Genomic DNA, 54,077 nt, shown 5'->3' with positions numbered 1-54,077 from the left:
GGCGCATCTTCCGCAAAGCCCGCTGCAGCCCCAACCGCATGACGGCCATCGCCGCCGCCGTCCTCACTCTGGAGCGTCAACGCTGAAAGTCCTCAGTAGTCGGCGAGCAAGCCGAGGTCGATGGCGTCGGAGAGAGTGAGGCGATAGGCAACGGGGCCGAAGAGGGTTTCGTCGTCCATGGAGGCGACGGTCTCGGCATCTCCGGCCTGATCGGCGTCTGCGTCGGCATCCCAGATGCGGGGGGGCTGTGAGGTAGAGGCGGTGGTGGGCAGGGACCTGGTCGTCGTGGTGGATGGCTGCCCAGGCTTTGCCGAGGCGGCCGACGGTGCGGTGGGCTTCGTCAACGACCACCAGGTCCCAGGGGGGCAGTGCGTGAGCCCGGTGGGCGGTGACGATGGTGGGCAGGGAGGCGTAGGTGGCATAGACGGTCACCGGCTCCCCGGCAGAGGTGGTCAGTGCCGTGAGGTCGGAAGGGCTGGTCGTCATGGGCAGATCGCCGGCCGGGGTGTGGTCGATGGCTTGACGCGCCGAGCAGATGTCGGCGTACGGGCTTTCCTCCCCAGCCGCGTACGGATGAACGTCCCAAATTTTTGTCCCGATGAGGGCAAGGGTGGTCAGTCGGCCGTCCAGCCGTGCTTCCTGTGGGCAGCGCCGGTTTCGTCTTCGCCGAGCCAGACGAGGCTGAACTGCTGGCCCCGCAGTCGAAAGATCCCCTCTGACCAGTTGGCAAGCTCCTCGTCGAGTTGGTCAGCGGAGATGATCCCGTCGTCGAAGTCGGGCAGCTGCTGAGTTGGGGCGACGCAGGACAACGCCCACTCGGGAAGCTCTTGCGGATTGCCCCACCGCCTTCGCCAGAAGGGCCCTTCTCTCCACCACCAAGTGGTGACTCGGATCACGAGCACGCCGATCTGTTCGTCTCCGTCCATGAGACGTGCGGCAGCTCGGCGGTATGGGCCAAGCCGGGCATCGGTCGGTGGCTCCGGCCACTGGCGTCTGAAAACACCCTGATTCTTGCTGTCCCACTCCAGGCCGGTCTGGTCTGGGGCTCAGAACTCCTGATCACATCACAGCGCTTCCGACGGCCGAGTACTTGATCAGTTGCTGATCGCCCGCTGAAAGATCTCGGAGAACTCGCCGTTCTCGATCAGTCCGGCGATCACGCCGGTCATGTTGTCGATGCCGGGATCCCTGACGATCAGGCCGTCCGAGACCCAGAAGTACCGGCCGCCGAATGCCTCGTCGGTTCCTGCCCAGAGTTTCATCAGGCGCTCGACTTCCGCGATGGTGAACACGGTCGCGGTCCAACGAGATCCATCCTTCAGAGTCACGAAGACATCGACGTTGCAGACCTCGTCCAGGTCCTCGCCGTCGCTGGGTAGGAACGACGCCTGGAAGTCCTCCATGCGGACCCGATACCAGGGCTCGTCCCACCCTCGCTCGATCGGTTCAGACGATGCGCTGTCGCTCATCGCGCGAGTGTCCTTGGTCAGGACATCGATCTCAACCGAGATCCTCTGCAGTGCTGCTGCCCGCGGTCAGAGCTGGGGAAGTTCGTCCGTACGCGGCTGGGGAGAAAAATCCGTACACCGACACCTGGATGGCTCCGGGCAGGACCGTGAGCCTTTTCCAACCTGCTTCTGGAGTACGGCTGTTGGGCTGACAACGCGGTGAAGTCCCTGGTAGATGGGTTTTCGACCAAGAGAACCGTCTCCACCAAAGGCTTCATGTGCTTGTCTACCCGTCGGGCGTCGACGTGTCCAGCTCCGCCCTCCGCTTCCTCACGCAGCAGCTGCGGCGCCACCGCCGCGCGATCGGCTCCCGGTGGCGGCGCCTGAGCGTCGGCCGCCAGGCCCTGCTCACCCTCGCCCATCCGCGGATGGGCCACACCTACACCCAGCTCGCGGCCGGGTTCGGCATCGGCACAACGACGGCCTACCGCTACGTCACCGAGGCGGTCGAGCTCCTGGCCGCTCTCGCCCCCGGCCTGACCGACGCGGTGCGAGCCGCGTCGACGAAGGCGTACCTGATCCTGGACGGCACCCTTCTGCCCATCGACCGCATCGCCGCGGACCGGCCGTTCTACTCCGGCAAGCACAGGAAGCACGGGATGAACGTGCAGATCCTCGCCGATCCCTTCGGCCGGCTGCTGTGGGCGTCAGCGGCCCTGCCCGGCGCCGTCCACGACATCCGCGCGGCCCGCGAACACGGCATCGTCGACGCCCTCACCGAGGCAGACATCCCGTGCTGGGCCGACAAGGCATACCGAGGTGCCAGCGGCACGGTCCGCATCCCGTACTGGGGACGATGGGAGACCCTCTCCTCTGGCCGGCAAGCGGTCAACCGATCCCACGCGAAGATCCGAACCCTCGTCGAGAAGGCAGTCGCCACCCTCAAGTCCTGGCGGCTCCTCCGCAAACTGCGGTGCTCGACTACCCGGATCACCAGCCTCGTCCAAGCCGCCCTCACCCTTCATCTGACCAGCTCAGGGTGAGGATGGAAAAGGCTCAGTGGCTGTCGAGATGCCGAATCCGGCTGCCAGGGCGGGTAGCGGTTCGTTCTTGCGCAGGTGCACCAGCGCGAGCAGGGCCTGCTGGAAGCGGCCCAGCTTCCGCCAGCGCGAACGGCGTTCATACCTTCGTGTGTAGATGAACCAGGAAATGTGCTCAACCAGCTCGTGCGGGACGTCGACCGTGGCACGATACGGGACCAAGCGAGGCTCCTCGGACGATGCGTGGTGCGTAGAGAACACCACGCAACGACCAGGAGCCTCGTCTCGTTGCGCACCCCTGCTGACCTGATGCTTCACCCCACAGAGACAGGATGAAAACGGCTCAGTGACGGCAATGGTGACCACTGGACTCGGTGTCGTCAGTGCGGCTGCGGTCGTCGCGCAGGCTCACGATATCGGACCGGTTGCCCCACACGTAACTGCGGTGGTGCTGGTACAGGTCGGTGTAGATGTCACGAGTCTTGACGGGCATGGATGCGGACGATGGAGGACCGGTGGAGCGAAATTCATTGAAGCGGAAAAAACTATCACTTCGTCAAATTTTCCCCGGCTGCCACCATTCGGCAAGCCCTGGCGCGAGGTCGAGAGAAATCGACGCGCATAGCAGTGGAGACCGGTCAAAAAATCACCCGATCACCTCCTCTGTAGAATAATCACCCATTTCGATATCGCTAACGAACGTCTCCCAGAATCCTCCGGCGAAATAGGCCTCCGGGTCCTCCGAGCATACGATCTCCTTAACCTTTGCCGCGGCCACCTCCATCTCGTCACCGTCCTCACTCGTAGAGTAAAATGGAAACGTTTCGATCACCTTCTTTACGATCTCATTAAAGGCGGCGATTGAAGTGCTGACAAGACTTACCCCGCGGGCGCCTTCTTGATGCTGCACCACAGAGCCTGTCTTCGAATCAAAGAGGAGGCTGCCGAAAAGCCCAGTAGATCCGAATTTAAAAAATCTTCTAGGCGTCGGCCCATCCATGGCGGTCAACGACTCTGCGGCTCGATACGAGAACGCGATCAACGCTTCAGGCACCTGGAGTTCAACAGGCGCCCCATCCCAATCGCTACCAGAGGAAAGTCGAACAATATTAAATTTCGGCCATCCGTCGCCGGGTGCGTCAGACATCTAAAAAAACTCCCGAATTGGATCGAATTATAGAATTAGATAGGGGGTGACGCCTGGGTGCGGCGTCACCCCCTCATCTGCTTAGCGTACAACTCCCCTCATGTACGCTTCAATTTCTTTTGTCACTGCGGAATGGTCCATCCCGTTCCAATCCCACGACCATGAGGTCTTAATGCCCCTATCCGCCATTAGCCCCTCGCACTTATTCGCGCATGGCTGACGTTCAGAGTACACCTCGACTACACTCCTGCTGCCGGCCTGCCTGAGGATGTCTTCCTCGGCGTGAATGCCGGATCCGGATCGTCCAACCAGAATCGTTCCATCCTCGAGCCTCCCTGCGGCAAAATTACCCTTTACATCCTTCAGGAGAAGCCGCCGAAGGTAGGTCGCCCTGCTGAGATCAGTGCTGAGATGCGGCACCTTACCGCAGGTGTTGTGGACCAAGATCGGAGTTTTGCCCGCAAGGACATAGTACGTGTGAAGACCGTCAACGGTGAAGTTGTACGTCTTTACGTACTTTACGAAGGCGTAATTCCCCTTGACGGCGACAGTATTGCCCTTGTCCGTCAGCAGGGTCATGCCAGGTTTCAGACCCTTGGCGGCGACCCAGGCGTGCTGTGACGGCGACCAGAAGGGGTGCTCCGCTGTGGCCGTGAGGTCCTTGACTCCGTCAGGGGTCTCGATGGACAGCGTGTTGAGGTGCTTGGTCTCCTGGGTGCGGATCAGCTGGGTGACCGGCCGTGCACCGGATTCTCCAGTTTCAGGGTCGGTCGCTAGTACCTTATCGCCGACCTCAATATCCTGGATTTCTTTCGTGGTGCCGTCGGACATGAAGACGAGCGTTCCAGCAAGGAAGCAGTTGCCGACCTGCACTCCTCTGACGCCCGCCCCTCTGGCGCCTACGGCGGCAAGAGAATTATTATAGACATCAGAGGAACCCTGCTGGTAAAACGGGTCGCCCGAATCCGCGCCGTTAGATGCGGCCCATTCGTCATAGGAATCAGCGACTTCGCAGTCTTCCCACCCAAACCAGCAGAGTGGATATCCTACTTTCATCCCCCACTCGCCTATTTGCGCAATCGCATGCCCCGACCCGAAAAGAACCTGGACGGGGCCATCATTGACGTCTTCGGATGGCGGTGCCGATCCGCCGCCCGTGCCGCCGCCTCCACCGCCGCCAGTGGTGGTCGCAGTGCCGCTCGAGTCTCCAGTTGTGCCCTTCTCGTCGCTCGTTTCGGGGTTACCGTCGGTGTTGTCGGTCCCGTTGTTGTTGTGGTCGACCGGGTTGCACGCGCCTTCATAATCCCCGCAGACCTCTCGCATTCCCGTGGGGTCGGTGAGGGTCACGGGGCTGTTGCCCGCGTAGCCGTAGCCGTTGAGCGACTGCGGGAGATCCACGCTGAGGACCGGGTCGACGCTGACGAACTGACCGAGGGTGGGGTCGTATTCGCGGGCGCCGATGTGGGTGAGGTTGGTACCCGTATCAGCGGTCTTGCCGAGGAATGCCTTGTCGTCCGGCCACGTACCACTGGTAGCGCCACGAATGGCACCGAAGGGGGTGGTGTAGCGCTTGGTGAGGGTCTGGGTCGTGTCTGCGGTGAGGGAGAGGTTGCCGGTGCCGTGGTGGTCGGCGGCGAGGAAGTGGAGCTTCTCGGTGCCGGTTTCGTTGGTGCGCAGGGCGATAGCGGAGCCGGCCGCGGTGTAGTAGCGGTTGGCCCATTTCTTGGTGCCCTTGAGGTGGACTTCGGTGGCGCCGAGGTAGAGGACGGTCTCACCGCTGGTGCCGGAGGCGCGGCGGATGAGGAGCTGGCCGTCGGCGTCGTAGAGGTAGTCCGTGGTGGTGGTGCCTTCGGTGAGCTTGGTGAGCTTGCCTTCGGCGGACCAGGTCAGGGACTGGGTGGTGGTGCTGCCGACTGTTTCGACGCGGGCGGTGGTGTTGCCGGTGGCGTCGTAGGTGTAGCGGGTGGTCTCGTCGGTGCAGTTGCCGTCGGTCGTGGTGGCCTTCAGCGCGTGCGTGCGGGGGGTGTTGTAGCAGTAGGTGCGGGTGACAGGGGTGGTGGTGTTCTGCTTCTCCGTGGCCCGCTGGCCTGCTGTGTTGTAGGTGTAGGAGGTCCAGTAGGGGGCGGCTCCGCCGAGGTTGGCGACGGTGCGGCCGGTGGTGGCGCAGTCGGCGGTCTTGGGTGTCCAGGCGTCGGTCAGGCGGCGCTGGCCGTCGTAGGTGAAGCACTGGAAGTCGGCGCCGTTGCCGGTGCTGGCGTGGTCGAAGATGGAGGTGACGTTGCCGGCGGGGTCGTAGGTGTAGGCGGTGTCGCGTACGGGTCCGCGGGTCTGGTCGTCGACGTCGGCGTCGGTGAGGCGGCCGGTGCCTTCCTCGTAGAAGTTGGTGAGGAAGACCTTCTTGGTGCCGACGGCGGTGGAGGGGCCCAGGGTGAGCTGCTGGACCTGGCCCAGGTCGGTGTAGGAGGCGCCCAGGAGGTAGCCGGAGGCGCCGGAGAGGCCGATCGGGAGGCCGTAGGGGTTGTAGTCGGTGCTGACGATCTCGCCGGTGAGGCCGCCGCCGGCCGGTTCGGTGGTGCTGCCGACCGTGCCGTCGAGGCGGTAGTTGACCTTGGCTGTGGTGGTGGCGGTGACGGCTCCTGAGGTGACCAGGGCGTCGTCGGCGGGGAGGGTCAGGGTGGTGGTGGTCGGCCGGCTCATGGAGTCATAAGAGGTGACCTTCTTGGTGTAGGTCTTGCTGCCGGTCTGGTTCTTGCCGCCGGTGTAGCGGATGGAGGCGTCGGGCAGGCCCTTGAGGAGCGAGTCGTAGGTCCACTCCGCGAGGCGGTTGGCATCACTCGCGCTGTTCTGCCAGAGGCCGGTCTTGCGGCCGAGTTCGTCGTAGCCGTAGACGAGAACTCGCTGTTCGGCGTCCTTGGTCGTCTGGATCTGGTCGAGATCGGTGTAGGACGTGCTGGACGTGCCCTTGTCGGGGTCGCTCGCGGTGTCCTGCCGGCCGTAGAGGTCGTAGGTGTAGGACCACTTGGCGTTGTCGGGCCCGGTGACCTGCTTCTGCTTGCCGTCGCGGAAGTAGCCGTACTTGACGGAGGTGTAGGAGGCTCCCAGGGTCGCGCCGTAGGCGGTGTCGTCGGGCTGGGTGCCGGCGTAGGCGCGGGTCTCGGTGGTACGGCCCAGAACGTCGGTGATGGTGCGGGTGGCGGTGCCGCCCTGCTGGGCGGTGGTGGCCACCGAGTCACCGGTGTAGGTGGTGAGGACCGGGTTGAACTTGGGCACGCCCTTGACCAGGAGGGTGGACTTCACCGGGCGGCCGAGGCCGTCGAACTCCACGTTGTACTGCTGGGGTGCGCCGCCGTACTCGGCACGGGTGTATGTGCTGGTGGGTGCGGTGGTGGAGTCGAAGATGTCGGCGTAGGTCTCGTAGGCCAGGCCGCGGTCGTTGTAGCGGGTGTCGGTCAGGATCCGGCCGCCGTTGGGGGCCGGGGCCTGGGTCTGGAGGGGGCGGAGCAGGGAGTCGAACAGGCTGTAGCTGGTGGTGTAGGACTGGCCGTCGGCCTTGAGGGTGGAGACCGAGGTCCATGAGGGGTCCTTGGTCTGGTTGATGCCGTAGCCGAAGGTGGCGGTGGCGGTGTCGCCTCCGGACTTGGAGCGGTTGGGGGCCCAGGTCGCGGTGATGCGGCCGAGCGCGTCGTAGGTGTTGTCGGTCCGCTTGAGGTTGGCGTCCAGGGTCTGGGTGACCGAGCCGCGCGCGGGATCGTAGTAGGTGTAGGTCCTGTGGGCCTGGCCGTTGGCGAGCTGCGGCTTCGTGACGATCATGGCCGTGAGGGGGCCTGTGGTGGCCGGGACATATGCCGTGGTGGTGACCTTGCCGGCGGTGTCGGTCACGGAAAGGGGGCGGCCGAGTTTGGCGGTGGCGCCGTCGTAGGTGGCCTTGGTCAGCATCTGCCAGCCGGTGGGGTGCCGGTCGGCGGTGCTGCCGGCGACCGTGGCCGGGTAGCCCTTGGCGCGGCCGGTCCAGGTGGGCAGGCCGAGGGTGAGTGTCTGGTCGGCGGTCCAGCCGGTGGCAGCGGGGGCGTCGTAGACCACTGCGGTGTCGGACAGGACGTCGCCGCGCTGGTCCGGGGCCTCGGCGGGCGTGTACTTGTGGGTGATGCTGGTGGGCATCTTCAGCAGGTCGTCGGTGACCGAGCAGGCCTGGCCGACGGTGCGGGTGCGGGAGACCAGGCTGGTGAGGCCCTTGGCGTCGTTGCGTGCGTACCAGGTGCGGGTGCAGGTCTCGTCGCCGGCGGTCGACCAGTCGCCGTGGTTGTCCGACCGGATGGCCATGCCGTAGCCGTCGTAGGTGGTGCTGACGGCTGTGGTGCGCCACTTCTTTGCGGCGGTCAGGTAGGTGTTGGAGTAGGTGCGTGCGGTGCGGACGTAGCCGGCCGTGATGTGGGCGTAGGACTTCTGCTGGCTGGCGGTCTGCTGGTACCAGAGGTCGTTGACCTGGTTGCCGACCGCGAGGGTGCCGTTGTAGGTGATCTGCTGGCGCAGCTGGCCGGCGTACTGGTCGCTGTCGGTGACGTCGCCGACCGTCAGCTCGTCGCCGGTGCTGCCCGCGACGTTGTCGATGTCGATGCCCGGGACGGTGACGCTCTTGGTCAACGGGCTTCCGTTGGCGTCCTTGGCCAGGCGGCGGTCACCGTGCATGCCCTGCATATACAGGCTGACGGTCTTGGAGCGGGTGTTGCCGGCCGCTCCGGTCTGAGCGGTCACCTTCTGGTAGCCGCGCCAGGACGACCAGGTGCGTTCCTTCTCCTTGGTGAAGGGGTCGTCGTTGTAGTGCCAGGCCGGGCCCTCGTAGGTGTAGGCGTTTTCCACGGGCACGCTGCGGCCGCCGGTGTCGGCGGTGGTGACCGCGATGACCCGGTACTTGTTGAACCAGTCGAGTTCCGTGGCGCCGCCGTTGATCGGCCAGTAGACCGGGTAGCAGGAGAGGGTGTTGTTGTCCTCGGATGCGGGCATCTTCGAGCCGCGGAGACAGTCCGGTTCGGAGAGGGCGACGGTGGTGATCGCGCCGGTCTCCGAGGTGATGGTGGAGATCCGCGGGCGGGTCAGCGGCACGACATCGTCTGGCTCCTCCGTGCTGGCCTGTTCGACGCGGTTGGCGCGCTGCTGGTAGGTGAAGCCGATGGTCGGCAGGTCGAGGGCGGTGCCGTTCTTGCCGGTCCGCTTCAGTCCGGTCAGCGTCCAGACCTGGTCGGAGCTGTTGCCGATGTCCTGGCCGTCGAAGATGTCCTGGGTCAGGGTGTAGGTGTCGACCGGCTGGTAGGCGTCGGGCTCGGCGGCCGTGGACCAGACGTGGGTGTTGATGCTGGTCAGGATCTTCCGGGTGAAGAACGCCGGGCCGATGGCCTTGCAGTCCGTTTCGCTCGCGGTGCAGATCGAGTCGAAGGGCACGTCGGGCCAGTTCTTGGCCGTGTCCTCGGTCAGGGCGTCGCAGCCCCCGCCGATGTCCTTGCAGCGTTCCTTGTAGCCGAAGGTCACCTTGCCCGAGGCGGTGCCGGTGAACAGCGTGTCGGAACGCTGGCCGTAGCGGATCTCGTTCAGGTACCCGCCGCGGGTGTAGGCGGCAAGCGCGGTCTTGTCGCCGTCCTTCGCGTAGTAGTTCGTGTCCGCCGTGTACCAGTAGGTGGAGGAGTTGCCGTGGATGTCCTCGACCAGGTCGAGGTTCCAGCGCCATGCCTGCTGCTTGGCACGGCCGGAGGGGGACGTGCCGGCCGAGTAGCCAGGTTCGCCGCTGTCGTCGCCGAAGACCGGGACGGTCCACACCGAGTTGGTGCGCTCGGTGCCGGCACCGTCGAGCTTGTTCAGGCCGAAGGTGTAGGTGGTGCCGCTGCCGGTGACGACCTTCCAGTACTCGCCGGCGCCGTCGATGCCGTCGCCTTCGTCGCCGTTGTCGGCGCCGGTCGCATGGGTGACGATGGAGGCGTCGTCGTTCTTCAGCCGCCAGTGGTTGCTGGTGTCGTCCTTGACGAGTTCGGTGGCCTTGCCGTTCAGCACGAGAGAGGCGTTCTCGTACTTCCAGCACTGGTCGTGCTTGCCGGTCTGGCCGTCGTCGTCGCACGAGCCGTACTTGCGCTCGATGTACGACGAGGTCAGGTCGAAACCTTCACCGACCAGGGAGCCCTGGTTGTTGGTGTTCGCCGTCCGGCCATCCACGCTGCCCGAGTCATAGGAGAGCCCCAGAGACGGGGTGGGGCCGGCCGCTGCCGGCGGGACTGAGATGGGGTAGGACCAGGTGAACGAGCCCGAGGAGCCGCCGGCCTCCCAGGAGGAAGAACTTGCCAGCGGGGTGGCCTTGTAGTCGCCCGCGCCCTTGTCCGAGCCGCCTGTCGTCGTGGCCGTGAGGGCCAGCACCTGGGGTGCGGTACTGATTTGTGCCAGGTTCGCGGTGACCGTCTGGTCCTTGGCCTTGTTCTCCGAGACGACCGGCGTTGTCGTGCGGCATTCGGCCTTCTGGGGGGTGGTCAGCGCACACGACGGCAGTGACACGAGACCCAGACGGGTGGCCCAGGCGCCACCGATCGCGGAACCGAAGGAACTGTAGTCGACCTCGACTTTTGCAGCCCCTGCGTCTTGGGCCGCTACGGTGAACAGCACGCCGGTCACGCCGGCCGCTCGGGCTGCCTTCTGGCCGAGCACCTTCACTGTCGAAGTGCCGGCTGCGGGGTGCCGGACGAACCGGGCCTCTCCCGTCCTCTCCACACCGCGCAGGCGCACCAGCGCGGTGCTGTCGGGGGCCGGGGTCGAGGTCAGTCGGCCGGTCAGCGTCTGTGCCTTCGGCCAGGCGTTCTGGGCGCGCTCCTGGTCTGCCAGGTCCGACAGGCGGCGGTTGGCCGCCCGATCCTGCGCGACCTTGGCACGTTCCTTCTTCGCGCCCGGTTCGGTGACGGCGTGCACCTTCACCGGTGCGGAGGCGGGGACCTCCGGGCGACCCGGAACTTGTACGGCCTGGGCCAAGGGCACCAGCGGTGTGGGTATGGACAACGCCAACGCCAGGGCGCCGATCACGGCACCTCGGCGTCTGCGCAGACGTGTACGTCTGGACACGACGGAACGACTCCTTCTGATCTTCGATCGGGATGAGGAAACAGCGGCCCGGGACGGGCACGCGGGCAAGCTGCGGTGACGGGGCGGGGGCGTGATCGTGGGCCCCCGCCCCGTTGCTCTAGCTGGGAATGAGAGTGCTTCGCCGGATCAGGGACCGACGACGGCAAGCACCTGGTTTTCGTCGCTCAGCGCTCCCGCCCACAGGCGGATGTCGCTGATCGTGCCGGGCAGGTAGCTCCCCCAGGTGGTCCCGGTCCACTCTTTTCCGATGCTGAAGCCCGAGCCAAGCGTGGCCTGGTAGGCCTTCGGATCACCCTGCCGGGTCGTGCCGGTGTAAAGACGAACTGTCCCCGTTGTGGCGTCGTAGACACCTGTCAGCCGGACTTCGCCGCTGGGTGTGAGAAGCTCATCGCTCTGCACCGAGCCCGAGCCATCCGAAGACCAGCGGCCGAAGAACCAGCGCCCCACCGGAACCAGCTCCGTGGTCGGCAGTTTTTCCGGATCGGTCGGTTCGACAATCTGCTCCTGCATGCCGGTCTTTTCAAACCAGATGCCCCACGAGGAACCTGTGCCCGTTTGCTGCCCCAGGACCTGCATCCGGGAACCGTCAGGCATTGTCTTCAGCTTTGCCGTGGTCACGTTCACCGCGGTGGACACTGTGAAGGAGCCGGTATCGTCCACGAGCGGCCGGGCCGTTGAGCCGGAGCCGTCCACGCCGTCGAGACTGATGCCCTCGCTTCCCAGCGCAGCGCCACCGGACAGGCTCAGTGCGTTGCCGTATCCACTGCTGTCCTGCAGTGCGGAACCGGATCCACTATTCGGGTTGTACTGGGCAACGAGCTCGACGTATCCGCTGCCGTCCGCGGCCTTGGCCCCGGCTTCCTTCTTCACGTCTCCGTCCACCAGTGCTCGCTGCCAGACGGCCACTTCGTCGATTTCGCCGGGGAAGTAGTCGCCGTAGGCGCCGGCATACTTAGCCCGTCCAACCTGCAGGCCGCCAGTGGATGCCCAGGCGCCGGTGGTAAACGGCGTGCGACCCTGCAGGACACCATTGACGTAGAAGGAGATCGTCTTCTTCGCCGGGCTCGGATCCACCACGAGGCCAAGGTGGGTCCAGGCTCCGAGCTGCGGTGACTTCGTTGCGTTGATCCGCTGGGCCGAGAGAGAGGCCGAGTCGGAGTCCGCCTCGGGCAGCCGGATGCACCAGGTCTTCACGTTCGCGCAGTAGCCCATGTAGAAGGCGCTGTGCCGGTTGCCGTTCTGCCCGACGACGGTGGCGTTGAGGGAGCCGGCAGCATCGAGCCGGGCCCAGGCCGTGACGGTATAGGCCGAGAGTGTCTCGACCACCTGCTTGGTGGTCGATGCGGCTCCCTGGCTCGCACTCGACAGGGACAGGGCCTTGTCCTGAGTCTTCGTACCGTCTGACGCCGCGAGCTCGCCGCGCCGGCCGTGGTCGTTCCGGGTGGCGCCGGATGCGGTGAGCGTCAGGTTGTTCTGCAGCACGGGATCCACTGTCGAACTGTCGTACGCGACACCAGACGGCTCGTTGAAGCTCCAACGGCCGATGTGCCCGCTTCCCTCGTTCACCAGGAACTTGACGGCCCTCTCACTACCGATACGCCCCTGGGCGTCCGTGGCCTGTACGTTCAGAATCAAGGCGCCGGATACCAGAGGGGTGATGGTCGCGGTGTACGAGCCGGAGGTGGCGGTTTTCCATCCGCTCCAGGCAGAGTCCGGGGACAGCTTGTACCGATAGCCGGTGTTCACGTCACCGGAGGCCGGGCTGAAGGTGACTGTGCCTGTCTTACCGGGCTCACCGGCAGGCACACAAGACCCGCCAGTAACGCACTCGGAGTAGGGAGTCCCGAACGTGACGACCGGCGGTTTGGGGGCGGTGGAGTCCACCTTGAAATAGCACCAGGGGGTGACGCCACTGCTGAGTGCCCCGGTGTAGGACGTGTTGGGGAATGACTGGGTGAAGGCGTGGTAGCGGTAGAGGGTGCCCTCCTTGAGGGCGACGTTCCAGTCCTTCACCTGGCTTGGAAAGTCCTTCAATGTGGTGCTGTAGGCGACGTGACCCGTCGTGGGGGCCAGCGATCCCGTCGTCGGTTCCAGGGCGTCGGACCAGGTACCGTCCGCGTTCTTGCCGTCGACGTCGAAGTACACCCGCAGCATCGCGGCACTCTCGCCACCGGGAACCACACGAGGCGTTGCCACGAGAATCGGCGTCGGATCGGAGAGAGTGGCCGGGGAGCCTTCGGTCTTGTTGCAGATCTGAGTGGGGCCCGATAGGACTCCGTACTCGGCCGGTGTCGCGGGCTTGCTCATGTAGGTGACGGTGAGGACGGCGTCGTCGTCGAAACGCTTCCACTCCTCCGTGTCCGTCTCGTCCTGTGCCGACAGCCTCAGGGTCAGGACGCTGAGCTTGCCGTCGGCGAACGACTTGGTGGTCGCCGTCAGGTTCTCATCAGGCTCGTCCGGATTGTCGTTGAACTCGATCGCAGCACGCGGCTGCGAGGGTGAGCACATCGTTCCCCGACCGGCCGAGACGTAGCGGTCACCCAGGTGGTCCAGTGCTGTGGGGCCCGGCCACCTGGAGGACTGGGAGATGGGTTCGGTGCGCTTCAAATCCACCCAGCGCGGGTTGCAGGAGAACGACCACGTCTCGGTCACACGGAAGGTGGCGTCCAGGACGTGCTTGCCCTGGAGGTTGGTGGGGACGAACTCGAAGTACATGCGGTTCACGTAGCCGGAGCCGCAGTAGTACGTCACGCCGTTGACCACCGCGCTGCCGCACTTGCCGACGCTCATGCCGTTGTCGCCGCCGGAGAAGTTGTAGAAGGCGTCACCGTCCGAGGACAGCACCGTGCGCTCCGCCTCGTTCATCTCGGCCGACGGGTCGATGTAGAGGGGGAAGTCCTCCGCGTCGGTACGGGTGACCAGGTCGGCGGCAGGTGTGACCGTCAACGAGCCCGGTGTCAGGTCAACATCCATCAGTGCGGCTTCGTCACCGGCCCCCGGCCCTGCCAGGGGGTCACCCTCCTGAAGGGGGGCTACCGGCTCCGGTGCCGGCTCTGCCGAGGAGGCGGACTCGGCGGAGATGCCGGACAGCGCCCGGAATCCCGCACTCTGCGTGCTCGCCCCCGAAACCGGGGACTCGACGCCGTCGTCACCGGCCGAGTTCCACATCCGGGCGGTCGGCGACCGGAACACCACCCGGCCGTTGCCATCCAAAGCCTCGACGCTGCCCACCGCGCCCTCGCGCAGGTGCAGCCCGTCCGCCTTCAGGCCGTACTCGATCGACTTGAGTTCCGGCAGGGCCGCAGCCTCGGGAGTCTCGACCTCCAGCACCTGGCGGAAGCCCTCGACCGTCGCGGTCAGGATCAGGTTCACGTCCGGCAGGACGTTCTCGTAGACGGCCCGCTCACCGTCGAGGCGCGGCTCAGGCAGACGACCGGGCCAACCCATCGACACCGACCGGCCGTCCTGCCCCATCGTCACCAGGCCCTCGCCCGAGCCGCCGCCGCCGGAGAACGACAGATCCACCACGGCAGCCTTCGGTCCAATGGATCCGTCTTCGTGGCGTACGAGCGTCGCGTCGGGCTTAGCCCAGCCGCTTCCCGTGTCGACGCGGACCGGAGCGATCGACTTCTCCAGCGTGAACGTGGCACCGTCGGGATTCGCGAACACGGTCTCCCGCTCCGTCCGCTCTCCCACGACCTCCACCCGGGAACCCGCGGCGGCGGCTTCCTTCAGGGCCTGCTCCGATTCCGTGAGAGCAGGCACCGGGACGTCATCCGCCAGTGCAGGACTGACAGACAGAGCTGGCGCGGCGCCGGCCAATAGGGCCCAGGCCGCTGTCAGAGCGAGTACTCGCCCTCTTCTTCGGGCGCGCTGAGCACGCCCCGATCTCACGTTCATTCCCCACCCGCAGCTCAACCGGACACGAGAAGCGCACGGTCCGGCATGACATGTGATCTACATGCATGTGAAGTGAAGATCAAAAGCGCTTCCTGTGATCTTCCTGTGTCAGGGGATCCAACGCCCCAAGCGGCGCCTCGTCAACGCACCTGACCAGCACAAATGCTCCACAGACGCCGACGCAGACCAGACATCTCCGACCGACCACCACAAGCGAACCGGACACACGCCCCATTTCAGAGTGACGCACGCCATATAAATTCCGGGCTTCACAGGGAACCATCTGTCAGGTTCTGCGCACAGCAGGCACCGCAGCATGTCGCCGCCACTCGCGGCGGCTCATTATCCGCACCAAGGAACAGGCCGGGACAGACCCAACTCGGGGTGCCACGAAAGCTTGTCGACCAAAGCATTCTTGCCGGAGATGCTCACGAGTTGTCCGGAGAAGTCGCTTCCGACCAGCAAACCGGCATGACAGCCAACCAGTTGACGACTCCGTATCCCGGCCTCGGCGGTCGCTTCCTGCTCACCAGCCGGGCCACGCAAGAGCCGCTGACGTCAGGCTCGGTGGTCTTCTCCATCCACACAGCTCGGCTCGACCGGCCCACAAGACGGCCTCTCGAAACCGACGCCGGCCCGCTGTGCACCTCTCCAGTGTGGACCGCCGCATGGCCCAGAGCGTCACAGGAGGCTTCTGGGCCGAAAGGACCGACGTCAAGGAGAGGCATTACGAGACCCGTCTGACAAGATCGCTAAGGCCGCACTCGATGACTACGCGTCCTCGAGCTCCATCAGTTCAGCCTGACTGCCGGCCGGCAGATACCTGCAAGACGAGTCGACCGACATGAACGTGTCCTTGGCGCCGTGGACCACGAGCGCGGGTGCACCTGGAGCGAGCGGAGGCCCCCGGCCAGGCTCGAACGGCCTCGGCGGCCGTCCCGCTGATGGCTCCGCCGTCCAAAGGACGCCGCTCCGGCCCCGGGCACGCGGTTCCGCATGCACGGAACCAGCGAGGTTTCCCACCCTATGAGCCGGACGTAGACGTTCCAGCCGCCAACCCGGCAGTGACAAGCCAGGAGTCAGGAAGTCCGGGCTTGGATGGGACCGCTCCTTCGACGGCTGGCTACGACCTGCATGCGAGTCAGCTGGACGACGAAGTACCCTGCCGCGCCAGCCGCGACGACGTTCAGCGCGTCGCCCACCATTCCCAGGGTCACGGTGTCCAGCACCTCGGCGAGGCCATCGGCCCGTTTGTGGCGGAACCCTGAATACCAACGGAGCAAGAGTGAACCAGCGAAGGTACCCCACCAGAGGTTCACCGGCCAGAAAGCGGCGCCGGCGGTCGCTCCGCGGCCGGTCCTCTGCAGGCAAGCGGCCCACATCTCGACAGCGATCCGGTACGGCATCCATAGAAATGCCATGGGCACGAACCAAGCTCCGATCGCCCAGCCCGTACCTCGCGTGAAGCCATCCGGTGCCAGTGCTCCGGCGGCCCGCCGCATCCGATGGAACCAGGTGACGAAGACCGCGGCGCAAGCCGTCAACGCCGGAGCGTAGAACCGGTCCACCCTCCTGAACAGGGCGTCTGCCGCATCCAGTTCATCCTGCCGGGCGAACAGAAAGCCGCCGTCTCCTTGTACCGAGAAGTGAGTCCGGAAGCCGGCGTACACGGCGAACAGATCGCATGCGGCGACGGCTACGAGCAGCAAGCACACTGCAACGAGCAAGGCGCGCCTGGGGCCGGGCACCTGGGCGGGCAGGGCAGGACGTGGGCGCAGAACGCCGAGAGGAGAAGAGGACATGACGGTGCGGCCCCCCTACGGGCGTGGAACGGGAATGTGCCCGCGGACCTGCGTGCAGAGGGAAGTTACGCCACGGGCGGCCCGCCCGTCCACGGTCAATCGTCACCTCGGTCACAACGGTGGGGCGCCCCGACAGCTGTACAGCAACGTGGCCACAACATCGCGTACGAACCAGCCGCAAGGCGGTTGGCCCTGTAGTAGGGATGCTGACTTCAGGACTCGGTCTAGGAACGGGACACGGTGCTCGGGAGTTTCGCTCCGGCTAGTTTTCTGAACGCCGAAGTCAGGTGTACAGCTTGTGGCGTTCACTGATGCTGGTGTTGCGGGTTTCCGTCGGGGTGTGTGTTGATCCAGGCGAGACCGTTGATGTCAAGGTGTGTACGGGCGCGGGTGACGGCGACGTAGGCGAGGCGGGCTTCGCTGTCGTCGATCGGTCCGGGAATGGGGCGGCCTTGGCTGTCCTGCTGGTCGGTGTCCTTGGGTGGACTGAAGTCGTCGGCGATCTGCACGCGTGCCCATTCGCGGCCTTTGGCCTTGTGGGCGGTGGAGACGGTGACCTGGGCGTGCTCCTCCGCGTTGAGGCGGCTGACGGCGGTAAGGATGGCGTCGGTTCCATGGGTGTCGACGAGGTCGACCAAGGGCTGGAGATCGCGCCCGGAAGGGTCGTGGGCGGCGTAGTCCTGGACGGTTCCCCAGGTGGGGAAGAGGACGAGTTCGGGGTGGTGGGTGCGGCGTCCGTCTTTGAGGTCGCGGGCGGCCAGGGCGAGGGCGCGCAGGCTGTCACCGCCTCCGACGAGGGCGACTTTGGTGCCGGCGGCGAGGAGGTTCATGACGTGTTTCATGGCGCCGACGTTGGTACGGCACAAGATGGCGTCGGGGCGGGTGAGGGGGCCGAGTTCGGTGGGCATGGCGTCGGTGCCGGTCAGGCGGAGGGGCGTCTGGGCGATGGCGAGCCAGCGGTTTGCTTCCGCAGCCAGGAGAGGGCCGAAACGGAAGGACCGGGACAGGGTGAGGTGGGTGCCGTCGAAGTCAGTCATGACGTCTTTGGCGCCGCGCCAGTGGTAGATGGCCTGGGCTGAGTCTCCGACGAGGACGAGCTGGGCGTGGTCCCGCTGGGTGTTGAAGATGTGCTCGACGACGGGGTTGGTGTCCTGCGCTTCGTCGAGGAGAAGGAAGTCGGCGGCGATTCTGGGGTTGGTGAGGGACCAGATCTTGAGGAAGTGATCGGGGTCGAAGCGGACGACGCCGTCGTCGGGCCTCTGGAGGTCCTCCCAGGCCTTGCGGGCATAGGGCAGGACGACGCCGGCGAGCTGGCTGCGGGCGGTGGGGGTGTCGAGGCCGCGTAGGGGCGGGACGTGGTGGTCGGTGATGGCGGGGTCGGCTGAGTGGCAGAAGCGGGTCACGGCCCGCAGGACGCTGTTGGACAAGGTGGTGGGCGTGAGGTCGTGGCCTTCGATACGGACGGGCTTGGTGATCCCGAGGTCCTGCCCGGTCCTCCATGCAGGCCGGCGGGGTGCGTCGAGACGGCGGGCGTAGCGGTGGCCGAGGGCTGCGTAGGCGAGGGCGTGGGCGGTCTTGCAGGTGACGGTGCTGGGGAATCGGGTGGTGGCGTCGCGGGCGATGGCACGGTTATAGGCGATGTAGCGGCCGCGGCGGCGGGTGTTCTTGGCCAGCAGGGCCAGGGTTGAAGTTTTGCCCGTACCAGCGCCGGCCTGGAGGGCCAGGTGGTCGCCGGCCTGGAAGCGGTCGGCTGCTTGGGTCTGTTCGTCGGTGGGGGTGAACAACGGGTCTGCTCCGGATCGGGCGGCGAAAACGTTCGCGTGGAGGCTCTGCAGATGGCTGGTCGGCGGCAGGTTCGGACAGCTGAGGGAACAGCGCCTAAAGGTGTTGCTGGTACCGGCTTCTTGGCAGGCGGGTGGCGAGGAATACGTGGTGGAGCAGCGGGTCGAAGGGTTCCCATTCAGCAAGGGCGAGGTCGGGTGCGCTCGGGGCTGCGGCGTGGGCGGGGCAGTGTTGGGTGCGCCAGCGCAGTTGCTCGCTGTAGGACAGCTGGCTGAGGTCGTAGAGGGCGATGTCGGCTGCTGGCAGGGTCAGCTGGCGACGGGCCCGGTCGAGCGTGGCGGGGGCGAGTCTCCATGTTCCTGAAACGGTTCCGGGGGCGAGAACGGGGTGAGGGCAGCGGGTGCGGCGCACGGTCTGGGCGACGCATTGGATGTCCTCGACCGGTCTGGCTGCGAGGTAGCGCCCGTAGAGGAGCTGGACGACGGGACGGGCCGGTCGGCAGTCGCCTGGAGTGGCCGGGTCGGCGACGGGTGGCTTGTCTGGGGTGAAGACGCCCGTGTCGAGGAGTCGGCGGGTGTGCAGGGCGAGGCGTCGGCGGAGTGCGTCGAGGGCGGGCGGAAGGCTCTGAGGCGTGGTGTGGGTGGGGCACAGGGTGGGGTGGGAGATACGGCACCAGGAGGTTCCGTCGTCTGCGTGGTGCGCGATGCCGGAGGCGACGTGCCAGCGGTTGGTTTCGGGGACGATCGCGGTCGGCAGTTCGACGGGGTGGAGAGGGATGACTCGTCGGGTGATGGTGGTGTGCCAGTCGACCCGGTTGCCGCAGTCACGGCAAGGGCCGCGCTGTGCGATGCGCAGCAGGCGGCTGGGGCTGTCGGCGGCTACGCGTAGAGCGCGGCGGCGGCTTGGGGTGCGGGGGGTGCCGTCCCAGTGGCGGCCACTGGAGGGGTGGGCGGGGTGCATGGCGGTGAAGGTGCCAGGTGACGCGCCGCGTTGGGGGTGCCCGCGCCTCGATCATCCCTCGTCCGGCTCAGCGGAGGGGTACTGGCGCCCGAGGGTTCGATCGCCTGTTCCTGTCGTGTAGCCGGTTCAGGTGATCCGGGCAGGAAGCTACTTCGAGGTGTCGCCGGGGGGCGTGTGGCCTTCGCAGAGGGCGGCGAAGAGGCCGCCGAGCGGGACGTCGAAGGCGTGGCCGAGGGCATGCCAGGTGGCGAGGGATCCGATGGTGCGGCCCTGCTCGATTTCGATGAGGGTGCGCCTGGACAGGGCGGTTCTTTCGGCGAGTTGGTCGTAGGTCCAGCCGCGGTCGCCTCTGAGGCGCGCGAGCTGCTGGCGCAGCGCGTCGAGGTTCGGTTCGGGCGGCAAGATCGTCACCCGTCCATCCGATGGTGCAGACCCCTGCCCTGTCAGTGCAGAGGTCTGCCCTATTTGCACAGGTAGTGCCCCGGGCGGGAGGGCAGGGGTCTGCACTACGGTGTGCCGCCATCACCACACTCCCCCGCCGCTGGTCCTACTCAGATCCGGACCAGGGGCCCCACAGAGAAGGACCCTCGGCAGATGAGGCTGTGCACCACGCGCCCGCCGACGCCCCGCACCTGGACCGTCGAACTGCGGCCTCAGCCTCAAGGCCCTCTGCTCGTCTGTCCCCAGTGCAGCTCCGCGCCCGAAACCCTTCACGGCCGCACCGCACGCTCGGCCGCACTCGCACACCTCGCCCGCCACGCCCGATGCTCGCTGCTCCCGCCACACCTGCGGACCTGCCAGTGCCATGAACGCGGCTGCCGCTGGCACCCACGTCACCGCGGCTGCACCGGCCCTCTTCTGCTCGTCCTCTCCCGTGAACACGGGGGCCGGCTGTGGCGTCTCTCTGACGCCTGCACTGCCTGTGCCCGGGCGATGCCCGATGCCTCAGCCGTACCGGAAACCACCCTCATCGCCGCGCACCGGGTCATCGACCCTTCGCCTGCCCAGTCACGGAGCAGGAAACCCCTCACCGGCTGGATGGAGAGGAGACTGGTACGGGACATGCTCAGCTTTCTGGCCGCCTCTCTCGGACCTTGCAGCCCCCAAGCCCGACTCCTGGCCCTGCAATGTGCGCTGCGTTCGACTCCGCCCGGCCGAGTACGGCTTCCGGCCGGCCTGATCCGTGCCCTGGCTGTGCCACAGGTCGCCGCCACGTGGCAGGAGTTGGAGGAGATGCGCTGGATCCGCGAGAGCGTCCACGGCAGCTTCGTCGGCAGCGCGCAGCTCACAGATCCTCTGATCGGGGTAGCCGGACGCAAGGCGCGAGCCCGTGCTGCGGACTGGGCCCTGCGCGCCCATCAATCCCGTCCGGTTCGCAGGAGCCCTCCGGCGATTCGATTGGTAGCCCTTGCTCTGGCCGCCCATAGTGTGCCGGAACGGGCCGGCGGCATCACCGAGATCGGTCAACTGACTCGCGCGAGTGGCCTGACGGTATCCGAACTACTGCACGCCGTGGACTTGTTGTCCGCAGCCGGGACTATCGACCGCTGGAGTCTCGATCCTGCGACCGACGACTTGACCTGGGCAATGAACCACCTCTCCCCGCCGTACCACGACCAAGGGGGATGAGTTGAGGCAGCCGTCGACACGACGGCTTCAACCCGCGCAGGTTCGCCGAGCCACGGCCCGGCAAATCTCCATGAATGCTGCACTCGAACGGGCGCCGACCCGATGGCGCCTCCATGTCGCGTTGGGGCTGCCAGGCCATCTGGACCTCGAGTTCTTAAATGCCTCTTTCAGCCCTGGCGGGCACAGCCATCGGCTCAGCGCGCCCGCCAGGCCGGGTAAACCGCCGTTCAGGGATGGCGCGCCCATGGTCATCTGGAGTTTGCCTGCAGCTGGGCTGGCGACACCCGGACAGTCCGCGGATCCCCGCGGATCCCCCGCGCCTCCCCTTCAGCCGCCGCTTGTGCGGACACCAAGAGACGGCCGGTCCAACGGGGTCCTGCTTGCGGAAGCTATTCAGCCCTGGCGAGCCGTGTCGTTGCTCGTGAGCTGCACTCTCCGAAGCAAGTGGCCTGACTGTCGTCCCTCTCCGGGATCGCACCCACCCCCTCGTTCGGAGGGGCCCGAACGAGCTCCGGAAGTTCATCCGAACGTGTGAACCCAGGTACGAGGCTTCTGCCGCCTGCCGTACGAAGGTCCCGGGTGAACGAAGCGTCTGCAGGCCAGAAGGGATACACCGAACGTGAAGCCGGACTGACGGGGCGCCCGATCCCCTCGTGACACGGCCGCCGCCCCTGGGAGACATGCCGGTTGCTTCACCTTGTGTACGCGCGCTCCGTTGTTCGCAACCGGGAAGCCTCCGTGCGAGGTGAGTGTGCGTCGGCTCACCACCTTGACCGTCGCTCCACAGAGGTGCACGTCAGGGGCCTGAGAGGGACTGGAGCCAGTCTCCTGCTGCTACGTCATGGAGGTTTTGCATAGCGGAGCTTGGGTTTACACGGCTTCAGAGCGGGGGGCCGTTGCGTCCGGGATGCCGGTAGCATTTTCGGCGTGGCCCCTCCCAGGACACCGGCACCCTCGACGGCGGGGGTACCGCCCCCGGGGAGGAGGTGACTGCGATGGAAACCGACCGCCCGGAAGAGGGCGGTTGGAGGAAGCGACTCCGGAAGATCGCCAAGGCGTTCTTCGGCTGGCTTGCGTTCCAGGTACTCAGGACTTTGTGGTCCAGGTTCTTCGATGGAACGTAATAGCTGAGCGGGGCCCCTGACATCAGGGGCCCCTGGAGCCCGCGGACTTCACCGCATCGGCCCTGCACTCTCGACCGGCCAGCAACCTAGAGAGAGTGCGGGGCTGCCACATGTGGGTCTGAGCTGCTTGCGGCCGTGACCGCGGCTCGTAGCACATGAGGCTCCGCTGTCACCAACTTCGCCTATTTAGGTTCCGGATGCCAGCCTACTGGACTCTAATTTTACATCGGCGCAGGTGGAAGCGGTTTGCATGGGATCTGGTTCACCGCGCCACAGGCTTTTGAGGGCCTCTAAAGTGGCTCAGCGGTCTGCGAGGGGAGACAGGTGATGGCGCGGGGGCTTACCGACTTCAATCCACGTGCACTGCAGGACCTGCGGTGGGGATACAGAGGTGCGGGTGGTCGGTCGGGCCTGACTGCGGCTGAGCTTGCTGCACTGGTTGGGGCTACAAAGGCGCAGATCGTCGCCTACGAGAACGGCAGAACCGTTCCGGATCCGCGCAGGGTGGCGGCTTTGGCCAAGGTGCTGGGAGTGGCGCCCGTCGCATTGATGCGAGCGGAGCGGCGAAAGACATGGACGGTGGCCGATCTGCGGCGGGCTTCCGCGCTTACGGCCGCAGCCGCAGCCGCGAGGCTGGGAGTCACGGTCAAGGGCTGGCGGCGGTTCGAACAGCAGGGGATTGTGCCTGCGCACAAGGGAGCGTTCCTGGACCGGGTGGCCCGTCTGTTCGGTGTGGATCTTGCAGAGTTGGACCGGGCGATGGACAGGATCCCGGCAGTCTCCGAGCGGCGGGAGCGAGTCGGGGAACTCGTGCGTGCCCTGGTCGAAAAGTACGTCAACGCGGACGAGGCCTGGGGGCCGCTGCCGGCGAAGGAGCCGTTCCTAGAGGAGATCGCGGGTCTCTACGGGCGCAGCCCAGCAAGGATTCGGGCGGTGCTGGGCTACGAACTGGGGCAGTTGCGCCAACGGGATGTGTTGATCCAGCGGGAGTTCGTGGTGGCTCGGTACGACATCAGCACAGGCCGCCAGCAACGGGCGGTCAAGTCGATCAGCCACCACGTCCGACGGTTCGACCGGGCTCTGGCTGTACTACCGGAGCGGCTGGAGGGGTTCTATCGGATGGAGCAGCCCTCGCAGGTCTGGCAGCTGCTCGTCGATCTCCATGACGTGCACGAAGGGATAGAAGGGCCGTGGACGCCGCTGGCTCTGCTCGCCGGTGACGTGGTCGAGCAGTCCCTCCCGGAGTCGCTCGTGCGTGCGCAACAGTTCCGGGACATCACCGCAGTGCGGCTCACCGCACGGGGACGGTCGCATGTCCGTGGCTACCAGCATCTGTATGCCGCCATGCACCCTGCTCTGCGGCGGCCTTTGCCGTCCCGGGACGGACATGCTGGTGCGGGGGGCGCACCGATGCCAGCCGAGCGGACCTTTGTGCTACCAGGGCTGTCTGAGCGGTTCGCGGTACCTCGGCCCGTGCTGCAGCAGCTGATGGAGGATGCCGGCCTGTACGGCTTGGGTAAAGTCCCTCTGTCAGCAACGACGATGCTGATTCTGGGGCCGGACTCGTCCAGGCCCCGTCCTCGTCCTGCCGAACCCGGTGAGTTGCTGGACTCCCCCTCGTCGACGGATGACCGTCCCGTGAACATGGCAGCCGGTAAGGAAGAGAGGCACAGCTGGAAGGTGTTCCAGCTGCGGTTCCCCGACGCCGCCGAGGCCGCCGAGGCCGCCTTCTCCGCGGGCACGAAAAACGGCGCCCTGGGCAGGGCACGTCTGGCGCACCACATCGTGAAGTTCCTGGCCCAGCATTCGGTTGGTGCGGAGAGCCGGCAGATCGCCCAAGCGGTCGGACTGCCGGCCTCTGTCGTCGTCCCGCTGCTGGCAATGCTGTGCGAGGAGGACTTTGCCGTTGCCCTGTCTGCTCGTGTCTATGGCCCTGGCCCTGCCCTGGAGCGCCTCTCCTCCCCCGGCGGCCTGGCCCTGCAGCTCCAGCACACCCTGAACCTGGCCCGTGACACCGTTGGTGCCGCGGTCTACCTTGCCCGATACGTCGACGGCGAAGTCGCTATCACACAATTCGCCGATGGGCCGCTTGCTCCCCGCGTCAATGAATGGGTCGACTTCCGGGTGGCCGCTCATGCCAGCGCTGTCGGCAAATCCCTGCTCACCCAGCTCCCATACAAGCTACGGGCCGACCACCTCGCCCGGCACGGCACCGCCCGACTGACCCGCCGCACCATCACCGATCACCAGCTTCTCCACCATGCCCTCGACGGAATCGGCCCCAATCAACCTGTCTACGACCTACGCGAGTACGCCCCCAAAATCGTCTGTGGCGCGGTCACGGCCAGCACCGGTGAAGAAGCCGGGAGCCTCGCCCTGTCGATGCCCGCCACCAGCGCACACCGGCTCAAAGCGGCTACAGAAACTCTCAACCGGAAAGCCGTCCCCGTCCTGCTCGCCCTGCTCATCTCGGGCTCGCTTCCTCCCTCCGACGCCGAGACCGACATCGCTGAGGAACCCGAGGATTCGGAACCCAGCAGCAGTCCCCTCACCACAGACGGCTTGCACCGGCTGCATACGGTATTCCGCACACCCCTGACCGACACGTGCGCCATCACGCGTGTCGCATACAGCGACCGCCCTGGCCCCCACCTCGCCGCGGACAGCACTGGCAGCTCGCTCTACGTCTTCGAGGCCGACACCGCAGCCCTTTCCGAAGTACGCCAGCTCACTCTCCCCCACACCTACACCACCCACCCCGCTGTCACCTCCACAGGTTTCGCCGGCACCGCTGTCCGCACCTGGAAAGGCCACACCACCCCCGACCGTCTTCTCGTCTGGGCTAGTCGGCCCGCCGCTTAGAACTCCTCACAGAATCCGCTGGTCATGTGGCTGTCGGCTTTGGAGGCTCGTTGGTCCGTCCGCGGCAAAGAGGAACTCCCGGCCGTGGATCGTCTTGGACGAACTGTGGCTGCTCGTCGAGTCGTTACTGCCTATGCCGGCACCGAAGCTGGTGCGGGGCAGGCGCGATGTCCGGCCAACAGGCCCTGTGCGAGATCCTGTTCGCCTTCCGCACAGGGATCCAGCGGGATCACCCGTTTCAGGAGCTCGGCTTCGGCCCGGGCCTGGCGTGCTGGCGCCACCTGCCTCGTGGGACGGGCCAGCGTGTGGGACCGTCTCCACGCCGCCCTGCTGATGAAGCTACAGTCAGCCGAGCGGCTGGACTGGTCGAGGGCGGCGAAGCGACTCCAGCCACGTCCGGGCCGCACGGCGCGGGGCCCAAAAGCGGTCCCAGCCCGGTCGACCGAGCACGTCCGCGCAGCAGGCACCGCGCGTCCTTGTCGTCGTGCAGAACATCCCGCTCGCGGTGCCCCTGACCGCCGGGAACCGCAACGACGTCACTCGGCTGCAGGCAAGGCATACCGGGGGCTGGTCCGCCGGCTTCGTCACTGAGGACGGCCTTGGAGCCGGCGGCTGATGTCTCCTGGCTGGATGAGCGATCACCGCATCTGTTCCTCTTCGGCTTCACATGCCGCCAGCGGGTGTCTTGATCCACCCCGCGCCTTTACCGAATGTCCAGTCGTCGGTTCCACCTGCACGCATTCCGTACACAACGAGCTTCTTTCCTGTTGAATCCTCAAAGATCGTCTTCTTCTCCGGATCCCCAGAGTTCACGTTGAAGTCGAGGTCAATCTTCCACTCGCAGTCCTTTGAGGTCATGAGGTAGGGAGTGACCGACAGGAGGCCGGGAGTCTGGGTCTTGCTCAGGGATACCGCTTTGCGGAACGGGACACTCTCTGGTGCTTCATACTCCGGCGTACCTGGTGAACGTTCCCACGTCATGGCCGGCGCGACCGTCATATCCGGCTTGAGATCGAAATGCACCTCCTCCCACGGCTCTGTCCCTCCGGATGCTACGGAGATCCGTGTCTTCACCTTCGGTGTCCAGCATTTCGTGGCCTGGGCGCTCAGGCCCGTGACGAGCACCGTTTGCTCACGCTCACTCGTGAGCTGGAGGTCGTAGGAGGCGGCATATCCGCGAACGCGTCGCCCCTCCAAACGCTGCACGAGCTTCCAGACCGCCGCCTTGTCTCCTTCACCGTCGATTGCCCGCAGTTCGGCTTCTTCGGCCGGTGTCAGTTTCCTGTCGATCTCCCACGACTCCCAAGGTTCGCTGGGCGGGAGCTGTGGGTTCATGCGCCATGCGAAGGGGTCCTTCTTCGACTCGATCGTGTCCGCCGCCTTGTCTTCCGCCTCCGCTCTCTTGGGTGCGGTGATGAGCTCGAATTCGTATGCAAGGTACGTGCTTGTGAACCCGACGACGACAAGGGCAACGGTCGTGACGGCAATCCTCTTGAGTCCCCATTTTCTGCCCCTGCCAGGCTCTGTCGACTCCGGTACGGCGTAGCCGATCAAGTCGTCGACGAAGCTTGGCCCGGAGGGCGCCGGAGGGGCCTGAGAGCTGCTGGGGCTTGGCTGCGCTGGCCTTGGTTGGGTGTTTCCGGTGCCCGCTCCGGCGGGTTCAGGCCTGTTCTGGCCTGCTGTTTGACTGTTCTCCGGCGTTCCTGACACGGCGCACTCTCCCGACCTTCGACTCGTGGGTGATGCGCGGCAAGGTATCGCCGAAAGGAAGCAGGTCCGACTCTCCCGGGGCGCGGGGCGGTGATATTCAGCCACCAGTGAGCGCGCTGAGCGCTTGGACGCTCCCGTGCCCAGCCCCTCTCTTCTGCGCGGGCTTACAGGCCTGCCCACGCGCGCCACCCGTGATCGGCCGGCAGGTTCTAGCGGCTGCTGAGCCGTGGCTGCCAGGTGCGGACCTCGAGGTGGATGATCTGGGCGTCGGGGTGGATGCGTCCTGTTTCTTGCAGCCACTGGTGCACGGCGGCGGTGACGTCTCCGTGTGCGGCATCCACGCGGGCTGCGAAGTCGACGGCGTCGAATCCGCCCGTCTGAGCGGAACCGTAGGAGCGTTCTTCGGTGTGGTCGGCGCGTTGGATGACGTCACGGCGTACGCCGGGTGAGTCGGTGCGGCTGCCGGAAGGGTGCAGGAAGGAGGTCTTGGCCAAGCGGACGGTGAAAGCCAGGCGGAGCCCTCTGCGGGCAGCTTCGGCGATCAGGGGACGCAGCCGCGAGGATCCGGAGGCGATGGCCTGAGCGCCGACGCGGCCGGTGCCGGATCCGGTAGGGGTGATGAGTACAGCCTTGGTACGTACCCGGGCGCGGGTTCCGGAAGTGGTGGTGCGGCGCTGGGTGTGCCGCACTGCGATGGCGGCCAGTTCGGGCAGGTCGGTAATGCCCGCTGCCTCGACAGCGGCCAGAACTTCACGGAGGGCGGGGACGAAGGCGGCGCCTTTGTTCTTTGTGTAGAACTGCGAGACCAGGGAGGGGTCGCGGTCGATGATGCGGGCAATGTCGCGCTTGGTGAATCCGGCTTGTTGCAGCTGATCGGACAGGCGTGCTGCCTCGTTCAGTGTCTCTGGAGTCGCCTGGTGCTTGCGGCGCGCGGGCATTAGGGCTCCTGGCCGGGGTGGAGGGCGGCGCGGCCGGTGTCGCGCAGGGTGAGAAGTTCCTCCTCGGTAGTGGGTGCGGTGACCGGGCTGGTGAGGTGGCCGCGCAGGAGGTAGTCGCCGGGTTGCTGGTGGTAGGGCCAGTTCTGGGGCTGGGTGAGGTAGAGGGCGTCGGTGCGGAAGGCGATGACGCTGCCCGGCGGGGTGTGGAGGGCGCCCGCGTAGACGTTGTCGTCACGGTGGCGCTGTGTGAGCAGGGCGGCGCGGGCTCCGGACCAGATGGCGGCGGCCCATTCGGGGTGGGCGTTGGGGTCGCGGGAGAAGCCGGTGGGGCGCTGCCAGGTGATCGTCTGCTCGTCGAAGGCGATGATCTCCGCGTCGGGGGGCACGTCGCGTTCCATGGCGCGGGGGGTGGTGCCGGTGACCATGCGGGGGCGTTGGGCGAAGGATCCGATGCCGTAGAGCAGGATGGAGCGCACGGCGCGGGAGGCGAGGTGGGCCGCTCGGGCCTGCTGGGCGTTGCCGTGGATGCGGGCCTGGGCGATGAGGCTGCTCCAGGTGTCCTTGAGTTTCTTGGCCCATTCGTCGAGGGGTTTGCCATCGTCCCACAGGATGCCGTCGAGGATCTCGACCTTCCACGGCACGATGGGGTTGGTCAGGGCGGTGTGGATCTCGGGGCCGCCGGCCCAGGTAGTGAAGGTGGTGCCGGGCTGCGCGGGGTAGTGCCATGCGCGCTCGCCCGGTGCCGGTGCGGGCAGCAGGCCGACGTGGTTCCAGGTGTCGGGGACGGTCACGCGTACCTGCCAGTGTCCGCACCCGTACAGGGCGCGGATCTGGTCCTTTTCGGTCCAGGAGGCGAAGGTCTGGGCGGTGATGCGGCGGGGGGTGCCGACCGGGGATTTCCAGGTGTGTTTGGCGTAGGCGAAGGTGCGGTCGTATTCAACGAGCTGGGGCAGCTGCTCAGGCACCGCGGGTGGGGTGATGAGTTCGTTGCGGCCTTGTCCGGCGGTGGCGTGCAGCAGGCCGCGGAGGTCTTCGGACAGGACGGGGAAGCCATCGGCGTGCAGTCCGCGGCTGGGGATGGTGCGGGTCCACAGGTCGCGGCCGGTCTGGGAGGGGGAGCCCATGATGACGGCGTCCGGCCAGTGGTGGCGCAGGGCCTGCCACAGCAGGACGAACGCGTCGCGGATGGTGGCGGGGTCGTCCCCGGCAGTGTCGAACCACTCCCCCACCGAGCGGATTTCGACATGCTGGCTGCCGTCATCGCGCTGGTAGCGGCCGACAGGGTTGCGAGCGTGGACAAAGTGGCCGGCCATCCGGTCACGGCCGCGGCCGGTGTCGGTACGCCAGCCGGGAGCGGGGGCGCTCAGCCAGGCGGCTACGGCGTCGCGGAGGTAGGGATAGCGGTCTGCTTCGCGGTGCCAGGGGTCACCGGCGGTGATGTAGATCCGTTCCACGCCCTCGGGGATGGTGCGGAAGACAGCGGTGAGAATGTCTGCGGCGGTGGCGGCGCCGAGGTCGAGGCGGTAGGTCTGGTTGCGGTGGACGAGGACGCCGGTGTGGGTGTCGAGGAAGACGGTGGAGCGGGCTTGCTGGGTGAAGTTGGGGCGAGTTGAGACCAGGTCTCGGGCATGGGTGAACCACGTGTCGCCAGTGCCGCCGGTGGGGATGGAGGGAAGCTGCCGCTGTTTCGGCTTGAGGTCTGCCGCCGCGGCGGTGGAGCCGGTCACGGGGGTAGGCGCGGGGACAGAGCGGGGGGCCGGAGCCGAAATGGCTGTGGTTCCTTCGGGTTCGGCTGGCGCAGAGAGCGGCGTGGGGGTTGCGGCAGCCCGGCCGGAGGCGTCGCTGGTGCCGCTGGGTGCGGTCTGGGCGGGAGCTGTTTTCGAGGTTGCGGAGAGAGTGTCGGGGGCCAGTTCCGGGGCGAGGGCAACAATGTCCGCCACGCTCAGCCCTGCGGCCGGGGCGATCCTTTCAGCCTTGGCCTTGCTGTAAGAGGCGAGCTTCGTGATGCGGTGGTGGCGGTCGGCTTCCAGCTTCTCCAGGGCGGCCCGCGTCTTCTTGATCTCATCTCGCACGGCGCGCAGTTCGGTGAGCGCGGCGTTGTAGCTCTGTGCGTCCATCACGGTTCCTTCTGCGGGCGGATCAGTCAGCGGAGTGGGTGGTGATGTAGGCGATGGCTCCGCCGGATTGGGAGGCGAGGCGGGTGCCTAGAAGCAGTTGGGCAAGCTCACGGTCGTCGTCGCGGGGGGAGGTGTAATGGATCTGCGGTGCGACGAGGTCGGTGACGTGGCCGGCAAGGCGGGCGTCAGGGAAGGCGTGACGTCCTTCGCCGTTGTTCACCCAAGTCTCCAGGCCGGTCAGAACGGCGACGACGTAGCCGGAAAGGGTTACCGGCAGCAGCCCCCCAGCCGCCACGCTGGCTGCGTCGCAACGCCACCAGCCTCGCAGTGACTTGAGCAGGTCATCAGGTTCGAGGGCGGCCCCATAGCCGATCCAGGCGCGGTCGGGGGCGTCGATCCGCCGGGCGCTGTCTACACGCAGGACGGCCAGCTCTTTGACGCTGAGCCGGTCGACGGGTGCAGGCGCCCGTGCGCTGAGTGCCTGTACGGCGTGGAGGGGGACCATGACGCGTACGCCGCGGTGGGACAGGCCGGGTAGGAGTCCGGCGTGTATGAGGCGCCGGAAGGTGGTGATGGCGCAGCCGAGTTCCGCGGCGGCCTGGCCGGTCGTGAGCAGCATGCTGCCCTCCCGCTACCGTGTCATGCGAAATTAGATATCTGTTTCCGCACTCACTGTAGCGTCGGAGGCGGGCGGGGTTCCACCACCTTGCCGGGCCCCTCCTGCCCCCCTCCCGTCGGAGCCGGTCGTACAGCGCCGGGTTTTCCAGGATGTTGGGGAGGGCCGCTCGGAAGGCGTCTTCGGTGATCGTTGGAAGGGATGCGGCACGACGATTCATGGCAGGGCGGCGGTCTGGACGCGGTGCCCGGTGACGACGGTGGCGGCGGCAGGGGAACTGCGACTTGGCGATGACTGTGGCGTGACGATTCAAGCCCTACTATGTCGAAGCTTTTACCGCAGCTCAGAAGGCATCTCAGCGTGCCAGCTCGCGGTGCGAGCGTGACGAATCAGCAGGGTTTGGCACGACAGGCGGGCGCCGACGGGACGCGGGTACATGCGGTGCTGGACGGGCCGGCGATGCGAGCAGAACAAGGTGCGGCGTAACGAATTGCGGCGCTTCGCCATGTCGCCGGCTATGCGCGAAGTCCGTCGGGAACGGTGGTACCCCAGCGGGCAAAGAGGTCTGAAGATGAGAGTGAGACTGTGATGGCCCGCCGTGTTCGTTCGATTCCCCCGGATCAGAGCGTCAGGCTGCAGCGATTCACCTGCCCCCAGTGCGAGCTGTCGTGGAACCGTCCTGTCCGGGGCGGGCGGCTGCCCGTGTACTGCTCACAGTCCTGCCGGCAGGCTGCCTGGCGTGAGCGCGGTGGGGCGACGAAGAGCAATCAGCAGCGCAGGCAAGCACGCGCCCGATTGCGCCGTCAGAAGCGTGTGTCCCACTACCGGCAAGAGTTTGCCCAGATCAGCGTGACCGATCCGCTGGGGCTGCCCCGCGCCAAACAGTTGCTGGCGGAGCTCTCGGAGAAGCCCCACACGATCACGCCGGCGTGGAGCGAGATGTACCGGGCCGCGGTGAAGCTCTGGCACCCCGACCTGGGCGGGGATCAGCAGGTGTTCAAGTTGCTGGAGAGGGCCTACCAGGTGGTCCAGGCCGGCGAGCGCGTCTCCAACGTCCCAGGAGGTCCCCACGGGTGGGGGTGCGGCTGAGGAGCCTGGTGGGGTGCGGAGCGATGCGTGCTCGCAGCCGGCAACTGTAAGCGCCGCCGAGGACCCGATCCGGTCTCATCGTCCGGCGGTGTTCGAGTGCCCTTGGGTGCGCTCTGCGGTCGCGCAAGGTGCGCGGTCAACATGAGTACATACACGGCGAGTCATCCGTTCGTGTCGGGATGCGGAATGCCCAGAAGCACTGCGGATCTTGCGCTGTGGGCCTGTGGGGAAGGGCCGGTTGCGTATGCAGGAGGTTGACCGGCGACCGTACACGCGGCGAGGGCAGCGACGCGGTCGCTATGGTCGCATCGAAGCAGCCGGCACAGCCATCACCGTGAGAGGAGGAAGCCATGAACGTGGAGACGGTCGCCGAGTGGACGCGGATGCTGGAGCAGCTCGCCGCCGAGGACCAGGCCGTCGCCGTTGAGGCGGCAGACCGCCGGCAGAGGCTCGAGCGCGAACTCGCGCAAGCGCGGGAGCACGAGGAACTGGTGGTGTGCATTGCTCGTCACTCGCGTGACGCTCTGGACAAGACGAGCAAGTGGCTTGAGCGGCTCATGGCCGCGGCCGACTCTGCGCGTGAGTGCCTGAACGGTGCTGGTGCCGCCCCAGCGGGTGGCGAAATGGGAAGCGTTTTGCCGTCGGCGCCGGAGCTCGTTCCGCTGGTCGTCGACGGACAGGAGAAGTGATGCTGCGCCAGATCATCCAACATGCGCAGGTGAGGTGCAGCGATCTCGAAACCGGCCTCGGTGTTCAGCAGGAATCGCCGGGGCGGCCGGGGCGAACATGTTTGGCGAGCCTGCCGCCGAGTCGTACCGATGTCTTCCAGGAGCCGACCGTCATGAAGACCTGAGCTGATCGTATACGCCTGAGCATGCGCAGACACCGCCGGTGTGTGAGAGCCCGGCGGCGTCTGTTGACGCGCATGGTTGGGCCTCGCGCGTGCCGTCACTATAGCCAGACTCGGCGCCCAGGCACGCGTTTCATCACCCGTCCGAGTTGCAGATTGGGCCTCGCGAAAATGTCTCTTGCCGTCGTCTCTTCCCGTTCCGCGAGCCACGTCCGCGTGGCTGCGCTGAACAATGAAGACTCTTCCATGGCCATTCCGACCAGGTCCGGCGCATCCGCCCTGCCTCCGCCCCGGGCGGCGCAGCCGAAGCAGTGGGATTGCTTCCTCGCCTTGGCGGCGGTCAGCGGGAGTGAGGAGCGACGCATCAGTTCCAGGGAGATCTCCCGTGCCACCAAACTCAGTGTGGAGACCCTCGGGGGGATCTTGGCCTACCTGCAGTCTGTCGGTCTGGTGGCGGGCTCGCGTGGCACGTACGCGGTGACTCGCGAGGGGTGGGCTGTCGCCGAGGCCTGGCGGCAGGACAGCGCCCAGGGCCGGCTGTTGCTGCAGGGTCTGTTCCTTGCCCGGTGGCCTGCGCGTATGGCGTACGACATCTTGTGCGACGGGCCTGTCACGCAAGATGAGTTCGTGGAGCGAATCGGAGGGGAGGGTTTTGGGCACACCAGGCGCGTGCGGTATCTCGTTGACTGGCTCGTGATGGCGCTCCTGGTTCACCGTGACGCGGCTTTGACCGTGTCGGCCTCCTCTGCTCTGCTCGCCTCCGTGCACCAGTGGCAGTCGGTCTCGGCGCTGCCTTCCCAGCCGACCGCGCATGAGCCGCGCAAGGGTGTGCTGATGGGGATGACCCACAGCGAGCTGCGCGCGCTGCCCCCCGGCCATTACATGGCCGTGCTGAAAAACGTCGTCTCCCTGAGCGAGATTGACGCCGTCGGCTAGCCAGGCGTTTCGTCCCGCCCCTTCACGCCGCGCCGCGCCGCCGGGATCCTGTGCCGGAATTCGAACGCGGGTACCCCGGCCGGACATCATCGGCTCCGTCGGTGTGGCGGGGCGCCTGCTGCCTGCCCTGCAAACCTGACCGCGGCCTGCCCCCGCTGGTGTCCGCGTGATCCGCTGCGGCCGTCGTTCCGGCCCGGTGCACAGCACCTGATGCTTTCGGCGCGCTCGTCTTTCCTGCTGCCGCTGATCCGTCGGCGGTCGCCGGTGACCAGCCGGCCGCCGGCCCTTTTCTCCTTCCACCTCATCGCGTCTCCACCGCACTCGTCTGTGACGTCTGCGGTCAGTTCGAGCAGGCGGCTCTCCACGCCTCTGGTGTGTTCCGTTCGCCTGCCGCCCGTTCAGTCCCCCTCCACTAAGGACGCTCCATGCGCATGCCGAATACCGTGAGACACCGCGAGGATCCTCGCTGTGGGCTGGACGTTGTGCCGGGCCCTGTGCGCCGTCATGTCGATCCTGGCCTTGTCCAGGCGCGCTTCATCAATGATGCCGGCGAGGCGGTGCAGATGCCGTGGCTGCAGGCCGCCGGCGAACAGCCGCTGGAGGACTGCGCGCCGGTGCGGGCGTTTCCGGCTCTCAAAGGCCGCCGGATCGCGCCTGGTTGGGTGTGGATGGCGACGAGCCGATGCATGGTGCACTACGGCTTCGGGGCGATGCGTACCCAGGAGATGCTGCTGGATTTCGACCCCCAGGTCGTCGCGGTGGCCTGCAGCCCGGTGGAGCTGCTGTGGCGGGGCAGGCGCGGGGAGGTTGTCTCCCACACCCCTCATTTGATGGCCCGGCTTGCGGATGGCAGCGGTTTGCTGATGGATTGCGCGGGGCGGCGGGGAGCCGGGCGGCAGCTTGTGCGGCGTGCTGCGCACGTCGAGGCTGCTGCGGTGGCGGCCGGCTGGCATTACCGGCTGTCGGGGCCGCCGTTGCCGGCGGTCGAAGCCAATGTGCGCTGGCTTGCCGGATACCGGCATCCCCGATGCGGAGGCAGGCTGCTGGGCGAGGTGTCGGAGTGTTTCCGCAGGCCGACCCCGCTGGTGGAGGGAGTGCATGCGCTGGGCGACCCGATCGTGGTGTGGCCTGTGGTGTTTCATGCGCTGTGGAGGCAGATCCTGAGCGCGCAGTTGGAGGTCCCACTGCACGAGCGGACCGTGGCTGTGACTTCTGAAAACGGGGCAGGGCGGTGAGCCGGCCCGTCATGGCTCTCGGCACACCGGTCCAGTACGACGGCCGCAAGTGGACCGTGGCCGGGATCGAGGGCACCGCTACGGACGGCCTGCAGCTGTGGCTCACCGAGCAGGGCCGGTCCGGATCACTGGCAGCTTTCTCTCTGGGTGCGCTGATGAGCGATCCTGCCTTCGAGCTGCCGGGAGGCGCCCCGCGATTGCGGGCGCCGCAGATGGGACTGCTGTCCACCGTCGGCGAGGAACAGCGGATACATGCTTTCGCTGTTGAGCGGCATGTGCGCGAAGTGGAGACCGGGTATCCGGTCCCCAACTGTGCGGGCCCGGTCAGACGTGAATACGATCCGGCGTCGACGACGCTGGCCGAGCGGGAGCAGGCAAAGGCCGACGAGCTGGCGGGGCAGGGCTGGACGGCTGTAAGCCGGGCTACAGTCCGCAGGTGGCGTCAGCGCTACCACGACAACGGCGTGTGGGGGCTGGTTCCTAAGCGGCGCGGATCAACGCTGCTGAGCCGGGCTGATCCGAAGGTGGTCGCCGCGCTTCGGGCGTTGTTGGTCGTGGAGGCTCCCCGCTCCCGGTCACGTGGGTGGAAAACGCGGATGCGACGCGAGACCTGCTGGAGGCTGGACGCGGAGCACGGATCCGGTGCGGTGGAGGTACCGCCGCAGTCGACCTTCAACAAGCTGCTCAACACGCTCGAGGCTGAGATGGGTCTGGCCGGGACCGTCGGCCGTCGGCGTGCTCGGGCGGCGCGGCCCGCACCGCCGTTCAAGCCGACAGTGGTGCTGCGCCCGGGGGAGCTGGTAATGCTGGACAGTTCCCCGCTGGATGTCCTGGTCGTCTTCGACGACGGGGTGAGGGGGCGGCTGGAGATCACAAAGGCGCTGGATGTGGCAACCCGAAGCGTCTGGGCGGTCCTGCGTCCGTCGGGTAGCAAGCTGACCGACGTTGCTGTGCTGCTGGCGCAGATGATGACGCCGATGGTGATGCGTCCAGGCTGGCCGGCTTCGCTGTCGATGGCTGCTTCGGTCATCCCCTATGAGCGTCTGGTAAGTGTGGATGAGCGGTTGAAGGATGCGGTGGCGCGTCCGGTGATCGTGCCTGAGACGATCGTGGTCGACCAGGGCAAGGTGTTCATCTCTCCTGCGACGCGGGCTGCTTGCGAGAGTCTGGGCATCAGCGTGCAGCCCGTCCCGCCGGCGAACGGTCCCGCCAAGGGCCATGTGGAGCGGCAGTTCGGGTCGTTCAACTCCCAGTTCTGCCAGTACCTTCCCGGCTACACAGGGTCGAACGTCTCCGAGCGCGGGTCGAAGGTCGCCCAGGAGCGGCTGTGGACGGTAGCCGAGCTGCGGGAGCTGTTGGAGGAGTTTTTGGTGCTCTGGCATCATCGGCCGCATGCCGGGCTGCGGCACCCGTTGATGCCGAGGCGCGCGCTCACACCGAACCAGATGTGGGCGGCTCTGCTTCCCGTCGCTGGGTACGTGCCCGTCCCTTTGGGGTCCGACGATTACGTCGAACTGTTGCCGGTGCAGTGGCGGACGATCACCGATGCGGGTATCCGGTTCGACTACCGCACGTACGACCACGCGTGCCTGCACACGGAGAAGGTCCAGGATCCGGGAGTTCGGTCCGCGGAGGGGCTGTGGGAGGTGCACTACAACCCTTACGACCCGGTGCGGATCTGGGTGCGTCTGGGCGATGGATTCGTGGAGGTGCCGTGGATCTACGCCACATCGGTCAGCCTGCCGTTCACTCACCATGTCTGGGAACACGTCTGCAAGGTCACCGAGCGGACCGGGTCGCGTGCGGAGCATGAGGAACAACTCGTTCTGGCCTTGGATGACCTGCTCAAGCGTGCCGCGAGAAGGAAGAAGCTGACCCGTTCCGAGCAGCGGGCAGTGGCCAAGTCCCGGGCCTCCGGCGCGGACATCGTGCCGGTTCCGGCAGGAGAGCCCAACGTACTGGACATCCCGACGCTCTCGTTCGGGCTGGCCGGGGTGTACGAGGCGGTCGTCTGCGATGACGAGAGTGCTCCTGACGAGGAGGACGACCTTCTCGTCGCAGCCGAGGACCTGGCTGGGGCCGCCGACGGCTCGTCCATCCTCGACGACCTCACCCAGGAGGACGACCTGTGGCTGCCGTGACCACCGGGCCTGGCCAGGACTGCTTGGAGGACGTCGCTTCGCCTAGCCCGATGGGCAATTTCATGTTGTGGCGTGCGTACGCTGCGCACCTCCGGGTTCCGGCACCGCCCGTGGCCGACACGTTCTGGAACACCACGACGCTGTTGGACTACCACTCGGAGTTCGTGACGCTGAAAACAGCAAGCCAGGAGGAGGCCAGGCGACAGCTGCAGCTGACCCTTCTGGTCAACAACCGGCATCGAGGCACCGCCCGGCGCGGGCTGATCTTGTCGGGACCCCCAGGGGCGGGAAAGTCCACGAACCTGCTTGAGCTGGGCCGTTCCTTCGAACGCAGCGAGATGGCCAAGAGGCCCGGGAGCCCGGATTATCTGCCGGTCGTCTTCGCTGCGATCCCGCCCAGCTGTACGCCGAAGGGGCTGGTCAAAGAGTTCACCCGGTTCCTGGGCATTCCCGTGCATGACCGGATGACGGAAACAACGATCACCGATGCCGTCTGTCAGGTCATGGTCCAGCGGCGCACCCGGCTGGTGTTCATCGACGATGTGCACCTGCTGAACACCAGGACCCGCCCCGGCGCCGACAGCTCCGACCAGGTCAAGGCACTGGCCGAGCGGGTGCCGGCAACGTTCGTCCTGGCCGGCGTGAATGTGGAGACATCCGCGCTGCTCACCGGTCCTCGCGGCGCGCAGATCGCTGCCCGCTTCAAGGTGCTGCGCACTGCTCCGCTGCTCAACGGCACCAGTGATCAGAAAGCGGCGTGGCGCAAGCTGCTGGGCGACATGGAACTGGCCTTGCGATTGCGCAACCACCGGCGCGGAACCCTGGTGCGCAACGCCGATCTCATCCATCTGCGTACCGGCGGCGTGTTGGCCAGCCTCTTCGCCCTGGTGAGGGAAGCGGCGATCTGTTCCGTCCTGGACGGATCCCTCGCCATCACGCGACAGCTGCTGTCCGAGGTTCTCCTCGACAACCAGGCCATGAACGCTGCGCGGGCCCGCCGGCTTCCCAGAGCATCTTCCTGACCTTCCGGTGCTCCCTTGCAGTCCCGCCTGTGACCGCGAGGGAGCACTGGAAGGAAACTCCGATCGCCCTGCTCCTGGCCGTCTCGGCCCGGCAGGTGGTCCGACCCTGCGCGTCGTCTTCTCTCTCCTGCTCGCTTCATCGCTGCTGTCAAGGACGGTATCTGTGAACCCCTCTGTTTTTGGTCATGCTCTCGTGCACGTACCGCCTGTGGCTCGGGAGCTGACCGGATCATGGCTGCGGCGTGTAGCCCTCGCCTACGGTCTGCCGACGCAGGACCTTGTACGGGGTGTCCTCAGCGGCTCGCAGACCGTCCGGGTCACCGGAACTCCTAACACCGCCCTGGAGGCGTATCTCAACGCCCCCGCCCGGGCTTTTCTGGCCGGTTTCACAAATATCCCGCTGCCTCGGCTGCATGAGCTGCTTCCGGGACTGGGGCCCACGCACCCGCGGCTCAGTGACGACAACGGGCCGCAGGCCGCCTGGTACTGCCCCGCTCGCGCATGGGTCACCGCCTGTCCGCCGTGCACCGGCCGCGCCTGGTCACCCCGGCGGCCTGTCCTGGTGTATCCGGGCGAGGTCGGGCACATCTGCCGGCGTCACCGGCGCTGGCTGCTCGCCGACGAACGCAGAGCGGTATCGGTTCCTCTGGGAACGCTTCCCGAGGTGCTGGCCGCTCACCGCGACCACGTCGCCCTGTCACGCCTCCCGGGGGCGGCCGGAGCTGTCTTCCTGGCCTCAGCCGTGGTGTGGTCGTGGCAGGCGCAGCGGTGGCAGGGAGACAGGCTCTGGTCGCAGCGGACGTCCGCTCTGGCCTCGCTGGCCGGCTGCTCCACGGCTGGTGCCGCGGCCCACGCGCTGATCGCCTACCCGGAAACGATCAAGGTTGCGGGTCTGCTCAGCAGCCACGTCTGGCAGCAAAGGCTGCGTGAGACGGCGTCACGACATGGGCCGGGTGCCGCGCAGGCACAGGCTCTGGGGGATGTCGGTCACCGCGTCGGGCGGCCGTGGCTCGCCGACTGGCTGACGGCCCGTACCCGCACCCGTCGCCTCGACAAAGGCGAGTACGACCCGCTGCTCTGGTGGCTCCGACGCCTCACCCACCCCAACGTCCCCCTGGGTGGGGAACTGTGGTACGTGCCGACCGGCCTGGATCGTCCCGTTGAGTACGGCGACCGCCTCAGTTTCCTCACCGACGCCCGAGTCCGCTCCGTCATCGACGACGCCCGGTCCGCGTCGCTGACCGGCGGCTGGGAACCGGTGCCTTTGCGGCCCCTCTCGCCCGGCTGACGTCGCCGCAGTCAGCCACCCCTCGCCCCTGAAGGCTGCCTCGGCCCATGGGGCGGCCCAGCGGCCCTCCCCGGCCAAGCCGGCCCTCACCGTATGTGCCCCGGCGGCTTCTTTGCTCTCCTCTCCACGATCTCAAGGAGCTATGCATCATGTGGGTCTCACCCCAGGCAGCGCATCAGAGGCTGGTCGACCTCACCCATCACACAGCGGTTCCCGCTCATCTGGACCATGTGAACCGCTACACCTTCACCGATGCCGATCACGTACTCATCGGCGATGTGCCCGTACGCGGCTACAAGCACGCTCAGCAGTGGCGGTTTGTCGACCTGGACGTCCAGAAGGCCGGCAGGCGTCTGGCGGGGCTCCGTATCGATCCCGGCGACTTGGTCGATGCCCGTCTGGACTCCGGCGAGCCGCGCACCTGGCGTTCTCTCGTCGACCAGTGGATCTCCCAGGGCCTCTACGAGGCCCGCCCCGCGCAGGAACCGGGTACAGAGGTGCTGCCGCAGGGGTTCACCGGACAGCAACTGCCGGACACCTTCACTCGGCGGACCATCGCGAGCACCAAGCCGCTGTTGCTGATGGTCTGGTCGGGGACGGCGTGGCTGATTCCCCGTGCCTACGCCGCGCTGCTGGACCGGGCCGATGAGGCCAAGGCCAGCCTCGTGAAACAGGACGAGGTGTGCAGCGGATGTGGAACAGCGGCCGGCTGCGAGCAGTGGCGGTCCTCGAGCGCCGCGGGGTACGTCGTCCTGTGTCCCCCGTGCGCCGCACAGGCGTCACGGCCGTACCAGGGGCATCTGCAGGGCCGCCGGTACACGAAAGCGTTCGCCAGACGATCTCCTGCTGCTGCGTTCTTGTGCCAGACGTGTCCCGAGCCTCGGCGTGCTCTGTACTGGGACCATTGCCATGTTCACGAGCTGTTTCGAGGCCCGCTGTGCGTGAAGTGCAACAACGCCGAGGGCAATTCGGGGTTCATCGACCGTCCCGGTGCGGTCGAGCACCTTCTGCAGTGCACGGGATGCCGTACCGGCAGGACTCTGCCTCCTCAGCACCACGGTGACATCGTTCGCCACCTGTCCTCGTTCGAACCGCTCGGAGCATGCGAGCACGAGCGGTCCTGGCGGTGGTTCCACGTCCAGGACGACGGCTCGGTCCTCGCCCACTTCTACTGCTACCTGCATTCGCAGACCCTGGAGCGGTCCGTCCTCGTCCCGGCGGAAGAGGTAGGGCGTCTGGTGCGGCTGTTCGTGGACAGCGCCCTCGGCTCCGGACTGTAGCGGGGCATCGGGGATGTCGTCCTCGGCGGCGGCCCAGGACGACACCCCCGATGCATCGCCCTCCCCCAGCGACGCGATCTCGGCGCCAACCGTGTGGCGATCACTCCGGCAGAGCCCATACCTGCGAGAACCAGGCAGATGGCGCCTGCCGGTGCCGCGCGCGAAGCCCTCGCCGGCTGGACGCAGAAGGCTTGTTCCAGGCGTCACCCATCCGGCGGTTGATCGTTCCTGGGGAGGTATCAATGTCTGGTGCGAGGGAGGTCCGGTGGGACCGTCGTTTGTGGTCGAGCAGCTTGAGTTCTTGAGGGACGGGGTATGGCGCACCCGCTTTTTCAAGGGTTTGGTCACCTTCCTGGTGGGGCACTCGAACTCGGGCAAGTCCACGGCCATCGAGGCGCTGCTGTATCCGCTGGGGCTGACGACCGCGAGGATCATGCCGGAGGTCCGCGGCTGTCAGGAGATCCGCCTGACGTTCCGCGTGGCCGGCACCCGCTGGCAGGCCACCCGCAAGGGCGCGGAGCCGCAGGCCCGGGTGCTGATCAAGAACCTGGACGACGAGAAGGACATCGGCCGTCCGCTGCCGGTCACTTCCAGGTCCGGGGAGATGACCGCCGGCGCGTTCGTGCAGGACCTCCTGGGCCTGCCGGCCGCCTCGCGTGGCGCCTCCCGGCTCACGCTGGACACCCTCTACGGCACGGTCATGGCGCTGCGCCAGACCACGATCGCCTCCGAGTTCCTCGGAGGCGTTCACGACAAGTCACGGATTCTGGCACTGGAGGTGATTCTGGGCCTGTGGAACGAAGCTCTCGCGGACCTGGAGAAGAATGCCTCGGAGGCCGAGTCTCAGCACCGGGCGGCGCGGACGGCTCTGGCGCAGTTCAAGCGGCTGCGTGACTCAGGGGCCCTGACCGACCCGGTGGAAACCCTCCGGGAGCATGAACGGCGGCAGCTGGAGCACAAGGCGGCGGCGGAGCGTGCGCAGACCGCCGCCGCGTCGCTGTCGAGCGCCGTGGGTGAGCACGGCCGGCTGGTGGCCCTGCACAAGGCGGCGGAGCAGCAGCGGCGGAAGACCGCGAGGCAGGCCGAGGACGCGCGGGCCAGGCTGAACAGGACTACAGCGGATCTCGCTCGCGCCGAGGGCGTGCTGTCCGGGCTTCTCTCGACACCGCCGTTGGAGTGTGCAGGGTGTGGTCAGGAGCTTCCTGAGCGGGAGCCGGGGCAGTGCCGGCTGTGCGGGCAGGTGCTGCACGGCGCCGAGGACCGGCGGGAGAAGGCGGTCGCGGCGGCACGGGCGAAGGCGGACCGGCTGCGGCTGGACCTGGGTGGTCTGCAGGAGGCCGCGGCTGCGGCGGGGCAGGCAGCGGTGGTGGCCGAGGAGGCCGCCGCGCAGGCGCTCGCACTGCGCGACGCCTACGAGCGGGACCATCTCGCCCCCGCCCGCCAGGCGGCGCAGCAGGCGGAGAAGGAAGCCTTCGGTCTGAGCCGGGATGTCGCGCAGCTGAAGAAGCAGATCGACAACGCCGACTACATCAAGGCGCAAGCGCAGGTCATCGCGGAGGCCAAGAAGCGGATGACGGCCGCGCAGGCCGCCAGGGACGCGGCGAAGGCCGCGGATGAGGTACGGCGCAAGGAGGTCACCGCACGGTGGTCGGAGTTCTTCCTTCAGCGTCTGCGGCAGATCAACCCGGCCGTGGAGAGCGCGTTCATCGACCCGGCCGACTTCACCACCCGGGTCAAGGAGCGCGACGAGGCGGACAAGTCGTTCGATGACAGCTCCGTCGGCGGCAATCCGAAGGCCGTGACCAACATCGCTCTGCTCCTGGCGCTGCGTGATCTCGGGCGTGCCGATGCTCAGGTCCGTGTGCCACCGCTGTTGATCATCGACTCGCCGCTCTCCGGTCTCGGCTCCACGGGTCTGGACCACGAGACGAGTCTGCGTCTGATCGACACGCTGATCTCCGTCGCCGCCGCCCCCGCCACGGACGGGTACGGCTGCCAGGTCATCGCGGCCACCAACGATCCCCTTCCCCGCGCCTATCCCGGAGTCAGGGAGATCCGCATCGACGCCGCCAACCGGTTCTTCGATCACGCACCGCTCGCTGAGGACTGACCTGTCCTTGGGGGGGGCAGGCAGGTCTGCCCGGCCAGAACAGTTCCGGCGCCCCGCACCATTCAGGGTGCGGGGCGCCGTGGCAGACTCGGGCTTCTTTCTGTGCGGCTGGTTTCTTGGCCGGATCGCTCGGCTGCGGGCGCGCCGGCGGTTGCAGGGATCAACCACGGGCAGGGATGCGGCGAGCGATCTCTTTGTGCATGCCGGTGTACGTGCTGCCGAGCGCAGTGACGGTCTGGGGCGGTCCGCAGATAGGCGTAACGTCCGGCAGTGACGGCTTGGTGGTCGTCGAAAGGACCGGCCAGGCGGGCACACGGCGAATCTTAAGGATCAAGGGTTGAGGTCCGAACGGCTGGCGTCTCGCAGGGCGATCAGGACCAGAGTGCAGCACTGCCGTCGGTGCCGGCATTGTCAGTGCCGGTCGGCATGATGAGCCGATGGCCAAACGACCTGTGACCGATCATGCCGGGGCGACCACCGAACTTGCCCTTGCCGGCTGCGAGCCGGTGGCGCAGTATCCGGGCCGGACATCGAAACCCTTCGATGTCCGTTGCCGACTCGAGGGTTGTCCCGGACGGATGACTCCGTTCCCGGTCTATCTGAGCCAAGTCCGGGCACTGCGAGGCGACTCCGCCTGCCGGCACTGCCGGGATCGGCGGCGGGCGAACGAACGCCGCGCCGACATGATCACCCGCGGCCTCATTCTTCCCCGGGAGGTCATCCACGATGTTAAGCAGGCTGTCAAGGGGTGGTGCATGCGCTGCTGGAACGAGGTCGACAAGCCCAGACTGGACAACATCCGCTCAGGACAGGGTGGATGCGAGCACTGCGGTGGGAAGATGAGGTTCCCCGACGAGAAGGCACGGCGCATCGCCCGTGCGTGGGGCTACGAGCCCGACCCCGATGTTCCGTACGAGAACGACACCACCAAGTGGCCCGGAACCTGCCTCGCCCAGAGACACCCTTGTGCCCCCAACCTGAATATGCGGTTTCAGAGCGGACCCTGCGCATCGTGTGCCGAGCACGGTTTCAAGCCCGACAGGCCGGCGCTGCTGTACCTGGTGGTGAAGTTCGACCTCGGCGCCGCGAAGATCGGCATATGTGAGGACAGTCCGAGGAACAGCCGGTTGTATGAGCACCGCCGCAATGGCTGGACCGTCCGGAACACCATGCGCTTTCGTCTCGGACGAGATGCGCACGCGCTGGAACAGGCGACAGTGAAGTCGTGGCGGTCTCGCGGCTGGGAGCCCGTTCTGGACAACGGCCTCGCCTACGACGGGTACAGCGAAACCGTCTCACTCCGGTCCACCGATGAAGCTAAGATCTGGTCTGAGGTCTGCGCATCAGCCGGTGCAGCATCGTCTGCGTCGCATTCCGTGCCCCCGTCTGCCGGCCTTTTCAAGGCGGTGAACTGAGCTAAAGCGTGACCTGATGACCGTGGCGGTGCTGCTGCCGGCCGAGCGGTTCGCCCCTGCAAATGCGGCGGTTGTGCCGCACGTCGGTTGACTGGCACGCACGTCGCCTATGTCCGTCCGGCACACCAAGTGCACCCGCTGATCCGCAGAATGCGGTAGGCCCTGGCCGACTCAGGCGTGGGCAGGGCCGTGCCCGGGCCAGTGGAAAAGACCAGCCAGTGGGATGAGGCAGGGCCGGACAAAGCCTGGTTCACCTCATGGGACGAGGACCGGCAGTGGTGCCGCTTCGCCAGATGATCTCGAAGAGGTCAGGCGGCGGGGGTGTAATGGACGACGGTGCTCTCGCACGCCTCCGCGTACACCTTCAGCGCGTCCGCCTCTGCCTGGTCGATAGCCAGACCCCAGCGCAGCTTCGTCGCAGTCCACTCCCCTGCGTAGCGGCAGTGTGCATCCGGGAGCGGCGGCATCCACGTCGAGGGGTCCTGGTCGGCTTTCGACCTGTTCGTGCGCGCGGTAACGGCGACCAAAGAGGAAGCGGCGCCCTGGTCGTTAGCGTATGCCTCCCGGCGCTTGGCGTCCCAGGCGCTCGCACCGGAGTCCCACGCTTCGGCCAGCGGGACCATGTGGTCGATGTCCAGCTTGGCCGGGTCGGTCACTTCCGCCGCGTCGTAGTAGCTCGTCCACCGGCCACCGGAGAGCTTGCAGCCAGCCCCTACCACGGGTGCTTCGACGGCTTCGGCCAAGAGGACCTCGGCCCGGGTGTTACAGCCGTCGATGGGGTCGAGGCCAGCATTCCAGTGCCTGAAGGCGCCCCGGACGTAGCCTTCGCGGGATTCGTCGGCAATCGGAAGCTGCTTGACGGCGTCTGCCAGTGGCAGCACCGCCACAGCTCGGACGGCCGGGGCAGCAGCGCCTGCTGGAGTGGGAACGGCCAGGGGGGCGAGGGCAAGGAGGAGCGCGGTGAAGACGCGCAGCACGTTCTTGATCACGAATGCAGAGCCTGCCGGACAAATGACCTTTGACGTACGAGAACAGCGGCTTTGAGTCGGTCATCCGGGTGGTGGTTTCACCGGCGAAACGATCAGGCAGCGCGGAGTGTTGACGTCTTTCCCTTGCAAAGAGCCACCTGAGGCCGGCTTGAAGAGTGGAGCGCGGCGGTGTTGGTGAGGCGGCGCTGCGGACCACCGCTTCCCGGGACGCGATACGGCGCCGGCTCCTCCGTCGAGGGCAGCTGGAACTTGAACGTGCCGTTGCATCGCTCGGCAGCGTTGCACCGCAACACCTGAAAAGCAGTCACAGCGTCAACGTCCTGACCGGCCGAAACAGCGTCGTGAAGACTGAGAAGCACTCGCGCAACAAGCCGGGCATGCCAATCACGTTCTGCAACACGCGAGGGTTCGTCCATTCTGGTCACCCCGCCGGGCAATCGGCCGGACGGGTGACAACTCTCGGTTTCCTTAGCCGGGTTGAAGGATTGGAGAGCGTACGGTGGACCGTCCTCTGCTGTCGCTGAGATCGACTCTGGTGTTTCTGCTCGCCGCCCTCGCCGGCCTGGCGGCCGGAGCGCTGACAGCTCTCGCCGGAGAAGGCACTGCACATAGCGCGCTGGCGGGCTTGGCCGCCGCAGGGCTCGCAGTGCCGTTCTTTAACCGCCTCATCTCCGCCGAGGAACGGCCTGACCGGCAGTCGGCCGAGCCTGGCGCCAGCGCGGGTGGAGAGGTGCGCCGTGGGTGAGCTGAGGCCGTTGGGAGATGGCCTCAGCAATCCGTCGCGGGCCCTGGCCGAGGCCCTGCGTGAGCTGTTCGAGGGTCTGCACGTATCCGTGCGCCGGTACGCGGCACGGCGCCGGCTCGATCCGGGTGCCGTCTCGCGGTATCTGAACGGCACCCGGTTACCTCCGTGGCAGGTGATCAGCGACCTGCTCGCGGATGTCGCGGAGCTCCGCGGTACCGCGGTCACCACCGAGGCCATCGAGTTCCTACGGGGCTTGTACGGAGCGGCGGTGGATGCGGTCTCCTCCCCCAAGCACGCGGTGGAGATCCTGGAGCAGCAGCTGGCCGATGCCGATCGTGTCTCCCGGCGTTCCAGCGTCCGGGGCGATGTGCTGGGGGACGCGCTGCTGGACCGGACGCAGCGGATCGCCGACCTGGAGACGCGGCTCAACCAGCTGGAGGCCGACCGGATTGCAGAGCGCAAACGCGCGGACGAGCTCGCGGCCGCGCACCCGGACGTCTTTGGCCTCATCCAGGAACGCAACGAGCTCCAGCAGGAGGTGGACCGGCTCGGGGTGGCCCTCATGGAGGCGCAGGCGCAGCGGGATGCGGCCGAGGGCCGCTGCGATCTGCTGGAGCGGCAGCTGGACGCCGTCGAGCAGACATCTGCAGCCGTGCTGCCGGCAGTGCCGCATACCATGCCGAAAATCCTTATCGTCGACGATCAGCCGGACAACCTGTTCGCGATGACCGCGGTCCTGGCGAGCCTCGACCAGGAGCTGGTCACGGTCTCCTCCGGCCGGGAAGCCCTCAAGGCGCTGCTCGACCACGACGACTTCGCCGTCATCATCATGGACGTGCAGATGCCGGAGATGGATGGCTACGAGACCTGCTCCCACATCAAACGCCGCCCCAGGACGCGGGACGTGCCCATCATCTTCCTCACCGCCATGGGCGTGGACTCCGAACACTCCGCCCGCGGCTACTCGGCCGGCGCGGTCGACTACATCAGCAAGCCCTTCGATCCCTGGGCCCTACGCGCCAAAGTCGCCGTGTTCACTTCCATCTATCTCGAGCGGCGTGCCACGTAGTGCGCAGATCTGCCGGAAAACGGGGCTGGCGCCGAACCCGATCAGCAGCTGTGCCCCACGCCGAAGGGCGTGGGGCACGAGCAAAGAGGGGACAACGACCAGTCGACTTATCCTCCGTAGTGCTCACGGTAGTGGCCCGATGACACCGCGCGGCCACATCCGAGGGGAGAATTCCCGGAACGTGCGACAGGTCGACGCCTGCAGTGACGCGCAGGTTGACGTGCACGACGGATATGCCGGTCACGGTGGAGCTGCCCGGTCAGCGGGTGAGCCGGGCTGACCGGCGTGGTCATGGATACGCAGATACGGCGGGGCCGGGCGGCAGAACAAGGGTCGGCGCCGGGCAGTGCCAGATGCCGGGCGAACGTGGGTGATGCATCACGCAGGCGCGAGTGTCTGGCGGTGCGGACTTCGTGCGCGCGTCGGGACGCAGTCGGTTTATCGGCCGCCGGGACAGGCGGCGGGGGCGGGAGGAAAGAGCGTGGCTGTGCCGGCGGCACACGCTGCCCCGGCCGATGGCGTTCTCGGCGACGGGGCGCGCGGGCTTGTGCCGGCGGGTCCATGGTCGTCCGTGTCGGAGGACGGCGAGGCCAGAATCGGCCGGTGACCGTGCGGGGACATCGCCGCGGTCGAAGGAGGCTGCTGAGCTGTTCGTCCATCTGAATGATCTTGGCGATGGTGTGTACCGGTTCTGTTAAGACAGACGTACGGAAGACGCTACTTGTCGTGAAGGGCTGACTTCCCGCCCTTCTGGTGCGGATGAGAAGGCGACGGACGTGGCGTCTGAGGTTTCCGAGTACTTGCTGGCCTTTGCAGGCATGGTCCCGGCTCTGCATGCGCTGAGCATGCACGCGGTGCGGTGCTGTCGGCGTCGCAGGAAGCAGGAGGGGCCTGCCGAGGCTTCTGCTTCGCCTCCTGCGGGTTCGGATTCGGATCTGGTGGTGGTGACCGGCCTGCTGGGGGTTCTGCCCGCTGGGGTTGTGGTGCGGTGCCGTACTGCAGGTGGCCTGCAGATCACGATGTGGCGGAGTGCTTTGCCAGGGGACGCCGCTGTCGGGCGGGCGGCGTACCGGCTGTGGTGAGCGGGCGGTATGCCGGCAGCGGGGAAGTCTTCACGTTCGTGGACGCTGCGCATCATGCAAGGACGCGGGAGCGGGTGGCGGGAAGTTTGTGTGGCCTGCCGCTGAGCGAGGCGGCCCGGTATGACATCGCCGATGAGGCACTGGCGATTTGTGCTGCCCGGCAGCTGGATGCAGCGCGGAACCCCGAGGGGTACATGGTGGCCGTCGCTCGGAAACTGGGCCTGAAGTACGTCCGGGTGTGGGGTCGTGCGGCCCGCGAAAGTGTCTGGAGCGCCTGCTTCTCCCCGTTCCACGTGAGCGTCATGCTCGGTGCTCGGCCTCGTTCAGGGGCCTGCCGGTAATCCCGCCTCGCTCTGCCGTTGCACGCCGGCCAACATATGGGAAAGGCGGCCCGGGGTGCGGTGTTGCTGTCTGCAGCGGCAAGCCCTCGTCCGCCCGCGACGTCGGCGAGAGGTCCGGTCATGACCTGGACCTCTCGTGGCCGATCGGCCGTCTGGGCGGCCGGTCTCATCGTCGCCTCCGTGCTCACCGCGGAGCTCTTCAGGGTCTATGGCCGTGCCGTTCCCAGGACGGCATTTCCGAGCCTGATGCGTGGTGTGGTTGCTGTCTAGCGCGGTCTGACGGGTGTCGTGCGAAGCAGTGGCGTCCACTGTGAGGGAAGCGCCTGCTCTGTCCGGAAAATCTCGGCCAGCTCAGCTGGTGCGAGCGAGGGGATCGAGCGGCCGTGTGCCGTCCGCCATGCGCGCAGCAGCCGGTCGAAGATCTCAAGTACCGGATGAGGGCCGACCATGTAGAGGTGTTCCTCGGCCAGAGCACGTGCCTGGGGCATGACTGCAGGCTTGGGTGACATGAGGACGCAGAATGAGTCGCTCGGTGCCGATCTCCCTCGTTCGGTCTCGGTCGTTCTCAGGTGGGATCCGGCCTGCCGCACATCGGCGGGACCGACCATGCCCTTGGGCTCAGCCTCGCTCTTGGCTTCCCAGGTGATCCAGCGGGAGTCGCTGAAGATCCAGACGGCGTCCGGAGCTGCTGGGGACTCGTCGTCGTCGTTTCCGTAGCTCTGCGAGGCGCCGGCGAGCTGGCCGAGCAGGACGAGAGCCGCCTCATAGGCCCGGTATTCAGTGCCGGCAAGTCCCGTTCGTGTTTGAGCTGCGTGTTCTTCGAGAGCGGCACCGATCTTTTTGTGCTGTGTGATGATGCCGTGCATCGCGGCCTCGTCCAGTTCGTCGAGTTGCGGCGCGCTGGGGGCGCTGGCCTTGTCGCTGGGCGAGGCGAGGTGGGACAGCCACGACGTACCGGTGCTCATCCGCTGGGCTTGACGGAAGTACTCGGCGCTCGTGGCGAGGTAGGAGGGGTCGGCGCTCTGCTGGGCAAGGCGGTGGGCGATGCCGAAGCCGAGGTAGCTCCAGAAGGCGGCGTAGCGTCGGGGTGTGCGCTCGCCCTGGAGCTGGTCGAGTACTTTCCGGACGGCGGTGAGGGCCCAGTGCCACTGGTTGTTCCAGATCGACTGCCAGGCGTCGACTTCGTGTCTGACGGATGCCTGCAGCTCCTGGCTGCTGGGGGCCACGACGCGGGTGTACTTGTCTCGTTCGCGGACGATGTCTGAGTCGACCTCGGCCCACACCTCGTCGTGCTTGAGGAAGACGCGGAGGTTGTCGGTCATGTTGGCCGAGTCGTACTGCCGGCTGTTGTCCCAGCCGAACTCGATTTCCGCGTGTACCTCGGGGTGCATCGCGGCCTGGATGTCCCGGCCTGACAGGTAGGCGGTCAGCGACTGTCCCAGGATCATGACGGCTGCGTAGTCCTGGGGGTTGCGTGTCGCTCGTCCCGATCCTTGCAGGATGCGGGCTCGGATGCGTTCCTGGAGTACCTCGACGGCGCCGAGGGACTCGTGGAGGAACCGCTCCTGCAGGTCACCGCGGGCGGGTAGGCCTGCGAGGATGACGAGGCGGCAGTCTTTCCCGGGCAGGTCGATTCCGTCGTACCGGTTGGTCAGCACGAGCGCCGTATTCTGCCGGGTTGTGAACGTCGACAGGTCGTCTTCGACGTCGCTGGCCTTGAGGACGGAGTACGCGCTGGGAAGCATCGACTTGATGAAGGAGTCGTGGGTGCGGGTGTCAGGGGTGAGCACGATGGCGCGCCCGGCTTCGCTGATCGTGCTGGAGACGAATGCGGGCAGCCCGGTGGGGTCGGCCGCGAGGTCGGAGGCCAGTTCAGGGAAGACGAAGAAGCGGCGGCCGGTCCCTTGATTCTCCCAGCCTTCGGGGACCGGGATGCGTTCGATCTTCTTGCGCCCGAAGGTCCGCTCGAGCTCGCCTCCGTCCCCGAGGGTGGCGCTCATGTAGATCCGGCGTTCGGGTTCGCTGAACGCGGCGTGCTGCCAGGTCGGCGGGATGAACGGACGGATGACGATCTGGCCGTAGGCGACGTAGAACAGGCAGCGGTCCAGGCGCCCTTGAAGGAGCTTCCAGACGTGCCGGGCCTCGTCTGCCCGCTTGCCTTCGAGCTTGCCACCGTCGATGGCGGAGCCGACCGCGTGCTCGAGCTGCAGCGCGTGAGCGGCCACTCCGATCGGGGAGGCCAGGTAGACATAGGACCGGAATGTGTTGTCGGTGTCGGTCTTCCTCAGCCGCGGCAGGACCAGGGGGTCAAGGGACGGTTCGAGGGCGGACAGGACGTCCAGATATGCGCTCTCGTCCTGTCGGCTGATGGTTAGGCGCCATGGCTTGGCGACGTATCCCTCGGCTGCGTGTGCGTCGTCCAGGACCAGCAGGTTGGTGTTCTTGAGTGCCGGGTTGGAGTTGAAGACATGGCTGTAGACACTGACGGCGACTGCGTCAGCTGCTTCGAAGCGGGCACGGTCGGCGGGGTTCCAGGAAGAGACCCGGTCGATCAGCAGGGCGTTGGGGATGCCGTACTCGTCGAACGCGGCCGCGGTCTGCTGTGCGAGCTGCTTGGTGGGGCAGAGATAGGCGACGCGTTCACGGGCGGTGCGGCGGTGGAACTCGGCGATCAGGCCGCCGACCAGGGTCTTGCCCGCACCGGTGGGAAGGTCGATGGCCACATCCGCGGCTGCGGACTTCTTCTGGTGCCAGGCCCGTAGCACGTCCTGCTGGTGCCCCCATACGGCGGCAGGGCCGCTGTTGGTGACGGCAAGCATCCGGTAGAGATGCAGGGGGTCGTCAGGCAGACTCGAGTCAGCAGTTTTGCGTGCGAACGCCACGAGTCGCTCCATCCCCCCGCCGGTCCCTGACCAGCGCCTCAGCACCGATAACTTGGCCGATGCAACCGCATATTCAGCGTAATGGATCGTCGACAGCCCCGCAGACCGTAAGTGGAGAACCTGCCAGATGCCGGCCAACGGCTCCAGGGCCTGGGCAGGGACTTGCAGCCGGTCTGCACGGTGGCATGGTCAGCGCTTGCTGGGTGACTTCATGGCTCCAGGCTCATGGTACGGCGGCAGTCTTGTCGGAGAGTGGCCCAGAGGGCGGAGTACGACGCTGTGTCGGGAAGGGCTTGGGCCAGGGGGCAGCGGACTGGGAGGCGGGGCCGTAGGCTAACTGCCGGCCGAAGCCGGTGAGATCCGGTCGGTCGGTTGCCTGGCACCACAGGTGTGCGGCCAGGGCGCGGCGTCAGCAGGCCGCGACGTCATACCGCGGATGCCGGGCTTTCTTCGGACCGGCTACAGCGGGGTTCCGTCGAAGGGCCTCTACCGACGAGCCGCGCCTCGAGGCAGCCGATTCGGCCCGGATCGGAGCGCGAGAACTGTCCAGACACGTCAATCGTCCTTGAGGCATGACCTCTGCAACTGCCGGACAACCATCCAGCCTGCCATCGGCGTGGCCTTGCTGTGGCCATGGCACAACTACGGAAGACCCAATGGGCTGCCGCGGGATCCGCGTCCCTGGTCACACCGCATGCCTCGCCCACCTGACCGCTAACGATCGCACCGACTACCTGGCCCGCCTGGGCCCCGGCGCTGACATCGACCACCGCGGCACGCCATTCAGCGAAGATCTGCTGGCTCAATTGCTCGTCGCCCTCCATGACCCTGCCGCAGGGCGCCCCCGCCTCGGTCAGGCCCGGTTCGACGGCGCAATCTTCACCGACGCCGCCTGGTTCGAGGAGGCAATCTTCGGCAGCGTCTCCTTCCGCACGGCGACCTTCACTGGTACTGCGGGGTTCGTCCGGGCGACCTTCACCGGCGAGGCCGAATTCGATTGGGTGACCTTCAACAGCGTTGCTTCGTTTGGAGGCGCGAACTTCACCGGTGACGCCTGGTTCCGCATGGCGACCTTCAGTAGCCTCGTCCAATTCCCCGGGACAATCTTCGCCAGCAACGCTGTGTTCAGCGGGGCTCGGTTCGAGTCTGCCCCATGGCTTGGCCCCCTGGCATGCGGCAGTGAGATGAGACTGGATCTCGCAGTGTTCGAAGCCCCGATAACGATGGCGATCGCCACGCGACAACTTTCACTCCGGCGGACACGTTGGGCATCCGCGGCCACCCTGCGGCTGCGCTACGCCCAGGTGGACCTGGCAGGGGCAGTGATGGAGTACCCGGTCACTGTGGCGGCTGAACCGGCCCAATTCACCGGCCTCGAGGCGGACATGCTGTCCGAAGAGGTGCTGGCCGGCCAGGACACAGGTGTGAAGGTGGCCGACCTTAGCGGCGTGGACGCAGCGCATCTGACCCTGACGGACATGGACCTGTCCGAATGCCGATTCGCTGGCGCGGTGCATCTGGACCAGCTTCACATGGGGGGTCGCACCGCTTTCGCCGGCCCGCCGATCGGCTGGCACCGACGCGGACTACTACCGTTGCGATGGTCCAGGCGCCGCACCGTGGCCGAGGAACACCACTGGCGTGCGCACAAAGCGCGTCAGCCCACCCCGCTCACGGGCCAGCCTCCCTCTCTTCGAACCTGGCGTACCGGTCCGCACCACCCCGACTCCAACCTCACGCCCGGCCCGGAAGCCATGGCCGCGCTCTACCGACAGCTGCGCAAAGCGTTCGAGGACGCCAAAAATGAGCCTGGAGCTGCCGATTTTTACTACGGCGAGATGGAGATGCGCCGCCACGACCGCGTTGGCACCGCGCCGGGCGAGCGCAAGCTGCTGTGGGGCTACTGGCTACTGTCCGGTTACGGCTTGCGCGCATCACGAGCACTGGGCTGGCTCGCTGCAGCCATGCTCGTCACCATCGTGCTGCTCATGGGCTTCGGACTACCGAAAGACCCCCCGAAACTGGAAGCGATCGGCACCATGCCACGCGAGGGGGGCAAAATCTCTCTTGAGATCGACAAGGCTGATCCACAGAACCCCACAGAGAAAAGGTTCACCAGAGAGCGCTTCGAGAAGGCCCTAAACGTTACGCTTAACTCCGTGTTGTTCCGCTCCTCCGGCCAGGATCTGACAACCGCCGGCACCTACATTGAGATGGCTTCCCGCGTTTCCGAGCCCATCCTTCTGGGGCTGGCTCTCCTGGCCATCCGCAACCGTGTCAAACGCTGACACGACCCTCCCCCGACCAGTCGCGCCGCAATCATCAGAGTCCGAAGGGTCGGGTGAATACGGAGCAGCACCAGGAGCCTGTCCGCTGGGCAGGGCGGGCCGGTTTGGTGCAGCGGCGGTCGATGTGAGTGCCCCAGCACGTGTCGTTAAGCGGGTCACATATCGGCTCCTCGATCCCACAGCATGAGCCGGGCCCAGCTCCCTGGGGTCGTCCCGTAGGGATTCTGAGTGAGCTCTTTCAGAGTGGCCACTGATCGAGTGATCCAGGCCGAGTCAGGATGAGGACCGCAACGTACAGGGCTCCCGCGCCGTTGAGGGAGGTGTTCGAACTACAGTAGGTGAGCCCGTTGAGTGGGGTAGCGAATCCGTGCAGAGAGGCAGCGGGGAATGAGTGTGGTGGAGAGCTGGGCCCGCGTAATGAATCTCCTCCGGGAGTATGCTCCGGCCGATCACGCGGATCTGCCCGGTCCGGCCACGGAACAGATGATCGCGGCCGCCGAGGAGCGGATGGGGGTCTCCCTTCCCCAAGACCTGCGGGCGTGGCTGCTTCTGAACAATCTGGATCTTCCCGAGGAAGACGTGGACGACGACGTCGCCTGCTGCGGTTACGCCGGGTTCCCGGACGAGGGGGTCTTCTTTCTGGGCATCGGGGCGATGGAGAGGCTCTACGCGTATCACCCCTTGTCCGGTGGGGACGAATGGCGCGAAGAGTGGATCCCGTTCCAGTCGGACCGGGACGGCTGGATGGGACAGTTCATCGACGCGAGGGACGGACGTATCGGCAGATGGTTCGTGGGTGAGCCCACGATCACCGGCGAGTACGCGTCACTGGCTGACTACTTCGACTCCGTGGCGGAGATGCTGACGAGGATCGGCGCGGGGAACTATCCGGTGGGTTCGGTTGTCGAAGGGCGACTTGTCTGGTCGTGACCCCGAGGCCGTGAACGGAAGTGCCCCCGGAACCGAAGAACGGCCGGGGCACTTCTCATGATCCGGTTACGGAGTGGGAGCGGTGAATCCGTCGAGGTCGACCAGTGAGGACTTTCAGCGTTGACGCTCCAGAGTGAGGACGGCGGCGGCGATGGCCGTCATGCGGTTGGGGCTGCAGCGGGCTTTGCGGAAGATGCGCC

Annotated in this window: 33 protein-coding genes and 5 pseudogenes; 19 read left to right on the top strand and 19 right to left on the bottom strand. The window is 66.7% G+C overall.

What is annotated here, in order from left to right; all coding sequences use genetic code 11:
- Window positions 1-86 (top strand): annotated as a pseudogene (locus ABZ318_RS15665) (IS5/IS1182 family transposase); the annotation flags it as partial.
- Between the two features lie 6 nt (window positions 87-92).
- On the opposite strand, the gene ABZ318_RS15660 reads toward ABZ318_RS15665, so the two are convergent.
- The 3 genes from ABZ318_RS15660 to ABZ318_RS15650 form a co-directional block, all read right to left on the bottom strand.
- A complete protein-coding gene (locus tag ABZ318_RS15660) occupies window positions 93-344 on the bottom strand; it encodes a hypothetical protein (RefSeq protein WP_356903003.1) in 252 nt (83 codons plus the stop codon).
- Window positions 345-614: 270 nt separating this feature from the next.
- Window positions 615-926 (bottom strand): hypothetical protein, encoded by a 312-nt coding sequence (locus tag ABZ318_RS15655; protein ID WP_356903002.1) that lies wholly within the window; start codon window positions 924-926, stop codon window positions 615-617.
- Between the two features lie 168 nt (window positions 927-1,094).
- On the bottom strand, window positions 1,095-1,469 hold the full coding sequence (locus tag ABZ318_RS15650) for a hypothetical protein (RefSeq protein ID WP_356903001.1): 375 nt from the start codon (window positions 1,467-1,469) through the stop codon (window positions 1,095-1,097).
- Between the two features lie 257 nt (window positions 1,470-1,726).
- Between ABZ318_RS15650 and ABZ318_RS15645 the strand changes: the two genes are divergently transcribed.
- Window positions 1,727-2,491: a transposase family protein gene (locus tag ABZ318_RS15645; RefSeq protein WP_356903000.1), complete on the top strand. Its 765-nt coding sequence runs from the start codon at window positions 1,727-1,729 to the stop codon at window positions 2,489-2,491.
- Window positions 2,492-2,506: 15 nt separating this feature from the next.
- On the opposite strand, the pseudogene ABZ318_RS15640 reads toward ABZ318_RS15645, so the two are convergent.
- The 9 genes and pseudogenes from ABZ318_RS15640 to ABZ318_RS15600 form a co-directional block, all read right to left on the bottom strand.
- Window positions 2,507-2,752, bottom strand: a pseudogene (locus ABZ318_RS15640) (transposase family protein); the annotation flags it as partial.
- A 79-nt stretch (window positions 2,753-2,831) separates the two neighbouring features.
- Window positions 2,832-2,981 carry a hypothetical protein gene (locus tag ABZ318_RS15635; RefSeq protein ID WP_356902999.1) on the bottom strand — a complete coding sequence of 50 codons (150 nt, stop codon included), beginning with the start codon at window positions 2,979-2,981 and terminating at the stop codon, window positions 2,832-2,834.
- Window positions 2,982-3,134: 153 nt separating this feature from the next.
- Window positions 3,135-3,635, bottom strand: coding sequence for an SUKH-4 family immunity protein (locus tag ABZ318_RS15630; RefSeq protein WP_356902998.1), 501 nt, complete (start codon window positions 3,633-3,635; stop codon window positions 3,135-3,137).
- Between the two features lie 81 nt (window positions 3,636-3,716).
- The gene (locus tag ABZ318_RS15625; RefSeq protein ID WP_356902997.1) at window positions 3,717-10,724 is read right to left on the bottom strand and encodes a polymorphic toxin-type HINT domain-containing protein; all 7,008 of its coding nucleotides are present in this window, start codon (window positions 10,722-10,724) and stop codon (window positions 3,717-3,719) included.
- A gap of 147 nt (window positions 10,725-10,871) precedes the next feature.
- On the bottom strand, window positions 10,872-14,510 hold the full coding sequence (locus ABZ318_RS15620; protein ID WP_356902996.1) for a LamG domain-containing protein: 3,639 nt from the start codon (window positions 14,508-14,510) through the stop codon (window positions 10,872-10,874).
- Window positions 14,511-15,724: 1,214 nt separating this feature from the next.
- The gene (locus tag ABZ318_RS15615; protein ID WP_356902995.1) at window positions 15,725-16,354 is read right to left on the bottom strand and encodes a DUF4328 domain-containing protein; all 630 of its coding nucleotides are present in this window, start codon (window positions 16,352-16,354) and stop codon (window positions 15,725-15,727) included.
- A 398-nt stretch (window positions 16,355-16,752) separates the two neighbouring features.
- Window positions 16,753-18,231 carry a UvrD-helicase domain-containing protein gene (locus ABZ318_RS15610; protein ID WP_356902994.1) on the bottom strand — a complete coding sequence of 493 codons (1,479 nt, stop codon included), beginning with the start codon at window positions 18,229-18,231 and terminating at the stop codon, window positions 16,753-16,755.
- A 94-nt stretch (window positions 18,232-18,325) separates the two neighbouring features.
- On the bottom strand, window positions 18,326-19,189 hold the full coding sequence (locus tag ABZ318_RS15605; protein ID WP_356902993.1) for a DUF6083 domain-containing protein: 864 nt from the start codon (window positions 19,187-19,189) through the stop codon (window positions 18,326-18,328).
- A 147-nt stretch (window positions 19,190-19,336) separates the two neighbouring features.
- On the bottom strand, window positions 19,337-19,600 hold the full coding sequence (locus ABZ318_RS15600; RefSeq protein WP_356902992.1) for a helix-turn-helix transcriptional regulator: 264 nt from the start codon (window positions 19,598-19,600) through the stop codon (window positions 19,337-19,339).
- 822 nt (window positions 19,601-20,422) lie between these two features.
- On the opposite strand from ABZ318_RS15600, the gene ABZ318_RS15595 reads away from it, so the two are divergent.
- The 3 genes and pseudogenes from ABZ318_RS15595 to ABZ318_RS15585 form a co-directional block, all read left to right on the top strand.
- A complete protein-coding gene (locus tag ABZ318_RS15595) occupies window positions 20,423-20,818 on the top strand; it encodes a hypothetical protein (RefSeq protein WP_356902991.1) in 396 nt (131 codons plus the stop codon).
- Between the two features lie 1,451 nt (window positions 20,819-22,269).
- A pseudogene (locus ABZ318_RS15590) lies at window positions 22,270-22,686 on the top strand (helix-turn-helix transcriptional regulator); the annotation flags it as partial.
- A gap of 1,038 nt (window positions 22,687-23,724) precedes the next feature.
- Window positions 23,725-24,411: pseudogene (locus ABZ318_RS15585) on the top strand (IclR family transcriptional regulator C-terminal domain-containing protein); the annotation flags it as partial.
- Between the two features lie 1,056 nt (window positions 24,412-25,467).
- On the opposite strand, the gene ABZ318_RS15580 reads toward ABZ318_RS15585, so the two are convergent.
- The 4 genes from ABZ318_RS15580 to ABZ318_RS15565 all read right to left on the bottom strand — a co-directional run bounded on the left by ABZ318_RS15580 (window position 25,468) and on the right by ABZ318_RS15565 (window position 30,188).
- Window positions 25,468-26,358 carry a hypothetical protein gene (locus tag ABZ318_RS15580; protein ID WP_356902990.1) on the bottom strand — a complete coding sequence of 297 codons (891 nt, stop codon included), beginning with the start codon at window positions 26,356-26,358 and terminating at the stop codon, window positions 25,468-25,470.
- Between the two features lie 365 nt (window positions 26,359-26,723).
- Entirely contained in the window at window positions 26,724-27,452 is a 729-nt protein-coding gene (locus ABZ318_RS15575) for a helix-turn-helix domain containing protein (RefSeq protein WP_356902989.1), read from the bottom strand.
- Window positions 27,452-29,569, bottom strand: coding sequence for a hypothetical protein (locus tag ABZ318_RS15570; RefSeq protein ID WP_356902988.1), 2,118 nt, complete (start codon window positions 29,567-29,569; stop codon window positions 27,452-27,454). Before ABZ318_RS15570 ends, ABZ318_RS15575 begins: the two co-directional genes overlap by 1 nt.
- 22 nt (window positions 29,570-29,591) lie before the next feature.
- A complete protein-coding gene (locus ABZ318_RS15565) occupies window positions 29,592-30,188 on the bottom strand; it encodes a helix-turn-helix domain-containing protein (RefSeq protein WP_356902987.1) in 597 nt (198 codons plus the stop codon).
- 846 nt (window positions 30,189-31,034) lie between these two features.
- Here ABZ318_RS15565 and ABZ318_RS15560 point away from each other — a divergent pair.
- The 11 genes from ABZ318_RS15560 to ABZ318_RS15510 all read left to right on the top strand — a co-directional run bounded on the left by ABZ318_RS15560 (window position 31,035) and on the right by ABZ318_RS15510 (window position 43,551).
- On the top strand, window positions 31,035-31,274 hold the full coding sequence (locus ABZ318_RS15560) for a hypothetical protein (protein ID WP_356902986.1): 240 nt from the start codon (window positions 31,035-31,037) through the stop codon (window positions 31,272-31,274).
- A 350-nt stretch (window positions 31,275-31,624) separates the two neighbouring features.
- Window positions 31,625-31,963, top strand: a complete 339-nt coding sequence (locus ABZ318_RS15555) for a hypothetical protein (RefSeq protein ID WP_356902985.1) — start codon at window positions 31,625-31,627, stop codon at window positions 31,961-31,963.
- Window positions 31,963-32,127, top strand: a complete 165-nt coding sequence (locus ABZ318_RS15550; RefSeq protein WP_356902984.1) for a hypothetical protein — start codon at window positions 31,963-31,965, stop codon at window positions 32,125-32,127. Before ABZ318_RS15555 ends, ABZ318_RS15550 begins: the two co-directional genes overlap by 1 nt.
- A gap of 213 nt (window positions 32,128-32,340) precedes the next feature.
- Complete coding sequence (locus ABZ318_RS15545) at window positions 32,341-33,060, top strand: hypothetical protein (RefSeq protein WP_356902983.1); 720 nt, start codon at window positions 32,341-32,343, stop codon at window positions 33,058-33,060.
- Window positions 33,061-33,485: 425 nt separating this feature from the next.
- Window positions 33,486-34,295: a TnsA-like heteromeric transposase endonuclease subunit gene (locus ABZ318_RS15540; protein WP_356902982.1), complete on the top strand. Its 810-nt coding sequence runs from the start codon at window positions 33,486-33,488 to the stop codon at window positions 34,293-34,295.
- Window positions 34,296-34,306: 11 nt separating this feature from the next.
- Window positions 34,307-36,436 carry a transposase gene (locus tag ABZ318_RS15535; RefSeq protein WP_356902981.1) on the top strand — a complete coding sequence of 710 codons (2,130 nt, stop codon included), beginning with the start codon at window positions 34,307-34,309 and terminating at the stop codon, window positions 36,434-36,436.
- A 50-nt stretch (window positions 36,437-36,486) separates the two neighbouring features.
- Complete coding sequence (locus ABZ318_RS15530; protein ID WP_356902980.1) at window positions 36,487-37,458, top strand: ATP-binding protein; 972 nt, start codon at window positions 36,487-36,489, stop codon at window positions 37,456-37,458.
- 163 nt (window positions 37,459-37,621) lie between these two features.
- Window positions 37,622-38,746 (top strand): TniQ family protein, encoded by a 1,125-nt coding sequence (locus tag ABZ318_RS15525; RefSeq protein WP_356902979.1) that lies wholly within the window; start codon window positions 37,622-37,624, stop codon window positions 38,744-38,746.
- A 149-nt stretch (window positions 38,747-38,895) separates the two neighbouring features.
- Complete coding sequence (locus ABZ318_RS15520; RefSeq protein ID WP_356902978.1) at window positions 38,896-40,026, top strand: endonuclease domain-containing protein; 1,131 nt, start codon at window positions 38,896-38,898, stop codon at window positions 40,024-40,026.
- Between the two features lie 280 nt (window positions 40,027-40,306).
- Complete coding sequence (locus ABZ318_RS15515) at window positions 40,307-42,136, top strand: hypothetical protein (RefSeq protein WP_356902977.1); 1,830 nt, start codon at window positions 40,307-40,309, stop codon at window positions 42,134-42,136.
- Window positions 42,137-42,573: 437 nt separating this feature from the next.
- Window positions 42,574-43,551: a hypothetical protein gene (locus tag ABZ318_RS15510; protein ID WP_356902976.1), complete on the top strand. Its 978-nt coding sequence runs from the start codon at window positions 42,574-42,576 to the stop codon at window positions 43,549-43,551.
- Between the two features lie 308 nt (window positions 43,552-43,859).
- Here ABZ318_RS15510 and ABZ318_RS15505 read toward each other — a convergent pair whose 3' ends face one another.
- Window positions 43,860-44,540, bottom strand: a complete 681-nt coding sequence (locus tag ABZ318_RS15505) for an HNH endonuclease family protein (RefSeq protein ID WP_356902975.1) — start codon at window positions 44,538-44,540, stop codon at window positions 43,860-43,862.
- A 737-nt stretch (window positions 44,541-45,277) separates the two neighbouring features.
- Between ABZ318_RS15505 and ABZ318_RS15500 the strand changes: the two genes are divergently transcribed.
- Window positions 45,278-46,354 (top strand): response regulator, encoded by a 1,077-nt coding sequence (locus ABZ318_RS15500; protein WP_356902974.1) that lies wholly within the window; start codon window positions 45,278-45,280, stop codon window positions 46,352-46,354.
- A 1,689-nt stretch (window positions 46,355-48,043) separates the two neighbouring features.
- Here the strand turns inward: ABZ318_RS15500 and ABZ318_RS15495 are convergent.
- A complete protein-coding gene (locus ABZ318_RS15495; protein ID WP_356902973.1) occupies window positions 48,044-50,659 on the bottom strand; it encodes a DEAD/DEAH box helicase in 2,616 nt (871 codons plus the stop codon).
- Between the two features lie 656 nt (window positions 50,660-51,315).
- On the opposite strand from ABZ318_RS15495, the gene ABZ318_RS15490 reads away from it, so the two are divergent.
- Together ABZ318_RS15490 and ABZ318_RS15485 are read left to right on the top strand one after the other, a co-directional pair.
- Complete coding sequence (locus ABZ318_RS15490) at window positions 51,316-52,947, top strand: pentapeptide repeat-containing protein (protein WP_356902972.1); 1,632 nt, start codon at window positions 51,316-51,318, stop codon at window positions 52,945-52,947.
- Between the two features lie 387 nt (window positions 52,948-53,334).
- Window positions 53,335-53,877, top strand: coding sequence for an SMI1/KNR4 family protein (locus ABZ318_RS15485; RefSeq protein WP_356902971.1), 543 nt, complete (start codon window positions 53,335-53,337; stop codon window positions 53,875-53,877).
- Window positions 53,878-53,991: 114 nt separating this feature from the next.
- Here ABZ318_RS15485 and ABZ318_RS15480 read toward each other — a convergent pair.
- Window positions 53,992-54,077: pseudogene (locus ABZ318_RS15480) on the bottom strand (IS5/IS1182 family transposase); the annotation flags it as partial.

Source organism: Streptomyces sp. NPDC006197 (assembly GCF_040613865.1).
Lineage (GTDB): Bacteria > Actinomycetota > Actinomycetes > Streptomycetales > Streptomycetaceae > Streptomyces.
This window is presented reverse-complemented; position numbering and strand designations above follow the sequence as displayed.

Coding starts and splice junctions, on each gene's coding strand:
- ABZ318_RS15655 (WP_356903002.1), bottom strand. CDS start 926: ATGGACGGAGACGAACAGATCGGCGTGCTCGTGATCCGAGTCACCACT.
- ABZ318_RS15650 (WP_356903001.1), bottom strand. CDS start 1,469: ATGAGCGACAGCGCATCGTCTGAACCGATCGAGCGAGGGTGGGACGAG.
- ABZ318_RS15635 (WP_356902999.1), bottom strand. CDS start 2,981: ATGCCCGTCAAGACTCGTGACATCTACACCGACCTGTACCAGCACCAC.
- ABZ318_RS15630 (WP_356902998.1), bottom strand. CDS start 3,635: ATGTCTGACGCACCCGGCGACGGATGGCCGAAATTTAATATTGTTCGA.
- ABZ318_RS15605 (WP_356902993.1), bottom strand. CDS start 19,189: ATGCACCCCGCCCACCCCTCCAGTGGCCGCCACTGGGACGGCACCCCC.
- ABZ318_RS15595 (WP_356902991.1), top strand. CDS start 20,423: ATGCGCTGGATCCGCGAGAGCGTCCACGGCAGCTTCGTCGGCAGCGCG.
- ABZ318_RS15575 (WP_356902989.1), bottom strand. CDS start 27,452: ATGCCCGCGCGCCGCAAGCACCAGGCGACTCCAGAGACACTGAACGAG.
- ABZ318_RS15570 (WP_356902988.1), bottom strand. CDS start 29,569: ATGGACGCACAGAGCTACAACGCCGCGCTCACCGAACTGCGCGCCGTG.
- ABZ318_RS15565 (WP_356902987.1), bottom strand. CDS start 30,188: ATGCTGCTCACGACCGGCCAGGCCGCCGCGGAACTCGGCTGCGCCATC.
- ABZ318_RS15555 (WP_356902985.1), top strand. CDS start 31,625: ATGAACGTGGAGACGGTCGCCGAGTGGACGCGGATGCTGGAGCAGCTC.
- ABZ318_RS15550 (WP_356902984.1), top strand. CDS start 31,963: ATGCTGCGCCAGATCATCCAACATGCGCAGGTGAGGTGCAGCGATCTC.
- ABZ318_RS15540 (WP_356902982.1), top strand. CDS start 33,486: ATGCGCATGCCGAATACCGTGAGACACCGCGAGGATCCTCGCTGTGGG.
- ABZ318_RS15535 (WP_356902981.1), top strand. CDS start 34,307: ATGGCTCTCGGCACACCGGTCCAGTACGACGGCCGCAAGTGGACCGTG.
- ABZ318_RS15530 (WP_356902980.1), top strand. CDS start 36,487: ATGGGCAATTTCATGTTGTGGCGTGCGTACGCTGCGCACCTCCGGGTT.
- ABZ318_RS15520 (WP_356902978.1), top strand. CDS start 38,896: ATGTGGGTCTCACCCCAGGCAGCGCATCAGAGGCTGGTCGACCTCACC.
- ABZ318_RS15510 (WP_356902976.1), top strand. CDS start 42,574: ATGGCCAAACGACCTGTGACCGATCATGCCGGGGCGACCACCGAACTT.
- ABZ318_RS15490 (WP_356902972.1), top strand. CDS start 51,316: ATGGGCTGCCGCGGGATCCGCGTCCCTGGTCACACCGCATGCCTCGCC.
- ABZ318_RS15485 (WP_356902971.1), top strand. CDS start 53,335: ATGAGTGTGGTGGAGAGCTGGGCCCGCGTAATGAATCTCCTCCGGGAG.